Here is a 53,051-nt window from a genome sequence, read left to right on the forward strand (position 1 = left end):
ATCTTGGCGGTGGTGCGCCGGGAGACGTCGATGGCGTCGGCCACCAGGGTGATTTCGGAGCGCATCAGCGTGATCGCAGCGGCGTGCATCGCCACGTCGGTGCCCGAGCCCATGGCGATGCCGACGTCGCTCGCCGCCAGCGCCGGGGCGTCATTGATGCCGTCGCCGACCATGGCGACCACGCCCTGTGCCTTGAGGGCGCGGACCACCTCCACCTTCTGCTCCGGGCGGACGTTGGCATGCACTTCGTCGATGCCAAGGCTGCCGGCAATGCTGCGCGCCGCGCCTTGGTTGTCGCCCGAAATCATCACGGTGCGGACGCCAAGATCGTGCAGGCGCGCGACGGCCGCGCGAGCGCCGGCGCGCGGCTCGTCGCGGAAGGCCAGCAGGCCTCGCACCCGGACCGCATCGCCCTCCCCGACCGCGAGCCAGGACAGAGTGTGGCCGCTGCGCTCCAGCTCATCCACGCGCGCGCCGAGGTCGCCGACATCGGCCTTGATCTCCTGCATCAACGCCAGGTTGCCAAGCCACGTTTCGCGGCCGTCGACGCGTCCCTTCAGGCCACGTCCCGGCAGGGCCTGGGTATCGGAGGCCGCGGCCGCCGGCGTCGCTTCGCGCAGCACGGCCCGGGCCAGCGGATGCTCGCTGCCGCTCTGCAGCGCGGCAGCCAGTGCAATCAAGGCGTCGCGGTTGCCGATGGCGGGAATCGCTTCGACCAGCCGCGGCTCGCCCGCGGTCAGGGTGCCGGTCTTGTCGAAGGCGACAACCCGGACCTTGTGCGCGAGTTCGAGCGCTTCGGCGTCCTTGATCAGGATGCCGGAGCGTGCCGCGACGCCAGTGCCGGCCATTATTGCGGTGGGCGTCGCCAGGCCGAGCGCGCAGGGACAGGCGATCACCAGCACCGCCACGGCGTTGAGGATCGCGGCGTTCCAGTCCTGGGTCGCAAGGCCCCAGGCCAGCAGGGTCACCAGCGCGATGGCCACCACGACCGGCACGAAGATCGCGCTGACGCGATCGACCGCCTTCTGGATCGGGGCCTTCTTCGCCTGTGCGTCCTCCACCAGGCGGATGATGCGTGCCAGCGCGGTCTCGCTGCCGATGGCCAGGGTCTTGACCACCACGACGCCTTCGCCGTTGACGGCGCCGCCGGTGACCCGGTCGCCGGCGTCCTTGGCGACGGGAAGCGACTCGCCGGTGATCAGCGATTCGTCGGCGTGGGTGCGGCCTTCGCGCACTTCGCCATCGACGGGAAAGCGCTCGCCCGGGCGCACGACCACCAGGTCCCCTACCCTCACCCGCTCGACCGCGACATCCGCGTCGCCGGCGGCGGTGCGCACGCGCGCGGTCGATGGCTTCAGCGCCTGCAGCGCGCGGATCGCTTCGGTCGTCTGGCGCTTGGCGCGCGCTTCGAGGAACTTGCCGAGCAGGATCAGGGTGATAATCGCGGCGGAAGCTTCGAAATAGAGCTCGGCGGAGCCCTGCAGCAGGTTGTGCACGCTCAGGCCATAGCCGGCCGAAGTGCCCAGCGCCACCAGCAGGTCCATGTTGCCGGTGCGGGCGCGCAGGGCGTGCCAGCCGGCGCGGTAGAAGCGCGCGCCCAGCCAGAACTGCACGGGCGTGGCCAGCGCGAACTGCAGCCAGCCGGGCAGCATCCAGTGCTGGCCGAAGAGCATCCCGGCCATCGGCAGCACCAGTGGCGCAGTCAGGATGGCGGCGATGAGCAGATGGCGGGCTTCCTTCGAAAGCGGCCGGCGGCCCGTGGTGGAGACGGGCTGATCCTCTACAGCAGGCGTTGCCTGTGGAGGCTGCGCGATGTAGCCCGCGGCCTCCACGGCGGCCACGAGCTTCGCCACGTCGACTGCACCGGCGGTGCGCACCCGCGCGCGCTCGGTGGCGAGGTTGACCGATGCGTCGAGCACGCCCGGAACCTGCACCAGCGCCCGCTCGACCCGGCCCACGCAGGACGCACAGGTCATGCCTTCGATGGCCAACTCGGTTTCATCCACGCCAACGCGATAGCCCGCGGCCTCGATCGCACGGGCGATGTCCGCGGCGGACGGCAGCGCGGCGCCCCGGACTTCGGCGGTCTCGGTGGCAAGGTTGACGGTGGCGTCATCGACGCCGGGCAGTTGCTTCAACGCGCGCTCGACCCGGCCCGCGCACGAGGCGCAGGTCATGCCCTCGATGGGCAGTCGCAGATCCAGGGCGGCAATGGTGGTGGTCACGGGTACGTTCTCCTGCAGGATGCGCACAGCCTAATCCTTCCCATGACGGGAAGGTCAAGGCCTGCCCTGCTGCAGAAGATCGCGACGCCCACTGAATTCGAAAGCGGGTCAGCCGCCGGCCCGGGCACACGCTGCCCAGACCTCGTCGTCGAGCTTGCGCAGAAGGTCGAACGTACGCTTCAAGCCCACGCGGCGGAGCGTCTGCTCACGGCGGTCGCGCGCAGCCTGGCAACGGCCGGATGAAGGCTTGCCGCGCGCCCGCGCCCGGGCGGGACGCGTGCTCCCGGCAACACCACGAGCAGTCGCGCCGGATCGCGATGAAGCTCCCTCCTGCCCTCGCCGGGATTCAGCTTTCCCGGCAGCTGCAGCCGTGGCGGGCTCCGGCACGGCGTCATACATGCCCGCAAGCCGCTCCCCGTCTGCACATTCGCCGCTGGTCAGCGTGACGTGACCAGTGGTGTCGATGCATTTCTGCACGGTCTGCGCATGCGCCTGCGCGGACCAGCCCGCGGCCGCCAGTGTTGCCATGGCCAGCAGTACCGCCAGCGATATTCCATCCATGGATCGATGACTCCCCATGCGGCCTCCTGCCGGTCGGGTCCCGCCGCTTCCGGCGCGCCACGTGGACGCGCCTGGCCTTGGCTAGTGCAGTTCGGCCTGCGCCACCGACACCGCCAGCCCTTCGCGGAAACGGACCCGCAGCAGGTCGCCCACCTTGATCCGGCCCACGGTTTCGCGATGCTCCGGCTTCTCGGCGTGCAGCGTGCGGACGTTGCCGGTCGGGCCCTGCACGGTGAACGCGCCCGATGCGGCGTCGACCTCAACCACCGCCGCGAGCACGGTCACTTCCTGTTCGCCCACCTGTCCGCCATTCGACGGATGCCGGCCTTCGCTGATGTATGCGCCCGGCTCGGCGCTGCCGCCGGGCTGGATGTCGAACAGCACCGACCGGTGGTAGCGCACGTCGACCACGTCGCCGACGCGCAGGTCGTCGAGTCCCGTAACGCGCGGATCGACCGGCAGCACGCGCGTTCCAGTGCCCGTGTCCAGGGTCACCAGGCGCTTTTCGATGTCGATGGCAGTGACGCTGCCGCGCACGGCGACCTCGGCCTGGACCATGGTCTCGACGTCGGGTCGGGCAGCCTGCCCCGCATCCCCCGGCGGCTCGCTGGCGATCGCAGCGGACGCCAGCGCGAGCGCCGCTGCGAAGGGAATCAGATGGGCAAGGCGCTTCGTGTTCATGGTTGGCTCCAGGGTGCGGATACATGGGTCAGCTGCGCATCCTAGCCGCTGCCAGCGCCGGAGTGCTTGAGCGCGGTCAAGCGCACCGGGTCGGACTCCACCGCGATCGCAGGCCACGCAAACCCTTGATCCGAGTCAAGGCGCGCGCTCCGCGGCTGCTGCACGATCCCATCCCATGCACGCATCCCTCCCCTTCAGCGCCGAACTCCTGCGCCGCTACGACCGGCCCGGCCCGCGCTATACCTCCTACCCCACCGCGCCACAGTTCAGCAACGCGTTCGGCGAAGAGCAGTTGCGCGAAGCCGCGGCCGCCAGCAACGGCGACCCCATCCCGCGGCGGCTGTCGCTGTATGTACACGTTCCGTTCTGCGTCAGCCCCTGCTTCTATTGCGGTTGCAACCGGATCATCACCCGCGACAAGTCGCGCGCCGGCACCTACCTCACGCGGTTGTATCGTGAAATCGACATGACTGCGGCGCTGTTCGACCGCGATCGCGAAGTGATCCAGCTGCACCTTGGCGGCGGCACGCCCAACTTCATGGGTCCCGACCAGATCGGCGAGCTGGTCGATGCGCTGCGCCGGCAGTTCCACTTCGCGCGCCCGGAAGAAAGCGACATTTCGATCGAGCTCGATCCGCGCTTCGTGTCGCCGGCCGACGTCGCCGAGCTCGGCCGGATCGGCTTCAACCGCGCCAGCTTCGGCGTGCAGGACTTCGATCCGGTGGTGCAGGAGGCGGTCAACCGCATCCAGTCGGTGGAGGAGACCCGCGCGGTGGTCGAGGCCTGCCGCTCCAGCGGCTTCCGCTCGGTCAACGTCGACCTGATCTACGGCCTGCCGAAGCAGAACCCGGAGGGCTTCGCGCGCACGCTGGATACGGTGGTCGAGATGCGCCCCGACCGGCTGGCGGTCTACGGCTATGCGCACTTGCCCGAGGTCTTCCGCCCGCAGAACCAGATCAAGTCCGGGGACCTGCCCAGCGCAGAGGACAAGCTCGGCCTGCTGGAGCTGGCGATCACCAAGCTGTCCGCCGCCGGCTACCAGTACATCGGCATGGATCACTTCGCGCTGCCCGACGACGACCTGGCCATGGCCCAGGCCCGCGGCAGCCTGCACCGCAACTTCATGGGCTACACCACGCACGCCGACAGCGACCTGGTCGGCCTTGGCGTGAGTGCGATCAGCCACATCGGCGACACCTTCAGCCAGAACCCGCGCGACCTGCCCTCGTGGCAGATCGCGATCGACGAAGGCCGGCTGCCGGTCTTCCGCGGCATGCAGCTGGACGAAGACGACGTGATCCGGGCCGACCTGATCCAGCAACTGATGTGCCAGGCCGAGGTGCCGATGGATGCGCTGGAACGCCGACACGCCATTGATTTCAACGAGTATTTTTCCGAGGGGCTGGCGAAACTTGCGCCACTGGAGGCCGACGGCCTGGTGCGCGTCGAGCCGGGTCGTATCAAAGTGACCGCGCGCGGACGGCTGCTCTTGCGTAACATTGCCATGTGCTTCGATCGCTACCTCATCCCCGCCCCCGCCGAATCCAGCCCCCGGCCCCGCTTCTCCCGCGCCATCTGACGCGACGGGAGGCTTGCCCGTGGTGAGCAAGATCACGTTCCCGCGCGTCGATCCCAGCGTGCTGGCCGACGACGGCGACGAGTTCCACTTCTGCTCCACATGCGCGTTCTCCCAGGCCTGCATGGCCCAGGGCATGGACAAGGCATCGCTGGGCGAACTGCACATGCTGGTCGAGCACGTCGGCCCGCTGCACGCCGGCGAGCACGTCTTCCGTGTCGGCGATCGTTTCGAAGCCATCGCGGCGGTGCGTGCGGGCACCGTCAAGACCTATGTCATCGATCCCAGCGGCCGAGAGCACGTGCTCGGATTCCACTTCCCGGGCGAAGTGATCGGCCTCGACGGCATCGACGGCGACACGTATCCGTGCAACGCCGTGGCGCTCGACACGGTGATGCTGTGCCGGTTCTCGTTCCCGAAGATTTCGGTGCTGGCCGGCCGCCTGCCGGGCCTGCAGCAGCACCTGTTCCGGCTGCTCAGCCGTGACATCGGCCGCGCCGCCCTGCTTGCCGGCGACTGGACGGCCGACGAACGCCTCGCCGCTTTCCTGGTGATGATGTCGCGCCGGCTGGCGGCACGTGGGTTCTCACCCGACCGGTTCCAGCTGACCATGGCGCGCACCGACATCGCCAACTACCTGCGCCTGGCGCCGGAAACGGTCAGTCGCGTACTCAAGCGCTTCCAGGCCGACGGCCTGCTGCACGTGGATCGGCGCGAGCTCGAGATCATCGACCAGGCCCGCCTTGGCGCCCTGGCGACGCCCGTGCTCTGGAAGCAGTAAGGCTTCGCGAAACGACGCAGTGGCTGCGCGGCTGCCTTCGCACCGCCCCCCCCCCCACTCCACTGCTTGATCCAGGTCAGTTTCTTTTCCCACGCCAATCGCCACGATGACGCCGCCTTTACATGCGGAGAAACGTGCCAATGGATACAACCAAGCGGTTGTGGTGGGGACTAGCCGCCCTGCTCACAGTGACGTTCGCAATCATGCTGTGGATGGGGCGCGAGATTCATCAGCAAGCGCCCCCCCTGCCCACGAGCATCGTGACCGAAAGCGGCCAGACGGTGTTCACCAAGAAAGAGCTCGAAACCGGCCGCGTGGTCTGGCAGAGCTTCGGCGGCCAGCAGATCGGTTCAATCTGGGGCCATGGCGCGCTGATGGCGCCCGACTGGTCGGCCGAATGGCTGCACAAGGAAGCCCTGGCGATGCTGGACATGCGCGCGCAGGCGCAGTACGGCATGTCCTACGACGCACTTGCGGCGGATGACCAGGCCAGGCTCGAGGCCCAGCTGCGTCCCGACCTGCGCGTCAACACCTATGACGACGCCACCGACACGCTCGTGATCTCCGACGAGCGCGCACGGGCGATCGACGTGGTCGCGGCGCACTACGACAGCGTGTTCTCCGGTGATCCGGCAGGCGCCGGGCTTCGCGAGGCCTATGCGCTGCGCGAGAACCCGATCCCGGATGCAGAGCATCGCCGGCTGATGTCGGGCTTCTTCTTCTGGGCCGCCTGGGCCACGGTGACCGAGCGTCCCGGCAGCGAGATCTCGTACACCCACAACTTCCCGCACGACCCGATGGTCGGCAACACGCCCACTTCCAGCAGCTTCATGTGGTCGATGTTCAGCATCCTGCTGATGATCGCCGGCATCGCGCTGCTGGTCTGGCATTACGCGGTCTGGCACGGCAAGGAAACGCCGCTGGTACCGCCCAGGACCGATCCCTCGCTGTCGATCAGGATCACCCCTTCGATGCGCGCGGTCGGCAAGTATTTCTGGTTGGTGATGGGCCTGTTCCTGGTGCAGATCCTGCTGGGCGCGACCACCGCCCATTACCAGGTGGAAGGCCAGGCCGCCTATGGCCTGCCCCTGGCCGAGATCCTGCCCTACACCCTTACCCGCACCTGGCACACCCAGCTGGCGATCCTGTGGATCGCGACGGCCTGGCTGGCCACCGGCCTGTACCTCGCGCCTGCGATTTCCGGGCATGAGCCGAAGTTCCAGCGCCTGGGGGTGAACTTCCTGTTCATCAGCCTGATCCTGATCGTGGTGGGCTCGTTCGCCGGCCAGTGGATGGCAGTGATGAACAAGCTCGGCCTGGCCCACAACTTCTGGTTCGGCCACCAGGGCTGGGAATACACCGACATCGGCCGCTTCTGGCAGATCTACCTGTTCATCGGCCTGATGCTTTGGCTGGTGCTGATGGGTCGCGCCCTTTGGCCGGCGCTCAAGCGCAAGGACGAAATGTCGTCGATCGCGGGCCTGCTGTTCCTGTCGGTGGTCGCCATCGGCCTGCTGTACGCGGCCGGCCTGATGTGGCGCGAGCACTCGCACATCTCGATCATCACCTACTGGCGCTTCTGGATCGTGCACCTGTGGGTGGAGGGCTTCTTCGAGGTCTTCGCGGTCGCGGTGATCAGCTTCATCTTCGTCAAGCTGGGGCTGGTGCGGGGCAGGTCGGCGACGATCGCGGTGCTGTTCGCGACCATCGTGTTCATGGCCGGCGGCGTGCTTGGCATGTTCCACCACTTGTACTTCGCCGGCACGACAACCGCGATCATCGCGGTGGGAGCGAGTATCTCGGCGCTTGAAGTGGTGCCCCTGGCGCTGATCGGCCTGGAGGCGTACGACACCTGGAAGACCGGCCGCGCCACGCCGTGGATGCAGCGCTACAAGTGGCCAATCATGTTCTTCCTGGCGGTCAGCTTCTGGAACCTCATCGGTGCCGGCCTGCTGGGCTTCCTGATCAACACGCCGATCGCGCTGTACTTCATGCAGGGCACCAACCTGACCGCGGCCCACGGCCACACCGCGCTGTTCGGCGTGTACGGCATGCTCGGCATGGGCCTGATGCTGTATTGCCTGCGCGGCCTGAAGCCCGCACTGGTCTGGCGCGAGGGCCTGATCCGCTCGGCATTCTGGTCGTTCAACATCGGCCTCGCCCTGATGGCTGTGCTGACCCTGCTGCCGATGGGGATCCTGCAGTTGGAAGCCAATATCGAGCGTGGCTACTGGTACGCCCGTTCGGCGGAGTTCATGGGGCGTCCGATCATCGATGTGCTGGTCTGGCTGCGTACGCCGGGCGACATCGTGTTCGCGATCGGCGGGATCCTGATGGCCGTGTTCGTCGCTTCGCTGTGGCTGGCGCCGGGCCGGGCCCGCACCCCCGCCGCAATCGGCGGGGACGCACACAACGAGGCCTGAGCGGATTCGTCGAAGCACCCGGGGGGCGGACGCGAGTCCGCCCCCTTTTCCATTGTGCGAGCGGCATGTCCTGTCGTGCGCGCCACATGCACGTTCCCGCTGACCTGGATCAAGGCCGTGAAGCAAGCAGACGGTCCACACTGGCCGCCATGGACACACGACCCGACCAGCACATGTCGCCGCGGCTCCTGGCCGTCGCTCCCCATCGCCTGATGTTCTTCGTCGGCGCCGGCAACGTCCTGCTGGCGATGGCCTGGTGGGCGGCGTGGCTGCTCGCTGCGCGCTGGCCCGACCTGCTGCGGATGCCGCAGCCCGATCCGTATGCCGGCTGGCTGCATGCCATCGTCATGCAGTACCAGATGCTGCCAAGCTTCATCTTCGGCTTCCTGCTGACGACATTCCCCAAATGGATGGGGCTGCCTGATGCCGCCCGCTGGCACTACCTGCCGGTGGGAGCCGGCATGTTCGGCGGCCAGCTCGCGGTGCTGCTGGGTGCGTTCGGCGCGCCCGCCGGCATCGAGGTCGGCGTGGCGATGACGCTTGCGGGCTGGATGGCGGGCCTGTGCTTCCTCGGCGACCTCGTACTGCGCGACCGCAACCGCACCTGGCATGCGCGCTCGTGCTTCGCCGCGCTGCTGCTGGGCTGGCTGGGGCTGGCCGCATTCGCGGGCGGAATGCTGTCCGGCTCGCCGCAGTGGATCTTCGCGAGCATCAAGGTCGGTACCTTCGGGCTGCTGCTGCCGGTCTACCTGACGGTGGCACACCGCATGTTCCCGTTCTTCGCCTTGAACGTGGTACCCGGCTACGCGGCATGGCGGCCGATGTGGCTGCTGGCTGCGTTCTGGGCGTTCTGCCTGCTGCACCTGGGCCTGGAACTGGCGCACGCCTATGCCTGGCTGTGGCTGGCCGATCTGCCGCTGCTGGCGCTGTCGCTCCTGGCGCTGTGGCGCTGGTGGCCACGTGGTCGCAAGCCCGGCATCCTCGCGGTGCTGTTCCTGGGCCTGGCCTGGCTGCCGGTGACCTTTGCGCTGTACGCCGTGCAGAGCCTGGTCTACTTCGCGGGCGACGGCTTCATCCTCGGCCGCGCGCCGGCGCACGCGCTGTTCGTGGGCTTTTTCGGCAGCGTGCTGGTGGCCATGGTGACCCGGGTGACGCAGGGCCATTCGGGCCGGAAGATCGAGATGCCGGCGGTGGCCTGGTTCGCCTTCGCGGCGATCCAGGTGGTCACTGTCGTGCGCATCCTGGCCGACGTCTCGGCCGACCCGGGTGCGTGGTGGGCGGTGGCCGCAATGGGCTGGCTGGTGGCGCTGGGGCCGTGGGTGGCCAGGCTGGGCAGGATCTACCTGTCGCCGCGCAGCGACGGACGCCCGGGGTGAATCCATGATCGAGTTCTATCCGCAGATCAAGCTGGTCCACGTGACCACGGTGATCGCAAGCGGCCTGCTGTTTGCGCTGCGTGGCCTGCTGGTGCAGGCGGGAATGCAGCGCTGGGCGTTGGCGGCTCCCGTGCGCTACCTCAGCTACGCAATCGACACCACGCTGCTCACCGCCGCGCTGATGCTGCTCACCATCCTGCCCGGCGCGATGTTCGGCAATGGCTGGCTGACCATGAAACTCGTATTGCTGGTGGTCTACGTGGTCCTGGGCGTGTTCGCCCTCCGGCGCGGCCGGACGCCGCGTGTGCGCATCGCCAGCTACCTGGCCGCGCTGGCGGTGTTCGGCTTCATGTACTCGATCGCCCGCATGCACCACCCGGGCGGAATTTTCTGGATGCTGCTTGCCGCTTGACCCATGTCATGGGCGCGGGCGACCCATCCCCGGATACTGCATGTGGCACCGATGGGACACAACGTTGCCGGCGCGTCACCCGCAAGCCAGGAGGGCGCCGAGTCGCGCCCCTTTCGCGTTTGGGGAGCCTATAATGTGCGGGTGCAGCATCCGCCGGCGCGTGGTTCCGTCCGGCCCATGCGCGTAATGCTTCGAGGTGTCAGCCGAAACAGGCCCCGGCATTGACTGTGATCAAGTCCAGGCGTGGGCGGATACCGGAAAATCGACAACCAGCAAACCAAGGTCACGTGCCCATGTCCTCGACCCCAGCCACCGCGACGGCCCTGGCCGACATCAGCGGTTCCGATACAGCCAGGTCCGGCTTCTACAACGACAAAGTGGTGCGCCAGTTCACCATCGCCACCGTGGTCTGGGGCATCGTCGGCATGGCGGTCGGCGTGTTCATCGCCGCCCAGCTGTACTGGCCGACCCTTGGTGAAGGCATTCCGTGGCTGAGCTACGGTCGCCTGCGCCCGCTGCACACCAACGGCGTGATCTTCGCCTTCGGCGTCAGTGCGTTGTTCGCCACCAGCCTGCACGTGGTGCAGCGCACCTGCCACGTCCGTCTCATCTCGGACCGGCTGGCCTCCTTCGTGTTCTGGGGCTGGCAGGCGATCCTGGTCGCCGCGGTCATCACCCTGCCCCTGGGCATCACCCAGAGCAAGGAATACGCCGAACTCGAGTGGCCCATCGACTGGGCGCTCGCGGTGGTATGGATCGCCTACGCGGTGCTTTACTTCGGCACCATCGCCAAACGCCGGGTGCAGCACATCTACGTCGCCAACTGGTTCTTCGGCGCGTACATCATCACCATCGCCCTGCTGCACATCGTCAACAACATCGCCATCCCGTCCGGTTGGGACAAGTCGTATCCCGTCTACAGCGGCACGGTCGATGCCATGGTGCAGTGGTGGTACGGGCACAACGCGGTGGGCTTCCTGCTCACCACCGCCTTCCTCGGCATGATGTATTACTTCGTGCCCAAGCAGGCCGGGCGCCCGATCTACTCCTACCGCCTGTCTATCGTGCACTTCTGGGCGCTGATCGCGGTCTACATGTGGGCCGGCCCGCACCACCTGCTTTACACCTCCCTGCCCGACTGGGTGCAGTCGGTGGGCATGGTGTTCTCGCTGATCCTGCTGGCGCCCAGCTGGGGTGGCGCGATCAACGGGATCATGACTCTGTCCGGGGTCTGGTACAAACTCCGCACCGACCCGATCCTGAAGTTCCTGATCGTGGCGCTGTCGTTCTACATGATCGCCACCTTCGAAGGCCCGCTGCTCTCGATCAAGACCGTCAACTCGCTGTCGCACTACACCGACTGGACCGTCGGCCACGTGCATGCCGGCGCCCTGGGCTGGGTCGCGATGATCACCATCGGCTCGATCTATTCGCTGATGCCGCGCGTGCTCGGCCTGAAGGAGATGCACTCGGTCAAGTGGATCGACACGCACTTCTGGCTGCACACTGTCGGCGTCGTGCTCTACATCGCCTCGATGTGGATCGCCGGTGTGATGCAGGGCCTGATGTGGCGCGCCACCAACGCCGACGGCACGCTGACCTACAGCTTCGTCGAGTCGCTCAACGCCACCTATCCCTACTACCTCGTGCGTTTTGGCGGTGGCCTGCTGATCCTCGTCGGCATGGGGCTGATGGCGGTCAACACGTGGAAGACCTTCCAGGCCGCCAAGGACCCGGCGCCGCAGCCGGTGATGCCGCCCGATCCCGCCGACGCCCGCGCTTCGACCCAGGGAGCCTGACATGACGGACAAGAAGAACCCCGCGCCGTCCAACGGCCACCAGAAGATCGAGAAGAACATCGGCCTGATGATCGGCCTGATCGCAGTCGCGGTGTCTTTCGGCGGCCTGACCGAGATCGTGCCGCTGATGTACCAGGCCGAGGCGATCGAGCCCCTGCCCGGCGTCGAGCCCTATGCCGCGCTTGAGCTCGCCGGTCGCGACGTCTACGTCCGCGAGGGCTGCTACAACTGCCACACGCAGATGATCCGCACCCTGCGCTTCGAGACCGAGCGCTACGGCCACTATTCGCTGGCCGGCGAGTCGGTCTATGACCGGCCGCACCAGTGGGGCTCCAAGCGCACCGGGCCTGATCTTGCGCGCGTTGGCGGCCGCTATTCCGACGACTGGCACCGCGTGCACCTGATCGATCCGCGTGCAGTGGTGCCGGAGTCGAACATGCCGTCCTTCCCGTGGCTGGCCGACACCCCCGTCAGCGGCGAAAAGGTCACCCGCAACATGCGCAACCTGCGCCGCATCGGCGACCCTTACAGCGACGAGGACATCGACGGCGCCGCCGCGGTGGTCGCCGGCAAGACCGAACTCGACGCCGTGGTTGCCTACCTGCAGGGCCTGGGCCGCCACGCGCCCACCGCCGCAGCGGCAGCGGCCGCCACCGGGTCCGACGTGGAGAGCGCGCCATGATCGGCGGGCTTGTCACGCTGTCCCTGCTGCTGCTGTTCGTGGGCGGCTGGATCTGGGTCTGGCGGCCTTCGCACAAGGCCGAGTTCGACGCAGCCGCCCAGATGCCTCTTGAAGACGATTTTGAGGAGCCCCGGCAATGAGCACCGGTTGGAGCATTTACGTCATCGTGCTGGTGCTGCTGAACATCGGCGGCCTCTGGTACCTGCTGGCCTGGACAAGCCGCCGCCGCCCTGGCGACCCCAAGCCCGAGGAGACCGGCCACGTCTGGGACGGCGACATCACCGAATACAACAAGCCGCTGCCGCGCTGGTGGATCATCGGCTTCTACCTGACCATGGTCTTCGCCGTGGGCTACCTCCTCTGGTATCCGGGCTTCGGCAACTTCAAGGGCTTCGGCGGCTGGACCTCGGCGGGCGAACACGATGCCGACAAGGCGAAGCAGGATGCGATCCTCGCCGAGACCTTCCGCCCCTACGACGGCCAGCCGATTTCCACGCTTGCCGGCGACCCGCGTGCGGTGGAACTCGGCCGGGCGATCTTCGCCAACACCTGTGCGACCTGCCACGGATCCTCGGCACAGGGCGCGGTGGGCTATCCGAACCTGACCGACGATGTCTGGCACTGGGGTGGCGCGGAGGACGACATCCTCACCAGCATCCTCGATGGCCGCCAGGGCGTGATGCCCGAATGGGGCACGGTGCTCACGGGCATGGGCGGTGACAATGCGGTGCTGTCGGTCGCCACCTATGCGCGCTCGCTTGCTGGCGAGGTGCCCGCGAGCGACTACTTCGCCGCCCAGGGCAAGAGTCTGTACGAAGGCGTCTGCGTCGCCTGCCACGGCATCGACGGAACCGGCAACCAGGCCCTTGGCGCGCCGGACCTGACCGACGACTACGCCATGTACGGCAGCTCGGTGGAATCGATCATGGAAACCATCAACCAGGGTCGCCATGGCGTCATGCCGGCACACCGCGAACTGCTTGGCGAGACCCGTGCGCGACTGGTCGGTTCGTATGTCTGGTCGCTGTCCAACAATGCCGCGACCGGGGAGCCGCGGGCGGAGAGCCAGTGAGCCATACCCCCACTCCCGCCTTCGACCACCCGCCGCGCCCGATGGCGCAGCGGGTGGGCGCGATCCTCTGGCCCAGCTTCTTCGCAGCCGGCGTGGCGACGATGGTGTTCTTCGCCTTCGTCGACCCGCTGGTCCTGCGCGACATCACCTTTCCCGGCATCGAGATCAGCCGCAGCCTGGGCTATTCCATTGCCTTCTTCATGTTCTGGGTCGCCACCGCGGCCTCCAGCCTGTTCACATGGATCCTGCTGCGCCCGGCAAGCCGGTTCAACAGAGCGCTACCCCGAGATAAATGAGCCGTCGCATTCCCCTGGAGCTTGCCGAGGACACCGGCGGCTCGATGTACGTCAGCGAGCGCAAGGTCTATCCGCGCGAGGTTTCCGGACGCCTGAACACCCTGCGGGTGGCCGCAGTGTTCTGGCTGCTGGGCATGTTCTACGTCTTCCCCTGGCTGCGCTGGGATGATCGCCAGGCAGTGCTGTTCGACCTGCCGGCGCGCAAGTTCCACGTCTTCAGCCTGACCTTCTGGCCGCAGGATTTCCTGTTCCTGGCCCTGCTGCTGATCATCGCGGCGCTGGCGCTGTTCTTCTTCACGGCGCTGGCCGGGCGCCTGTTCTGTGGCTACGCCTGCCCGCAGACGGTGTGGACCGAGGTCTTCCTGTGGATGGAGCAGTGGACCGAGGGCGACCGCAACAAGCGCATGAAGCTCGACGCCGGCCCGTGGAACCGCGAGAAGCTCCTGCGCAAGGGTGCAAAGCACGCGCTGTGGCTGGTGTTCGCGCTGTGGACGGGCTTCACCTTCGTGGGGTTCTTCACCCCCATCGGCGATCTTGCAGCGCGCCTGCCGCGGCTTGAATGGGGCGGCTGGGAAACCTTCTGGGTGCTGTTCTATGCGCTCGCCACCTGGGGCAACGCAGGCTTCCTGCGCGAGCAGGTCTGCAAGTACATGTGCCCGTACGCGCGCTTCCAGAGCGCGATGTTCGACCGCAACACCCTGATCATCGCCTACGACCCGATGCGCGGCGAGCCGCGCGGCCCGCGCAAGCGCGGCCTGGGCAGCATCGCCGCCCGCGGGCGTGCCCTGCTCGGCCAGATCACCGCCTACGACTACGTGTTCCGTTCCGCGCTGCATCCGACCGCGGCCGACAACCGCGTGCAGGCGGCCGGCACCATCACCCTTGGTGGCATCGGCGAAGTGGCCGAGCCGCTGCCGAAGTTCGCGCCCGACGAGCTCGGCGACTGCATCGACTGCACCATGTGCGTGCAGGTCTGCCCGACCGGCATCGACATCCGCAACGGCCTGCAATACGAGTGCATCGCCTGTGGCGCCTGCATCGACGCCTGCGACTCGGTGATGGACAAGATGGGCTTCGAGCGCGGGCTGATCCGCTACAGCACGCAGAACGCCATCGACAACAAGCCCACGCGGGTGCTGCGCCCGCGGGTGCTGATCTACGGCGTCGTGCTGGTGGCGCTGGTCGTGGCCTGGGTGGTGGGCGTAAGCACCCGCAGCCCGCTGATCGTCGAGGTGCTGCGCGACCGCAATGCGCTCTATCGCGTCGTCGGCGGCGGCCAGGTGGAGAATGACTACACCCTCAAGGTCGTCAACAAGAGTGACGATGCGACGACCTACCGCATCACGATCGATGGCGCCGCGCCCGGTATCGAACTCCGCGGCAGCGGCCTTGACAGCGTGCAGGCCGCAGCGCAGCAGGTGATCAGCGTACCGGTGGTGGTGACCGCCCCGGACTCCCTCACCGGCCGCCAGCCGCTGCTGTTCCGGGTCGAGACCGTCGATGGCGGGACCAGCGAAACGGTCGACAGCAGTTTCTTCGGACCCATGCAATGACAGACAAGCAGAACAAACGTCCTTTCTGGCGCGAGCCCATGATGTGGCTGGTGATTGGCCTGCCGCTCGCCTCGGTGATCGGAGGCATCTTCCTGCTGGGCCTCGCGACCCGCGATTCCAACGACGCCGTGGGCGACGTGGTGCAGCGGACCGCGCGGATGCAGGTCGCCGACCTGAGTCCAGACGCCCGCGCACGCGACCTGCGGCTGAGCGCGATCATCCGCATCGACGAAGGCTATGTCGAAGTGCTGCCGGTCACCGGCGAGTTCATGCGCGACCAGCCCCTGCGCGTGGTGCTGCGCCACCCGGCCCTGGCTGCCTCCGACATCGAACTGCGCGCCGAGCCCAGCGACAACGGCTGGCGCGCCGACGCCGAGGTCGGCCTGGGCAACGATTGGAAGCTCGAACTGATGCCCGAGGGCATGCTCTGGCGCCTGCAGGGCCGGATGCCCAAGGGCCAGCGTGCGGCCCACGTAAAGCCGGCCTTCTCCGGCGAGCAGGAGTGAGGTGAACGCGGACGCGCTCGCCACGGCCGGCGCCGTGCGCGACGCGCAGAGCGCCGGCGAAGGCTGCTTCCACTGCAGCCAGGACCTGCCTGCGGACCCGGCCAGGGCCCGCATCGACGGCCAGTCGCGGCAGTTCTGCTGCGACGGCTGCGCCGCGGCCGCGCAGTGGATCCGCGACGCCAACCTTGTCGACTACTACCGCCTGCGTACCGAGCCGGGCGGCCGCGCCGCCACCGACCTCGAGGCCCAACTGGCCGCCTTCGACCGCGACGACGTCCAGGCCAGCCATGTGCGCGATGTGGATGGTGGCCGCGAGATCACCGTGCTTACCGACGGCATGCGCTGCGCGGCCTGTGCCTGGCTGGTCGACCGCGCGGTCGCGCGCGAGCCCGGCGTGTTTGAAGTCGTGGCCAACGCCGTGACTGGCCGGATCCGCATCGCCTGGGACCCGGCGCGCACCGCGCTTTCGGGCCCGCTGCGGCGCCTGGCCGGCCTCGGCTACGTGCCCTATCTCGCTTCCGGCACCGAGCGCGAGCGCGAACGCCGCGCGCAGCGCAACCGCGACCTGGTACGCATCGGCATCGCAGGCCTGGTGTCGATCCAGGCGATGATGTTCGCCGAGGCCCTGTACCTCGACATCCATCAGCAGATGCCGCTGGCCACGCGCGACTTCTTCCGCTGGGTGACCCTCCTGCTGTCGACGCCGGTGGTGTTCTGGTGCGGTTGGCCGTTCATCGCCGGCATGCTGCGCGAGCTGCGCAACCGCCAGCTGGGCATGGACACGCTGATCGCCAGCTCAACGCTGCTGGCCTACTTCGCCAGCGTGTTCGAGACGCTGCGTGGCGGCACCCATGTCTGGTACGACGCGGCGGTGATGTTCGTCTTCCTGCTGCTGGGCGCGCGGATGCTGGAGCAGCGGGCACGGCGCACGGCGGTGGCCCAGGTCGACACCCTGGCGCGGGCGCGACCGGAGCTGGCTACGCGCGAGCTTGCCGACGGCAGTCGCGAAGTCGTGCCCACCGCGGCGCTGGCGGCCGGCGACATCGCATGCATTGCCGCCGGCGACACGGTGCCTGCCGACGGCATCCTGCTCGACGCAGCGGCCCGTTTCGAAGAAGCGCTGCTGACCGGCGAAGCGCATCCCGTGCTGCACGTACCGGGTGACACCATCTTCGCCGGCACCGTGTGCCGCGAGGCGCCGGCGCGCATTCGCGTTGAACAGGTCGGCGCCGGCACCCGTCTCGCGGAGCTGGAGTCACTGGTCGAACGCGCACAGTCGCACCGTCCGCGCGCGGCGCAGCTGGCCGATGCCGTGTCCAGCCGCTTCGTGGCCGGCATCCTGGTGGCGACGGTGCTGGTGTACATCGGCTGGCGGATTTACGACCCCTCACGTGCGTTGGAGGTGGCGATCGCCCTGCTGGTGATCAGCTGCCCCTGCGCGCTGTCGCTAGCGGTACCGACGGCGCTCACCGTCGCCAACGGCACCTTGGCCAAACTGGGCGTGTTGTCCACCAATCCCGATGCCCTGGGCTCGCTGGCAGCGGCAACCGACATCGTTTTCGACAAGACCGGCACCCTCGGCAGCGGGCGCCCGAAGGTGTCGGGCGTGGAAGCCTTCGGCAAGCTGGACATCGAGGACGCGCTCGCGATCGCGGCGGCGATCGAGCGCGACAGCCTGCACCCGATCGCACGCGCTTTCGATGGCCAGGACACGGGGCTGGCCGTGAGCGGGGTCGAAGAGCAACCGGGACTCGGCATCGCCGGCGTGGTCGACGGCCGGCCATGGCGGCTGGGGCGCGCCGATTTCGCTGCCGGTCGCGCCGACGACGGTGCGCTGTGGCTGGGCAATGGCGACGAGGCGGCGGCGCGCTTCGTGCTGGAAGAGCCTCCTCGCGAGGACGCCGCGGCGGCCATTGCGGCGCTGCGCAACATGGGCGTTGAAGTGCACATATCCAGTGGCGATGCAGCGGTGTCGGTGGATGCGTTCGCCGACCGGATCGGCATCGACCATGCCGCGTCGCGGCAGTCGCCCGAGGACAAGCTGCAGGGCGTGCGATCGCTGCAGTCCCTGGGCCGCACCGTGGCCATGGTCGGCGATGGTCTCAACGACGCGCCGGTGCTGGCCGGCGCCGACGTCTCGATCGCGATCGGCAGCGGCGCCGCCCTTGCCCACCGCGCCGCCAGCCTGGTGCTCACCGCGCCGTCGCTGCTGCGCATCCCCGCCGCCATCGGCCTGGCGCGCCGCACGCGTGCGATCGTGCGCCAGAACCTTGCCTGGGCGCTGGGCTACAACATCATCGCCATCCCGCTGGCCGCCGCCGGCCTGGTGACGCCCTGGGTGGCGGCGCTGGGCATGGCGCTGTCTTCGCTCATCGTCACCTTCAACGCGCTGCGCCTGGCGCGGGCCTCGGGCACATGAATATCCTGCTGTTCCTCATCCCGGTGAGCATCGTGCTGCTGGGCATCGCGGTCTGGGCCTTCCGCTGGGCCGTGCGCAAGGGACAGTTCGAGAACCTGGATGCGGCCGCCATCGACATCCTGCGCGACGACAGCGCCGACCAGCTGCCAGTGGCGACGAGCGATGCGGTCGTGGCCGATGACGCCGCGACGGGCGCGACGGATCGTGCAGGCACGGACGCTTCCGGCGTCGCCGGCGTGGCGCGCGACCGCAGCAGCAACCATGCCGATTGACTGGCTCGCCATCGGCGCAGCGCTGCTGACCGGCGTACTGGGCGGCGTGCACTGCGCTGCGATGTGCGGCGGGATCGCCGGCGGCTTCTCGGCAATGGGCGGCGGCCGCAGCTGGTGGACCGCGATGCAACCGAACCTCGGCCGCGTCGGCGGCTACGTGCTGGCCGGCGCGCTTGCCGGTGGCATCGGCGGCGGCATCCTGGCCGCGGCTCGCAGTCCCTGGCTGGCCTTCGGCGCGCGCATGCTCGTTGGCGTGGTGCTGGTGCTGGTGGCGCTGCGGCTCCTGGACCGCACGGGACGGCTGTCCTTCCTCGGCCGCCCGGGCGTTGCGCTCTGGCAGCGGCTGCGAAAATTCCAGGCACCCCTGCTGCCGGCGAACACCGCGGCCAAGCGCATCGCGCTCGGCGTGCTCTGGGGCTGGATGCCCTGCGGCCTGAGCACCACGATGCTGGCCGCTGCCTGGTTGCAGGCGGACGCCACCAACGGTTCGTTGACCATGGCGGCCTTCGGCCTTGGCACGCTGCCGCTGATGGTGTCGCTGACGTGGTCGGGTGCGCGTTTGGGACAGTGGCTGCAGCGTGGGCGATGGCGGATGGCGATGGGTGGGCTAGTGCTTGCGGCCGGCCTGCTGACGATCGCCGCACCCTGGCTGATGCACATGCCGGCGCTCGCGGGCCCGCTCGCCGCACTTGGCTGCCTGCCTCCGCCCTGATCGCCTTTTCTGCGAGCCGCGCGCACCGCTCTTGTGGGAGCCGCTACAGCGGCGATTCGCCTGCAGGCGAAACGCAGGCTCGCGGCGTAGCGCCCCTGCGAATGCGGGTGTCTCGATCGCGGCTATAGCCGCTCCCACAGATCTTCGGGGATCGCAGGCGTCGCTGCTTCTATGGTTTTGTGGGAGCGGGCTTGTTGGCGCGGGCGGCGCGCAGGCGCTCGAGCTTCTCGCGCAGTTTGATTTCCAGGCCTCGTTCGACGGGGCGGTAGTAGACGCGTTCGCCCATCGTGTCCGGGAAGCCCGTCTGGCCGAGTGCGACGCCGCCCTCCGCATCATGGTCGTACTGGTAGCCGGCGCCGTGGCCGAGTTGCTTCATCAGCTTCGTCGGCGCGTTGCGCAGGTGCATGGGCACCTCCGCGCTGCCGTATTCGGACACGTCGCGCTTCGCTTCGCCGAATGCCTTGTAGGCGGCGTTCGACTTCGCGGTGCTCGCCAGGTAGATCGCCAGCTGGCCAAGCGCGAGATCGCCCTCGGGGCTGCCGAGGCGATCGTAGGCGTCCCAGGCTTCGAGTGACATGGTCAGTGCGCGTGGATCCGCCAGGCCGATGTCCTCCACCGCCATCCGCGTCAGCCTGCGCGCGAGGTAACTGGCGTCCGCACCGCCGTCGAGCATGCGCGCGAGCCAATACAGCGCGGCATCGGGATTCGAGCTGCGCACGGATTTGTGCAGCGCCGAGATCTGGTCGTAGAAGTGGTCACCGCCCTTGTCGAAGCGGCGGCTGCGGTCGGCCAGCACCTGGCCCAGGGTTTCATCGGTGATGGTGCCGCCCTCGCCCACCAGTTCCACCGCGATTTCGAGCAGGGTGAGCGCGCGGCGCACGTCGCCATCGGCGGCGCTGGCGATGAGACGCAGTTGGTCGTCGCCGATGACGATGCCGCGTCCGCCGAGGCCACGCTCAGAATCATCCAGGGCGCGCTGCAGGGCTACGCCGATATCCTCGGCCGAGACCGCCTCCATGACGTGCACGCGGCAGCGCGACAGCAGCGCCGAGTTGAGTTCGAACGACGGATTTTCCGTGGTCGCGCCGACAAAGATGATCGTGCCGCGCTCGATGTGCGGCAGGAAGGCGTCCTGCTGCACCTTGTTGAACCGGTGCACCTCGTCGACAAACAGCACTGTCCGGCGGCCACCGGCGAAGGTGTGGTCGGCCTCGGCCAGCACCTTGCGCACGTCGGGCAGGCCGGTCAGCACCGCCGAGATCGCGCGGTACTCGGCATCGGAGTATGCGGCCAGCAGCAGGGCCAGCGTGGTCTTGCCGCAGCCCGGCGGCCCCCACAGCACCATGGAGTGCACGCGGCCGGACTCGACCGCACGCCGCAGCGCGGATCCGGGCGCCAGCAGGCGGCGCTGGCCGACCATCTCGTCCAGTGTGCGCGGCCGCATGCGCTCGGCCAGGGGCTGCAGCGACTCATTGCCGGCCGAGAGCAGGTCGGGCTCGATGCCGGTGCCGGGAAAGACCTTGCGTGACACGCGTGGGGAATCCTTGGGAATCGGGGTGACACGATACCAAGCCGCCGGGATGCGATCTCCTGGCAGCACGGTCCGGACAATGGAATCAGGCAAAGTGACCCGGAGCGGCACTTCTGGTAAAAACTTGTCCGTGCGAGAATCCAAGGGAACACAGCAGCAGGCCACGGAGGCGAGGCTGCTGGGCGCCTTTCCAAGGTGCCACTGCTCGCGTCGAGTTCAAGGAGGAGCGAAATGACCAACCCGTTGGCCCAGGCCCAGCAGATGCTGGCGTCCCTGGCCCAGTACGTGGGCACCGACCGGTTGTACCAGCTGCAGGGCGACGCCCTCCCCGCCGACTGCGCCGTTGAGCGCTGGCAGGGCTGGGAGCAGCTTTCGCTGGGTTACGAATGGTGGGTGGACGTGTTGTCCAGCGATGCCTCGTGGGCCCTGGATGAACTGCTCGGCACCACCGCCACCCTCGCCACGCGCCTGGCCGACGGCAGTTCCGCCCGCCGCAGCGGCGTGATCCGTGAAGCCTCGTGCCTGGGCGGCGACGGTGGTTTGGTGCGCTATCGCCTGTGCCTGGTGCCGTGGACGTGGTGGATGACCCAGGGCCGGCACAGCCGCGTGTTCCAGGACAAGACCGTCATCGAGATCGCCGAAGCGGTGTTCGATGGTTACGCCCCGCTCGCCCAGTGGCAGCTGTCCGACGAGGTCGGCCCGTTCATTGCCGAGGCCCATCCGCGCAGCTACTGCGTGCAGTACCGGGAGACCGACTTCGATTTCGTGTCGCGGCTGCTGGCCGAAGAAGGCCTGGGCTGGCGCTGGGAAGAGGACGAGGCCGCAGCGGCTGGTCATCGCCTGGTGATTTTCGCCGACAGCGGAGCGCAGCCCGAGGACGCCATTGCTGCTGGCGGCTGCATCCGCTTCCACCGCGACGACGCCACCGAGTCACAAGACACCATCCACGCCATCGGCAGTTGCCGCCGCGTCGGTTCGGCGAAGCTGAGCCTGCTGGGCACCGACTACCGCACGGTGCAGTCGGTCGCGACCCAGCTTCCACTGGGCGCCGACGGCGTGCCTGCTTATGGCGAATCCTACGACCCGTCCGGCGCGTATGCGTTTGCCGACGCTGGTCAGGCCGAGCGCTACGCGCGGCTGTCAGGCGAAGCGCGCGAAGCCGGCCGGCAGCGCTGGCAGGGCCAGGGCGGCGTGCGCAGCTTCCGCGCAGGCACCGCGTTCACGCTCACCGATGCCCCGCGCAACGCCGAAGGCGCGGACGTCTTCTTCCTGCAGGGCCTGCGCCACGCAGGCCGCAACAACCTGCCCGACACCGTGCGCGACGGCCTGGTCGACCTGCTCGGCCCCGCCCCCGGCTGGCCTGCCCTGCCCCAAGCCCTTCCATTGGACGCAGCCGGCATGCAGCACCTGTGGCAGCACGCCAACGCGCACGGCTACGCCAACGCCTTCCAGTCCGTGCCCCGCGCCCTGCCCTGGCGGCCGCGCCTGCACGACGACACCGGCACCCGCCTCAACCCGCGCCCGACCGCACCGGGCTATCAGAGCGCCCTCGTGGTTGCCGATGACGGCGGCCATGACGTGCTCAGCAGCGACGCGCTGGGCCGGATCAAGGTGAAGTTCCACTGGCAGTCCGGCGATGGGAACACGGCCGAGCGCTCCTGCTGGCTGCGCGTGTCGCAGCGTTACGCCGGCCCGGGCGTGGGCGCGCAGTTCCTGCCGCGGGTCGGGCAGGAAGTGCTGGTGGCCTTCCTTGAGGGCGACATCGATCGGCCCGTGGTTGTTGGTGCCCTCTACAACGGCCAGGGTGAAGCAGGCCTTGCCCCGACTGCCGGCGGCAAAGAGGCCGCGGCCACGGGTACTGACCTGTACGCACAGGCCAGCGACCACGGCCCCAGCGCCCAGGCCAACCTGGCCGGAGGCCATGCGCCGCCGTGGCACGGCATGGGCGCTGGCGACGACGCCCACCGCAATGCCAGCGCGCTGTGGGGCATCCAGTCGCAGGAGTGGCACGGATCCGGCCACAACCGGCTGCTGTTCGACGACAGCGACGGCCAGCTGCGGCTGCAGCTGGCGACCACGCAGGCGACCACCCAGCTCACGCTGGGGCATCTGATCCACCAGGCCGACAACTACCGCGGCAGCTTCCGCGGCGAAGGCTTCGAGCTGCGGACCGACGCCTGGGGCGCGGTGCGTGCGGAGCGCGGCCTGTGGCTGAGCGCCTATGCGACTCCCGGCGAGACACCCGCTGGTGATGCCGTGGGCCCGGCGGCGCTGTTGAAGCAGGCGCAAACCGTGGCGGAGGTGTTCAGCGGCGCAGCCGGCACGCACCTGACGGTGAAGCTGGCCGGCCATGAGGGCGTGGGCCGCAGCAAATCCAGGCTGATCGACGATCAGGCCCCGCTTGCCGCACTGCTCACGAGCGCGAAGACCGCGGTGCCGGGCGACGACTACGATCTGGCCAAGGGCGAAGCCGCCGACCGCAGCCCCGCCCCCGGCGATTGCCGCGTGCCGCACACCGGCGACCCCATCCTGGGCCTGGCCGCGCCCGCCGGCATCGTCCAGGTGGCAGGCCAGAGCCTGCACTGGGCCGCCGGCGAAACGCTGACCCTGGCCAGCGGCCAGGCCAGCAACCTGGCCGTTGCGGGCAGCCTGCGCCTGCACACGGGCCAGGCGATCGGCTGGCTGGTGGAGGCCGTGGACGGCGCCTCGACCGAGACCACCTCGCTGAGCCTGGTCACCGGCGAAGGCGAGCTGGACGTCCAGGCCCAGAACGACCAGGTCAAGCTGCAGGCCAAGGATGCGCTGAAGATCATCAGCGCTAACGCCGAGGCCGAATTCGCCGCGGGCAAGACCGTACACCTGGCCACCTCCGGCGGCGCCAGCCTGACCATCGAGGGCGGCAACATCACCATTGCCTGCCCCGGGCAGATCAAGGTGCATGCGAGCAAGAAATCGTTCGTGGGACCGGCGAGCGTGTCCAAAGGCCTGCCGCTGTTTCCCGAATCCGTTTGCGTCGAATGCATGCTCAAGGCCGCCAGCAGTGGGGCACCATTTGCAGCCCTGCAGTGAACGCGATGAGCTTCGCCAATAAGATGCCGAGTGCCCCGCAGATCGCCGGGATGGCGGCCTCGTTGTGCTGTACGTCAAGCATTCGCCTGTGGGCACTTGCCGACTTTGCCTTGCTGACGCCAGATGCGGTGGCCGCGTTGCGGCAGGACGGCGCGGCCAATGCCCTTTCGGGCTCTGCACTCGCGGCGTTTGGCGAACATGCGCCGCATCTGATCGAATTGCCATCCGCAGACCCGTCGCACATCGGGGAGCGCGTGGCCAAACTTGTCCGACGCTCGGGGGATGCATCCGCGATCAGCGTGCTGCAAACCGATGCCGGCCTCTCCGAACTGCGTTCCCTTGCAGCCTATCTGTCCCGCGTCCGGATCGAAGGCAACCCCCGGCCCGTGCATTGCCGTTTCGCGGATACGCGCGTACTTCCCCACGTGCTGGAAGTCCTGTCGACCACCCAGCGGCGACGCGTCGGAGCAGTGGTGCAGCAGTGGCACTGGTTCAATCGGCTGGGGGTGCCCGAATCGGTGTCCTTCGATACAGGGAACTCGCAGAGTCCGGACCCTGAATCGTTCCTCCACTTTGACATCTCGCAGTTCCGGGCGGTACGCCGCAAGGCTGAAGCGGATGCGATCTTCAAGCTGCTGCTGGAACAGACGCCTTCACTTGTCCCTGCCTCGGACAGGGGGCACTTCTATCAAGACCTCACGGGAGTATTGGACACCGCTGACGGGTATGGCGTGGAACAACTGGATGATCGCCTGCAGTTCGTCGTGCTCTCGCTCAGCTGCGGGCGCGACTTCCACCGGCTCGCTTGCCTCGACGAGACCTGGAACGCCATCAAAGACGGCAATGCACGGCTTGCGACACGCATGACGGATTGGGATGACGCGATGTGGCAACAGTTGGAACATCGCAGTGGCGCCGCCGCATGAATGTTGATTGCCCCAGCGTTCTCCGCAGCAGCATCATCATCCGGTGGCTGGCGGGCATCGCACTCTCGCTGCTCACCCTATCCGCATGCTCCAGCGAGGCGCAGGACGACTACGCAACCGCGAACATCAGTCCCTACAACCATACGGAGGATTACATCCACCAGTTGTACGTGGATGAAGCGTATGGCGGAAATTCGTTTCCGTATGGCGGAGGCGGCAGTTTCGTCTGTTGCGTCGTGTATCCGAGGATTTGGTATGAGGGTTTGACGGCCAAGGTGCGCTGGACGACGTCGAGTGGCATTCCGGGCATCGCCAGCGAGCCAATTTGGCACGAGAAGGTTGTACCGATCGAGCGTTACGAACGCACTGGCACCCGATTGAACGTCCATTTTCTGCCTGGTGGCGAAGTTCGCCTGCTGATCTGGAACGGTGCCGCAGGCACGCCTGGTTATGCAGGCCCCGATGCGCCGGACCCCCCGCCGGGCTGGCCTCCGAAGCCTCCGCTGCCCGAAGCGACCGTTCCCGATCATGCCCAGCCGCCTCCCGCGCGCCCATCGCATGCGATACCGGAGATCCCAGGATGATTCTGCCAATCGCGTCTGCCGTCTCGGGCAGCAACCTCTCCATCCGCTGGCTGGTGGGTCTCGTACTCTCGCTGCTTGCCCTGTCCGCGTGTTCGCGAGAACCGGGCGACTACGCAACTGCGAAGATCAGTCCCTACAACCATACGGAGGATTACATCCACCAGTTGTACGTGGATGAAGCGTATGGAGGCAACTCGCGCGCCTTCGGTGGCGGTGGGAGCTTCGTCTGCTGCATCGTTTATCCGAGGGAATGGCACGAAGGCCTGAGTGCCAAGGTGCGCTGGACGACATCGAGTTCGGTTCCCGGGGGCAGCCCAGAGGAAACCTGGCACGAGAAAGTCGTGCCGATCGAGCGTTACGAGCGCACTGGCACCCGATTGAACGTGCATTTTCTGCCTGGTGGCGAAGTTCGCCTGCTGATCTGGAGCGGTGCCGCAGGCACGCCTGGTTATGCAGGCCCCGATGCGCCGGCCCCCCCGCCGGGCTGGCCTCCGAAGCCTCCGAAGCCTCCGCTGCCCGAAGCGACCGTTCCCGATCATGCCCAGCCGCCTCCCGCGCGCCCATCGCATGCGATACCGGAGATCCCAGGATGATTCTGCCAATCGCGTCTGCCGTCTCGGGCAGCAACCTCTCCATCCGCTGGCTGGTGGGTCTCGTACTCTCGCTGCTTGCCCTGTCCGCGTGTTCGCGAGAACCGGACGACTACGCAACTGCGAAGATCAGCCCCTACAACCATACGGAGGATTACATCCACCAGCTGTACGTGAATGAAGCCTATGGAGGCAACTCGCGCGCCTTTGGCGGGGGTGGCAAATTCACCTGTTGCATCATTTACCCGAGAAAATGGTACGAAGGCCTGACCGCCAAGGTGCGCTGGACGACATCGAGTTCGGTGCCTGGGGGCAACCCAGAGGAAACCTGGCACGAGAAAGTCGTGCCGATCGAGCGTTACGAGCGCACTGGCACCCGATTGAACGTGCATTTTCTGCCCGGTGGTGAAGTCCGCCTGCTGATCTGGAATGGTGCCGCAGGCACGCCTGGCTACGCAGGTCCCGATGCGCCGGATCCCCCGCCGGGCTGGCCGCCGAAGCCTGCCTCGCCGGAAAAGACCGTTCCCGATCATGCCCAGCCGCCGCCTGCACCGCCGCAGGGCCATGGCGCGACGCGCACTGAGCGTGGCGATGCGGACCCAAACCCATCGATGTCCGAGGACGCCGCTGACAAAAGTGCGCAACTGGCAATTGAAGACCAAGAAGGTGAGCCATGACTGACTTCAGACGAGGCTGGTATGGCGTGCGGCGGCAGCAGGACGGCTCGTTGGTGTGCTACCACTTCACTTCATGGGACAAGGTCTCGCAGACGTGCCTGATCCTCAGCAATGGCGACCAGCTGAGCTGGTGGGCTGCGGAAGGTCCGCACGAGTACCGCACCGAAACTTGGTCCAGTGACTATGAGCCGCTGTCACGTGCACCATCTGGAGACACCTGGGACAACCACAAGTACGCCTCTGGCGGCCCGCAAACCGAGATTCCCGCCGCATTCTCGCGAATAGAGCGCAAGCCCACGCCCCGTGAGCTGTCGCAGCGCGCCAGCAAGGCCAGCTTCTGCGGAGTGGACGGCTTGGCTTGTACGCGGGAGATCCACGTCGGCATGTTCTTCGATGGGACGAACAACAACCTTTACCGCGACAAGCCGAAGAGCCACTCGAACATCGTGAGCCTTTATGACGCACACCGCGACGACCGCGTGGAGCATTTCGCCTATTACATCCCAGGCGTGGGCACTAGGTTCCCCGAGATCGGTGAGCTGGTCGAGGACAGCAAGGGCAAGAGCATGGCGCGCGGCGGCGAAGCCCGTATCCACTGGGCGATGCTGCAGGTCTACAACGCCGTCTGCGCCTCCGTGACAGGCTTCGATCTGTTAACGGAAGACGAGATGATGGCCTTGGTCACCAAGACCGTGGGTGGCCTGAGAACGTGGTACCGCGTGGGCGACGCCAAGCTTCGACCTGTCTTCAGCGACATCGACCGCCGCCTTGTGGAACGGCTCGGTGAAGCCCGGCCGGTCATCAACCGCATACACCTTTCGGTATTCGGCTTCTCGCGGGGCGCGGCCGAGGCGCGCGTGTTCTGCAACTGGATCCGCCAGGCGACCGATGGCAAGGTCGGTCCGGCGTTGTTGAACCTGCGCTTCCTGGGCATCTACGACACGGTGGCCTCGGTTCTGCTTGCCGATTCGTCCCCGGTGGGGCGAGGGTTCTTCGACTGGGCGCACAACAGTCTTGGTATCGATGGCGTGGAGGCGGCTGTGCATTACCAGGCCGGACACGAGATCCGTCGCTCTTTCCCCCTGTCCACGGCCCGCGCTGGCGGGCGATGGCCCGCCAACACGCGCGAGTTCGTCTACCCCGGCGCGCACTCGGATATCGGCGGCGGCTACGCTCCCGGCGACCAGGGGAAGGCGCCGGGGGCGCGGGCGCAGTTGATGTCCCAGATTCCGCTGAACGACATGTTCTTCGCGGCCAGTAACGGCGGCGCGAAGCTGCAACCCCTGGAAGAGATGGAGGGCGCCGCAAAAGCTGACTTCGCAGTCGATCCCGCATTGGATCAGGCGTTCTCGGCCTATGCCGCCTGGACTGCTCCGAGCGAGAAAGAGGAAAACCTGGCCGGCAGCCGACGTGGCGTAGTGGAAGACCGGATGCAGACCCAGACGCAGCTTTACTGGCGCTGGCGCGCCAGCAAGGCCGGTGATGATCGCTTCAAGGCCATGCGCAGCTGGTCGCGTGCCAGCGCGCAGGACAGGCAGGACCTCTGGGAATCGGAGCTCGACTGGCGGCGTGATGTCGAGCGCGCCCGGGCGGCCCATCTTCCCCGCCGGCAGACGGTGGTCTCGCGCGGCGGCCTGGCCAGAACCGTCGAACGCCCGCCCGCACCCAGCCAGACGCAGCGCGACCTGGTGAAGGCGATCGACAGCGCGGCTTCCATTCCACCGGAGGTCGACCGCTTCTTCGATGAGTATGTGCACGACTCACACGCTGGATTCTGGCTCCTCGGTCCGATGTCGGAATGGGACAAAAGCGCGTTCGTCAACGAGATCCACCGCAAGCAGAAGGCTCGGCAGGCGGCCTTGCAACGGGCCCGACGCCTGGAAGAGAACGGCAACTACGAGGCCGCGCTGGCCGCCCATGCGGAGGCAGCGCGTTATGAACTCAACAACTTCGAGAAACGCGTGGTTCAGAGCAACCCCACGCCGGTGTCCGAGGGGCAGGCCCTCCTCCCATTGATGACCGATGCCGATGCTGCCGACCTTCGCGACAACATGGGTTTCGAGGGCACCGTCGTGAAGTACGGCATGGGGAGCGGGACACGCCGCGAAGCCAATGGCCACGGCCAGTATCGGCGGATCTTCGACCAGGACAACGAGATCTTCGACGTGTTCAGCGAAGCCGGGGACGCACTTGAGCGCGCTGGAGAAGCGGTCTCGGACAAGTGGGAGGATCTGAAGTCGGATGTGGACAATCTCAGGAATCGGGCCGTCGAAGGGGCTAAGGAAGCCATCAATGACGCCGCGGAGAGTGCGAAAGACGCCGTGATCGACGGCGCCAAGCGACGCATCGGAGATTTGATTCCCTCCGGCATTCCCCGGATCAGGTGAAGCTGGCCGCCTGTTGATCTCAAGCCCGACACCTGATCCGTAGTGAAACCAAGACCAGTAGCCCCCTATACGGATTGTTGAGCGCAAGGATGCCGCCACATGACACAAGATGCCGCAAGCACAGCCAGAGCACGCGCTGCACAAGACAGCATTACGGCCAAGATTGATGCTCCATCCGGTGGATGGAAGCGCTGGCTGAGCAGCGGTCTGAGTCTGACCGTCCTCATGACCGGCCTGTTCTACATCCAGGGCCGGATGTATCGACATGGCTATATTCGGGCCTTGGGGCTCGAGGAATCCATGTTCCCGATCGACACGCCACAGGCGCTTGGGCTTGCCTATCAGGGTTGGCTGTCGGGGGCGGTTGAGGTGCTGAAGCTGATGGACGCCGCCCTGATCGTTCTGCTTCTGAAGACAGGAGCAATTGTCTTCGTGGTTCTGGTGACCATTGTGGTCCTCGTCTGGATCGCCCGAAAGATGGACCTGAGCCACCAAGCTTCGAAGCGCATTGAAAAGTCTGGTTTAGTCGCACTCTTCAAGAACCAGACCGTGATTCAGTTCGCAGCTACGCTGCCGGCCACGGTAGCGGGTGTTCTCATCGTTCCACTGGCACTGATGCTGGCGGCCATCGTGCTCATGTACGCTTTGCCCTGGCCATGTGCAACGCCGAACGTTCGACGGTCGGACTGGTCGCCTTGCCCGAAGTCTCCACGCCCTTGGTACTGCTGGAATGCAGCGAGCGATTCTGCGCTCTGATCCAGAACGACGGCAGTCTGCGAGTGGTAGCGGTCCAGACCGTCGAGCGCATCGACATCGTGCCTGTCCGTCGGGCTTTGCCTTCCGCCCCCCCGCTCCCTAGATGCAGGGTCCATCAGCACAGTATCTGACTCTGGTTTTAAGCAGTGACGTGTCTTCCCCATCGCGTGCCAGGCCATCTTAGACTCACCCCACTGCCAGACCGGCGCTGGCGAGTGCACCGCCGAGACCTCGTGCTGACTGCGCGTGGCGCAGCGCTACGCCGGTCCCGGCATCGGCGTGCAGTTCCTGCCCCGCGTCGGCCAGGAAGTGCTGCTACAGCGCTCCTGCCGACCTGATGAGTCTTGTCGGCGGCGTCTTGACACGGGGAGCGGGTGCTGTGGAAGCCCTGCAGGACCACCCCGACGTGAAATCCGTGCGCACGGGTGCCGATTTGTGGGGCGCCATGATGGCAGATAATCGCTGGCCTCGACTGAAGTCCAAACTGAGAGAGATCGATGTACGCGAAGCGCGCGGTAGCATGCGGGAGGCTGTCGAGTGAGTCCCAGGGAGACGCTGCGATGAATCATTGCGCCAAAGTGCTCCGTAGACGACGTGCGTGGAGACCGGCGTGTCTGGCGGTACTGCTGCTGATGATAGTGCCGGCTCTCGCCGCTTGCGGCGAGGATCGGGACGCAAGGTTTGGATCCAGCGTGACCTCTATGGACCATGATCCCAGCGACACGTTCGTACGTAATGTACTTGTGGATGACAGTTGGGCAGGAGAAGGCGGAGGGGGAGGCAAGACCGTGTGCTGCATCTCACTACCCATCCGCTGGCACCAAGACCTGCAGGCCAAGGTGCGTTGGGAGCGGTGCGATCGGTTTGATCGAGATAACCCCGTTTCGGATGAAGAGGCATGCCAGTGGCACGAAAAAATGGTGCCGGTTCATCCATACGACCGTGTTGGCGCAACCTGGTTGCACATCATCAGCGACGATGAAGTGTTGATAATCCCCAGCATGATGGCCCCCAATCATCCCGACTACCCGGGGCCGGGATACCCAGAAAAGGATTTCTTCAAGAGATGAGGGACATTCCATGAGCAAGGATGCCTACCCCCCCGATGCTGCACCCGGATCTGAGGCCGGGCCGCCAGTGGCCCCCCATCCCTGCGAGCCGGGGCGAACGTGCCGGTTGACGTTGAACTTCTCCGGTTCGCAGAGCAATGTTGCAAAGCTCTACAGGGCTGCATTCGACACACAGGAGGAAGGCCACCACGCCCTTTACGTCCAAGGCGTAGGCACCCCTTCCCGAGAATCGGTGAAGCCAGCCCACACCCTGATGGAGCGTCGAAAGGGGTGATGGGAGCGGAGCGAATTCGTTACGCCTTCCTGTACATCGCCAACCGGGTGGCCGCAAAGCTGAGCGGGAAGGTTCTGGTTGAAGAGTCCCAGAGCGCTATCAGCAGTGCAGTCCGAAACGACGATCTCCTGCCACGCTGGAAACGCCAGCTCACGCATATGATGACTGCGTCCCGGAACCCGAAGATCGACGAGATCGTGTTCGATGTGCTCGGTTTCTCGCGCGGTGCGGCTGCGGCGCGCTCGTTTCTCAACCAAGCCGTGCGCACCCTGGAACTGGCGGAAGAAGCAGGCTACAGCGCCCCCGCCGATTGGATGAGTCTTGTCGGAGGTGTCTTGAAACAGGGAGCTGGAGCTGTGGAAGCCCTGCAGGACCACCCCGACGTGAAATCCGGGCGCACGGGCGCCGATTTGTGGCGCGCCATGATGGCGGATGAGCATTGGCCTCGACTGGCGTCCGAATTGGGAGAGAGTGATGTACGCGAAGAGCACGGCAGCACCATGCGGGAGACCGTCGAATGAGTCCCCCGGAAACGCTGCGATGAATCATTCCACCAAAGTGCTCCGTGAACATGCGTGGAGACAGGCGTGTCTAGCGTTGTTGTTGCTGATGATGGTGCCGGCTCTGGCCGCGTGCGGGGAGGATCCGGACGCACGGTTTGGATCCAGCGTGACTCCCATGGATCATGACCCCAGCGACACCTTCGTGCGCAACGTATTTGTCGACGGCGCTTGGGTGGGAGCTGCCGGGACGGGCGGCAGCACGGTGTGTTGCCTCGTGTTGCCAGTCCACTGGCACCAAGACCTGCAGGCCAAGGTGCGCTGGGAGCGGTGCGAGCCATATGGGAAGAACTGCCAGTGGCACGAAAAGACGGTATCGATTCACCCATACGACCGTGTTGGCGCAACGTGGTTGCACATCATCAGCGGCGACGAAGTGCTGATAATCCCCAGCATGATGGCTCCCAACCATCCCGACTACCCGGGGCCCGGATATCCAGAAAAGGATTTCTTCAAGAGATGAGGGACATATCATGAGCAAGGATTCCTACACCCCTGGCTGCGCACTGACCCGAGGGCGGGCTGCCAATGGCCCCAGCCTCCGCGCCGACCGCACCGGGCTATCAGAGCGCCCTCGTGGTCGCCGACGACGGCGGCCCTGACGTGCTCAGCAGCGACGCACTGGGCCGGATCAAGGTGAAGTTCCACTGGCAGTCCGGCGATGGGCACACGGCCGAGCGCTCCTGCTGGCTGCGCGTTTCGCAGCGCTATGCCGGTCCGGGCGTCGGCGCGCAGTTCCTGCCGCGGGTGGGCCAAGAGGTGCTGGTGGCCTTCCTTGAAGGTGACGTCGACCGCTCGGTGGTGGTGGGGGCGCTGGGCAAGGCCGGCAAGGAGGCCGCTGCCGATGGCGCGGACCTCTACGCCCAGGCCAGCGACCACGGTCCGAGCGCCCAGGCCAACCGCGCCGGCGGCCATGCCCCGCCGTGGCACGGCATGGGAGCCGGTGACGACGCGCATCGCAATGCCAGCGCGCTGTGGGGCATCCAGTCGCAGGAATGGCACGGCCCCAGCCACAGTCGCCCGCTGTTCGATGACAGCGACGGTCAGCTCCGTGCGTGGCCTGATTCGTTCACGGATTGGGCGACCGGTCTGCCCGAAGACGTATGGGCGACGGGAGTTCCACTATGGCAGCACGATGCCGAAGCGCTTGCTGAGCTCCGGAGCACTTGTCCATGAGATTTCTTTCCGCTCACACCACACGAGGCGCGACGCCTGGCTGGCACACATTCATAACGATATGCCTGCTTTGCCTTCTGCCGCTTCTCGCGTCATGCGAGCAGAAAACATATGCGGTGGGCATCCGCGGCTACAACCATACCGACAAGGTGATCGGTCAATTCCAGATCAATGGCGGCGCGGGCGACTCTGCTATGGCGCCGCATAGCGGGGGGGGAAGTCTGACGTGTTGCGTCAGCATTCCCGCCAAATGGAAACCTGGTCTCCGGGTGACCATCCGCTGGGTTGACGGCTGGTCAATGAACGAGCAGGTGCGGGTGTTGCCTGTGCCCGAATATACGGACGAGACGGCTGGGTACTTCACGGTGCACTTCCTCCGCAACGGGGAAGTCAAGGTCTTCTCTACACGCTATGCGTTGTGGCATCCCAATTACCCATTGAAGGGGGAGGAAGCGGGCCTTGAACCCGGCAAGCTGCCGCGCGGACCTTGGGACCGTTGACCCTGCATCAGGATATCCGTCACGACCCAGGTAGAAAAAACGCCGATGGCGAACTGGACGTCCAGGCGCAGAACGACCAGATCAAGCTGCAAGCGAAGGACCAGCTGAAGATCGTGAGCGCCAACGCCGAGGTCGAGTTTGCCGCCGGCAAGACGGTGCACCTGGCCACCTCGGGCGGCGCCAGCCTGACGATCGAGGGCGGCAACATCACCGTGGCCTGCCCCGGCGAGATCAAGGTGCATGCGGGCAAGAAGTCGTTTGTGGGTCCAACCACGCTGAACCGAAGCTTTGTTTCGTGGCCAAAGAGCGAGCTCAACACCCTATGCATGCAGCAAGCCGCTGAGACAAACAGCGCCTTCATCCGGGTCGATTAGCAACAATGAGGACCTCATCATTGCATTCGGCCGAAGCCCTCGAAGCGTGGGTGAGATCGACCTGCGGGGACTCGGCATACGTCACCGCGTTGATCGACCCGTCGCGCTACACCAGCATCGTCGCGTGTGCCGAAAAAATCGGCCTGAGTATCGCCGACTTCGAGCACCTCCAAAATCTTTATAGAAAGTACGCGAAATCCATCAGCGAATTCGGTCCACGCCTCTTACGCGCAGACATGAAATCGGACGCCTGGAAACGGCTTTATCAGGAAGCCTTTGATCACCAAGCGGCAAGTTTCATCGTATCGCCAGAGCACGCATCTGGCCTTGAGGAGCACCTGCTCGGAATCGTGCGGATGCCGCAACCAGACGGCGGCAACTTGCTGTTTCGCTTCCAAGACGTAGTGGTGCTGTCGGGGCTCGCATCGATCCTGCGGCCAGCACAGGAACGATCCTTGTTAGGACCAGCCAGCCATTGGATGTTCGTGGATGTTTGCGCAACTCCGATCATGATCGAGTCGGAGCCACGATCAAATCCTGGTAAAACCGCACTACGCTTGGACCAGCCGCAACTGGATACTCTTGCGAACGCCCTCGCCCCCATGACATTAATCTTCCAAGTCAACGAAACTGACAGTTCTTTACTGGCAGGAATGAGCAAGTGTGAGCAGGTGCGTCTGATTCGCGCCCGAATGCATCGTGCGCGGCGACATGACTTGCGTCGTGCAGACGACATTGCCCTGTACTGTGTACTCAGCCTGCAGCTGCCGAGTGACTTCGACCGCACAGGGCCGGTGGCCGATGCGCTTTACCGTGCTCGGAAAAACGGGGCTGGATTCGGAGAAGAGATCGACCAGGTTCCGTTGCAACAGTGGCGTGACTGGGACGAAGTGCTTGACCGAAGACTCGCGGGTTCACGGAAATGAGCAAACGACTACTGATGCGCTCAGTTCTCGGCTTACGGGCGTTCCTCTGCCCTGCTTGGCTTCAAGCTGCCTCGCATCACCCTTTGGACGCGATGGACCTTCCATTGGTCGTGTTCAACTACATCGGAAACGAGGTGGATGGCATCTGGAGCGATGGCAAGCATCATGCATTGAAGGCAACATCTCCGACTGACAAGGCTGCAGTCCGGACGGGAGCTTTCTGCTGCGTCAGGATAACTGAAGGGTCGACGAGTTCGAACTCCACGCCAGCGTCAATGGGCACCGTGAAGAATCGTACGCCGCGGTCCTGGGGCCATGGCCGATCAGCCACAAGACTGCCGTCTTGCATTTCGCTTCTGAAAAAAAAGCCCTGGTTGTCACAGACTGCGATGCCGCAGACATTCACTCCATTCCCGTCAGTGAATGGCGTGAGTGGGATACACCCTCGACCCGGATCAATGAATTGAGAGAGCATTGCCACATGAGCCGTGATACTGGAATGCGCCGCGGAGCAAACGCATGAGACGTTGGGCCATGCTCCCCACACTCTTATGTACATTACTGTTGTGGCCGATGATGGGCTGCAGCCAAGAACCGCGAGAAAGCAAAATGGATGGTCTGACTGGCGTGGTGTTCAACTACTCGAACGAGGTGATGGCATCCGTACGCGTGGATGGAGAGCTTGCCGGGACAGGCCTGGAGGCGGTGAAGCCGGGAGACGTCACCGGCGGGGGAAGTAGCTGCTGCATGAGTATGGATCCCACGCTTGACACGGTCGACGTCGAGATCGAGCCGGCAACAGGTCCAATTTATACGTTGCAGGGGACCGTCGAGCAGCCTTGGCCGAAAGGAGCAAGTACCGTCATCGTGCATGTACTGCCAGGGAGAAAGGTTGTCATCGAAGCCACGTTGGGGGTGGGCATAGGGGCGCGCAGCGATCTCATGAATACCCAACTGAAAGCCCTGGGTATCGATAAGGAGATCGATAAGGACTGGATGATGATCTCGGAGCGATACAAGTACACCGAGTACATGGAGGTCAAAAGGCCATGAGTGGTAGAGATAGCGTCATCGGCCCACGCGTTCGGGCAGTGGAAAACATGGTGGCTCGGGCCAGGGAGAAGACCGGCATCACGGCCGGCGGTCCGGCATGCGTGAATTGTCGAATGACGTTGTGGGTGAGCTTCTTTTTCGACGGTACCGGCAATCATCGCGAAAACGATTTTCCAAATAACCACAGCAACGTCGCAGCGCTGTTTGATTCGCACATAAACGATCGAAACGGCGCGATCATCCCATTTTACTACGAAGGAATCGGCACACCGTTCGAATTCAAAGATCGACATGAGCGCGTGCCCGTCCCAAGCAGGACTGGAATGTCGATAAATTGGGTCGACAAAGAGGGCTACCGGGAAGGCGAGAGCTCCTGGAACAAGGGTTTTGGTGGTGGGCTGGAGAACCGGTTGGAGAAGGCTGTTTTCGATTTGCAGTCGGCTATTGACTTCCAGAAATCAAAGACACGGGTCGATGCGATCAACCTATCCGCTTTCGGATTTTCACGCGGTGCGACCGAAGCGCGAGCTTTCATGCACTGGCTGGCGAATCACAGCAAAATCAAGGTTCGGGGCCATGACCTGAGTTACGACGGCATCCCATTGAACGTGAAGTTTCTGGGGCTATTCGACACGGTGGAATCAGTAGGTGGCGCCGGTACGAACAAGCGACCCAAACTGGTCAAGCTCAGCATCCCGGATTTCGTCCAGAAATGCGCTCACATCGTGGCAGCACACGAATTGCGAGGCGCGTTCCCTCTAACCGGGCTCGGTACAAATCGATACACCCAGATTGTCCAGCCAGGCGCACACGCCGACATCGGCGGCGGCTATGCCGACAATGAACAAGGGCGTAGCGACAAGTTGGCACGTACCGGATTGCTGCAGATGCTTGACCATGCGCGAGGTGCGGGCCTCCAGATGCATTCGCTTTCGGAGATGGAGGCATCTCAACAATGGACGCGCCGCTACAAGCCGTCGTTCGACGTCTCCACGACCCATCGTGATGCGCTCAGCGCTTATATGCAGCATGTGAAGAAGAAGAGCGGCACTTTACAGGAAGTCTTCGCATCGCACATGGAACTGTACTGGTCTTGGATCGATTCCGGGCTTGCGATGGAAGACATCGAGATGAAGCGCAATGCCCTTCCGAATGGGCATCGAAATCCGGCGGACAAGTCGTTGCGCACCATGGCGCACCTCCTTCGATACCAGGCGCGCACGAAGGCAGGGCGCGGGGCTCAGAAGTTCCCGCCCCAAGGTGGAGTAGTTCCAGCACCAGTGGAAGCATTCTTCGAGAAATACATCCATGACTCGTTCGAGCACTTCTCCATGACGGGCGGCACGATGATGACCGACCTTAGTACGGCCGACTACTACGAGATCCGTAAGGTTCATTCTCCAAGGACATAGCGATTTCAGTATGAAGGCATTCAAGGCTCGGAATGATGCATCGAGAACAAGTGCTGGAGCCCTTGATTGAGACAGGTTCCGGCCGATCCGTCGGTTTCGGCAGCAGGACTGGCGCCTGTGAGAACGACCTTGTTCCGCCCCCTTTTTTTTCGTTTTCGTCGGCCTGCTCGCGACGGGCTGCAGTGGCAGCGAGGCGAAGCTTGGTACAGCGGCTGGTCTGGACGTTGAAATGCACCGCGTTTGCGTCGGCAGGTACTTCCTGGACGTTCCCGCTGCCTTGAAGCGGCAACAGAAGGGCATCGACGGCGGGGCGATGCGACATTCTATTTTGGTCACGACGAGAACTTCACGAAAGTCGAGACGACCGCGATCGACGCAGCAAGCAAGAATTCCTTCGAATCCGCGCTCCTCGCCCGCGAAGCCGATCTTCGGCAAGGACGAATTTTTCGACAGATGGATCGATGTTTATCTCGCAAGAGAGCATCAGGCCCGAGGTGGAGCTGATTTCGTTCTACGCCAGCACCGAGTCGGCGGACGCAATCAAGCTGGAAGTGCACGCGCTGCTCGGGAATGCTCATGTTGTGCTCGGTGAAACGGCGTATTTCACCGACGCGCGAACCAGCGTCCAGTCCAGGCTGATCAACCTGCTTTCATCCTCGCGTAGTTCAGGGAGCGCCGAAGGCGGCGGACGTGGCTTCTGCGTCGGCAGCGTTGCCTTCGACTTATGCAGAGACGCGCACGAAGAAGCCCAGTCGCGAGAGTCCGAAAGTCCTGGTAAGCCTTTCGACCGGTGGCGAAGAGGCCCCTTCTCCGCAAGCGGGAATGGACGACAGCCTCGCAATGAAATTGTGGGATCGCGTACTGGTCTCGCTCAAGAAGCAGTCCGGTTGAAGCCGGCGATCGCCCCGACACCGTCCGTCATTCCGGGCCACGGGCACCGAAACCGTGACGCTGATCGCGTGGCGTCGCGTGACCCTGAACGGGACATCTGATAGAAACACTTGGGGTTGAGACTGAAATTCAGACCAGAGCCAAGGAGGCCCAGGTGAACAGTCATGCGTGGGACTGTGCGAGCGGGCCTTTCAAGGAACGACACGATGAATGATCCGTTGGCCCAGACCCAGCAAATGCTGGCGTCCCTGGCCCAGTACGTGGGCACCGACCGGCTGTACCAGCTGGAGGGCGACGCTCTCCCCGCCGACTGCGCCGTTGAGCGCTGGCAGGGCTGGGAGCAGCTTTCGCTGGGTTACGAATGGTGGGTGGACGTGCTGTCCAGCGATGCCTCGTGGGCGCTGGATGAACTGCTCGGCACCACCGCCACCCTCGCCACGCGCCTGGCCGACGGCAGTTCCGCCCGCCGCAGCGGCGTGATCCGTGAAGCCTCGTGCCTGGGCGGCGACGGTGGTTTGGTGCGCTATCGCCTGTGCCTGGTGCCGTGGACGTGGTGGATGACCCAAGGCCGGCACAGCCGCGTGTTCCAAGACAAGAGCGTCATCGGGATCGTCGAAGCGGTGTTCGAGGGCTACGCGCCGCTTGCCCAGTGGCAGCTGTCCGACGAGGTCGGCCCGTTCATTGCCGAGGCCCATCCGCGCAGCTACTGCGTGCAGTATCGGGAAACTGACTTCGATTTCGTCAGTCGCCTGTTGGCCGAAGAAGGCCTTGGCTGGCGCTGGGAAGAGGACGCCGAAGCACCGGCCGGCCATCGCCTGGTGATCTTCGCCGACAGCACGACGCAGCCCGAGGACGCCATCGCCACTGGCGGCGGCATCCGCTTCCACCGCGACGACGCCACCGAGGCCCAAGACACGATCCACGCCATCGGTACCAGCCGTCGCGTCGGTTCGGCAAAGCTGAGCATGCTGGGCACGGACTACCGCAGCGTGCAGGCCGTGGCGGCGCAGCTGCCCCTGGGCGCCGACAGTGCGCCCGTTTACGGTGAATCCTACGACCCGTCCGGCGCCTATGCGTTCGCCGACGCCGCCCAGGCCTCGCGCCACGCCCGCCTGCTGGGCGAAGCGCGCGAAGCCGGCCGGCGGCGCTGGCAGGGCCAAGGTGGCGTGCGCAGCTTCCGTGCCGGCACCGCGTTCACGCTCACTGATGCACCGCGCAACGCCGAGGACGTGGACGCCTTCTTCCTGCAGGGCCTGCGCCACGCAGGCCGCAACAACCTGCCCGACACCGTGCGCGACGGCCTGGTCGAGCTGCTCGGCCCCGCACCCGGCTGGCCCGCCCTGCCCCAAGTCTTGCCGCTGGACACCACCGACATGCAGCAGCTGTGGCAGCACGCAGACGCCCATGGCTACGCCAACGCCTTCCAGTCGCTACCGCGCGCCCTGCCCTGGCGGCCGCGCCTGCACGACGACACCGGCACCCGCCTCAACCCGCGCCCGACCGCCCCGGGCTACCAGAGCGCCATCGTGGTCGCCGACGACGGCGGCCACGACGTGCTCAGCAGCGACGCGCTGGGCCGGATCAAGGTGAAGTTCCACTGGCAGGCCGGCGGCCAAGCCACGGCCGAGCGCTCCTGCTGGCTGCGCGTGTCGCAGCGTTACGCCGGTCCGGGCGTGGGTGCGCAGTTCCTGCCGCGGGTGGGACAGGAAGTGCTGGTGGCCTTCCTTGAGGGCGACATCGATCGGCCCGTGGTTGTTGGTGCCCTCTACAACGGCCAGGGTGAAGCAGGCCTTGCCCCGACTGCCGGCGGCAAAGAGGCCGCGGCCACGGGTACTGACCTGTACGCACAGGCCAGCGACCACGGCCCGAGCGCGCAGGCCAACCTGGCCGGAGGCCACGCGCCGCCGTGGCACGGCATGGGTGGTGGTGACGACGCCCATCGCAATGCCAGCGCGCTATGGGGCATCCAGTCGCAGGAGTGGCACGGATCCGGCCACAACCGGCTGCTGTTCGACGACAGCGACGGCCAGCTGCGGCTGCAGCTGGCGACCACGCAGGCGGCCACCCAGTTGACCCTCGGCCACCTGATCCACCAGGCCGACAACTACCGCGGCAGCTTCCGGGGTGAAGGCTTCGAGCTGCGGACCGACGCCTGGGGCACGGTGCGCGCCGAGCGCGGCCTGTGGCTGAGCGCCTATGCGACTCCGGGCGAAACGCCCGCTGGTGATGCGGTGGGCCCGGCGGCGCTGTTGAAGCAGGCGCAAACCGTGGCGGAGGTGTTCAGCGGCGCAGCCGGCACGCACCTGACGGTGAAGCTGGCCGGCCATGAGGGCGTGGGCCGCAGTAAATCCAGCCTGATCGACGATCAGGCCCCACTTGCCGCACTTCTCACGAGCGCGAAGACCGCGGTGCCGGGCGACGACTACGATCTGGCCAAGGGCGAAGCCGCCGACCGCAGCCCCGCCCCCGGCGATTGCCGCGTGCCGCACACCGGCGACCCCATCCTGGGCCTGGCCGCGCCCGCCGGCATCGTCCAGGTGGCAGGCCAGAGCCTGCACTGGGCTGCCGGCGAAACGCTGACCCTGGCCAGCGGCCAGGCCAGCAACCTGGCCGTTGCGAGCAACCTGCGCCTGCACACCGGCCAGGCGATCGGCTGGCTGGTGGAGGCCGTGGACGGCGCGCCGACCGAAGAGGCCTCGCTGAGTCTGGTGACAGGCGAAGGCGAGCTGGACATCCAGGCGCAGCACGACCAGATCAAGCTGCAGGCCAAGGACCAGCTGAAGATCGTGAGCGCCAACGCCGAGGTCGAGTTTGCCGCCGGCAAGACGGTGCACCTGGCCACCTCGGGCGGCGCCAGCCTGACGATCGAGGGCGGCAACATCACCGTGGCCTGCCCCGGCGAGATCAAGGTGCATGCGGGCAAGAAGTCGTTCCTCGGGCCCGCACACCTCTCGCGCGAGATGAATTCCTGGCCCGAATCGAAGTTCGACGAAAAATTCAGACTGGTGCAGCGGAACGGCAAGCCCGCAGCGAACTACCGCTATGAAATCGAGCGCGCCGATGGCGCGAGGATCCAGGGCGTGACCGACCCGGACGGCTGGACACCCCTGCAGAAGGGCGTATCCATGGACGGCCTCCTGATCAGGCTGCTGGGCCCCGCCGACAAGGCATGACAAGGAGCGTCGTTGATGACGGCTGAAACAACTCGCAGGGTCGGTACATCGACCAACGAACAAGGCATCCCGGTTGCGCGATCACTCACTTCGCCAACGCAGTCCACCGCGCGTGCGGAAGTCGTCGTGCCGCCCGACGTGGTGGTCCCGATCCTGTTCGTGCCCGGGATCATGGGCAGCAACCTGCGCAACAAGGACACCCAGGAGTCCGTGTGGAACGCGGGTTCCGTGCTCAAGCTGGCGCTGCAGTGGGCCTTCAAGTCCGCAAAAACCCGGCAGACCAAGCTTGACCCGAAGACAACCGAGGCCGATCCGGAAGGGAAGATCCCGGAGGTCGCCGAATACACCGGCGATGACCTGACCACGCAAAAATTGACCGAAGAGCAGTTGCGGGAACGCGGCTGGGGCACCGTGTCCAACTATGGCTACGGCAAGTTCATGGCCTGGTTCGAGCCGGCCCTGAACGCGGGCACCAGCAACCCCTGGGAATCGCTGGTCGGCAAGGCACCCGCGGAATGGGGTGCCGAAAGTGCGCCCGCGCCGCTCGACCAGCCAGAGTCCGAGGATGCCTGGGGCGTGCTCTGTCCTGTCTATGGCGCCGGTTACAACTGGCTGCAAAGCAACGGCAAATCCGCCGTGGACCTGGCCAAGCGGATAGACGAGATCATCGCCGAATGGCGTGACAAGGAAGTTGGTGGTTCAAAGCCGTACCGCTGCGACAAAGTGATTCTCGTGACCCATTCGATGGGTGGGCTGGTTTCCCGGGCTGCGGTACATAGCAGCTATGGCAAAGCAGCGTCGAAAGTGCTCGGCATCAATCATGGAGTCATGCCGGCGGATGGTGCCGCCGCGTCGTATCACCACGTCCGCAGCGGCTACACCGGCCTCAGCCGGTTCGTCCTGGGCAAGGATGGCGCCCAAGTCACCGCGATCTTCGCAAACGCATGCGGTCCCCTTGAGTTGCTGCCCAATAAGCTTTACGGCAAGGGCTGGCTCAAGGCCGTGTCGAACGGCCCGGGGAGCACCGCTGAACTTTTCGCGCTTCCAGAGGCAGACCCCTACCTCGAAATCTACGTCAAGCGCGAACCGTGGTGGCGGCTCATCGATCCCGCCCTCATCGACCCGGCCAACCGCTCCAGCGCCAGCAAGGCCACCGGGGGTGTCGCGACAGATCCTTGGCTCGATACCTATCTGCCGAACCTGATGGTGGCCGACGAATTCCATGCGAACACCGGAAATACCTTCCACGCTCCAACCTACTCGCATTACGGTGCGGACGCGGCGCGCCACAGCTACCAGAATATCGTCTGGCAAACCAGCCAGAAGGTCACGCTGGACAAGGATGAACTACTTGGGTCCGCGTCAGTAAACGCAAAGGGTTGGGCGGCGCTCAAGCTCGCCTTCACCTTAGGGAAAGACAACAGCGATCCAGCCAGGGTTGCGCAGGGAGATGGCCATATCGTGTTCGAAATCATGGCTGCCGCCGAAGCCGGTGACGACACCGTGCCCCACAACTCCGGTGCCGGACCGTTCATCCGCGGCAGCGGAAATGTGAGACAAAGTTTCAAGCTCGAAAAAATGAGCGAAGGCCATGCGGCATCCTATGACGATGAAAACCTCCGCCAGATCACCCTGCACTCGATCGCTAAACTCATTGGGGAAGCGGAATGAAGGCCACGCCCCGCTCCGCTACCTCCAACTCCTTGCCGTTTTGCTCATGGCTCTCGCGGGTACAGCCTGTGCGCACGCCCGGACCGGAGGCAAGCAAGTGAACACATCCTCCGGCACGCCCTATTGCGTCGGGCTTCACGAAGTCGCGTTGCCGCCGGGCGCAAAGGCCAAGGTCACCTCCACCTATGCAGGCCTGCGCGACCAGGACAAGGGCCCCGCGCCATGGGATACGGTCGTGGCTTCCTTGCGGGAACGCTCCGACGCGGCAAAAGCCAAGGAGTCGCCGCGCAGCGACCGAGCCGCCGAACTCTACCGCGCCGCGGGCGCGAATCCGCAGGCCGCGTTCTCCAACAGCCGGCTGGTCGGCTTCGACACCAGTGGCGAAGCCGCTGTCATCGCCGAGCATTCCGGACCATCAGCTGCATTCACGATCGAGGCCCATCGCGTACAGGATGGGCGGCACTACGTGTTCGAAGGCGAGAGCAGCCAGGCAAGCCGCTATCCCGCCGTACGCGATGGCGTCCTTGAAACCATTTCCCGCTATAGCCCCCGCGAACGGGACACGTGGCCACCGGCGAACGCCTTCTGTACTGCGAACGGTTACTTCAGGCTCAAGGATGGCAAGGACGTGGCCGGTGATGCACAGCTCGTCGTTACCTTCCCCGACATGCCGGGTGTGTCGTTTTCATTGAGCATCTATGGACTCGTGGAGCCCAGCAAGGAACCGGCGTTCGCGCAGCGCGTTGCGCGTGATCTTGCCGAACTGACCCAACTGGGCGGACAGGTCAAACGCCTGCATGAGGGCGAGCGTGAGTACGGTGGGCAGACCGGTGGGATGGTGGCCATCAGCGTCCCTTCGGACGACCGGGGCGTCGGTGACGATTTCAAGTATTTCTGGCATGCCGCAGGGCGGCCGATGGACCCCTATAAGCCGGAAATCGAAGCGGAGCTTCTGGCCGACGGCGCGCGTGGCATTGACCAGGACGCTCTTGATGCCTTGTGGAACAAGCTGATGGGCGGTTTCCAGCTTCGTGGCGGAATGCGTTGATGGCCGCCGTGGTGTCACCACGTACCCGACGAATGAGCTCGGTTGCCCGGAAGCTCCTGGTTGTTATGGGCAGGTGCAAGATTCTGATTCCGGTCGTGGTCGCAATGGCCGTGGCCGGATGTTGTATTCATGGAAGGAGCGGAGGAGGCACGCAGACGCGGTGGGTGGCCGCCAGTGACTCCATTTCTACGACACCACAGCAGGCGCGGCTGCAGTGCGTTCGGGCCTGCAACTGCCAAGGCGCGGAGATGGAGCGCTGCATGGTCGCGGAGGGATTCCGGCAGGAACTTGTGAAAGTGCCCGAAGGCTGCCGCAAGTCGTCTTTCTTCTTCTAGGGAAGGTATCGACAACATCGCTTGAAGTAGCAGTTATGGATGGGGGCAAGACTTGATCTTGCCCCCGTTTCTCGGACACCCGCTTAATGTAATGACCCACCGGTTTCTGCTCAGGTCAGGCCGCTAAATCATATGCCTCAGCGGGTGTCTTCATGCCCAACGCCTGCTGCTTGAACTCGGGGCTGAACCGCTTACGCTCTGCCTTCGTCCCTGCCTTTTCCTGGTCATCTGTCTCACCTCGGATTGCGGTATTGAATCGCTTATCCGGGTGTCCGTGAAGCAGGAGCAGGATCAGGTCGCCCTTGCCTTCGTCGGCGATGAAGGCATGGGGCAGACATACGCCGGGCTCCTCCGGCACCTCGCCCGGTGCACGCGTGCGGAAGCGCGACAACACGTCGCGCAGATCGGCCAGCATCGCATCGCGGCGCAGGTCGCCGTCACGCCTTCGGGTGCGCCGAATATGCGCGTGGATCGCGTGCCAAGGATCCGTCCTGCTCAGCCTTCCTTCAACGCAATGTCCTGCAGCTGCGCATCGGTCAGCGGTGGGCCGCCCAGGCTGGCCTGCACCTCCGGCGACCATGCCGGCTCGCGCTTCATCCGGAAGCTCAGGTAGCGCACCAGTCCCATGTAGGCCGTCAGCGGCAGGAACGGCAGTGCGGCGATCCCGAGCAGCCACATCCCTGGGCCGTGGCGCCGGCTCTCCTCGCTGCCCGGACCGAACAGCGGCTGGAACAGCCAGAACGATTCCCAAAAACCCACGCCGAAGTCCTCGTACAGGCGGTCGTACACCGTCCATGCCGGACCTTCGCCCTGCATGAAGCGGCGGATGTGTTCCCAACGCTCCACCGGCGACTCCAGATCGCCGTAGCCGATGCTCGGCCCCACCCCGAACCGCTGCAACACCGTCGCGCTGCCCGGCGCGTCCGTCACCGCGAACACCAGCCCCGACTCGCGCCTCGGCACCTGACCGGTGAAGATCGTGTACTGCACCACTTCCCCCCGCACGCACGACCAGTCGTAGCTTTGTACTTCGAACCGGGTGCGGCCCCATAGCTTCCACCCCCACTGCCACCACGGCAGGCCCTTGTCCACAAAGACGTGGACCTTGCCCAAGGCGCGATTGACCAGCACGGGGGCGTAGCGGAAGCCGACCCAGTCGATCTGAATAAAGACTAGCGTCAACAACCAAAACGGCAGAAAAATTATCCCCCAAACGAACGATCCTCTTGAAAAGTCTGCATACAGGATCATTGCTCCCAAAGGCGCGGCTAGAATTCCGAACGCGCTCAAATATCCGCGTATCGCACCTAACTGATCTACTAGAGCCAGCGCATTCGGATACACCCGCATCACACCATCCCAGGTGCGGGCCACCTTCCCGGCTGGCTCGCTTGGCAGCGGCAGCAGCAGCACCGCCTGCGAGTTGGGCGGCGACAGACCAACCTCGGCCTGCACTTCGGTCTGAACGTTTCGGGTCTCGGTATTCAACCTGCTTTCCACACTTCGGCCTGGGCGATGGGGTCGTTCTCGCCTTTGTTGTGCAACGCGAACACCAGCCGGACGGCCTGGTACTTGCGGTCGTTGATCTTGTAATGACCCAGCCGTTTCTGCTCAGGTCAGGCCGCTAAAGCATATGCCTCAGCGGGTGTCTTCATGTCCAGTGCCTGGTGCGGGCGCCGGTGGTTGTAGAACTGGATCCAGTCGCCGATCACCCGACTGGCGTGCTGCTGGCTTTTGAAGCGGTGTCGATGTGCGCACTGTTCCTTCAACGTGCGGATGACCCGCTCCACCATTCCGTTCTGCTGCGGGCAGTACGGGGTGATGAACTCCTGCTTCAAGCCGTAGCTGCGCACCAGTCGGGTGTCGTCGCGACTAGTGAACACCAGGCCGTTGTCGGAGCGCAGCAGGAACGGTGTTTGCACCCGTCCCAAGGTCCCGAACCGCGCGAGCAACGCCTGCTCCAGCGCGGCGGTTGCGGTGCTGGCCTTGCCGCTGCGCGACAGGTGCCAGCCAAGCAGTTGCCGGGTGTAGCAATCGATCACCAGGGCCAAGGTCAGCCAGTTGTCGCGGCCACCCCAGATCCGGCACAGGTCCGTCGCCCACCGCTCGTCAGGCGCTTGCGCGACCGACGGCAACGCCTGGATCCGTGGGCGGCATCCGACCGCCCGCTTCCTTACCTGCCAGCCCTTCAGCTGGAAGATTCGCTGCACCGTGTTCTTGTTCATGTCCAGCAGCGCCGCGACCGTCCGATAGCCGAACGATGGCTCTTCCTCAATCATCGCCTTGATCGGCTCGGCCAGCTCGGGCCGGATCTTCGGCGGCGCCTTCGTCGGGTGGTAGTACATGCTCCGTCGTGCCACCCCAAACCACCGGCACAGCTTCACCATCAAGACCTCAAAGCCTTCGTCCCGCAGTCCCTGCTGGATCGAGACCATCAGGTCTCGTCCTTGCCCAACAGGGACGCCAATTTTTTTCGAGCGCGCAACTCCAGCATGGCCTCACCGTAGGCTTCCTGCAGGTCCTTGAGCTGGGGCTCGTATTGATCACGAACGTCCTCGGGCTTGGCCCGCAGCGCGTTCTCCATGCCGCGCTTCCCCTCATCGACCCAGCTTTCGATCTCCGACCGGGTCAGGTCGAACTGGCGGCTGCCTCAGCTACTGTCGTCTTGCCCTGGATGATTTCCAGCACCAGCGCCGACTTCCGACGGGCCGTCCAACGCTTGATTTCCTCTTCCATCATCACGCTCATAGGTGTCTCCTTCGAAAAATAGCACCTGAGCAGGAATTCAGTGGGTCACTACACCCACAGCGCGCCTGGCCGGTCGGCGCGGAACTGCCGGTTAACCCGGTCCAACAGAAACGGGCGCGCCGGGTCGGCTATCGTCGTACGTACCGGCTTGCCGCGGACCACGCCACGCAGCCCCTTCTGCCGCATCACTTGTGGGCTACTGACCTCGCTCAAACCACGCGCCGACGGTCAGAATTAGGAACATGCTGCCGTATATCAGCGCCGAGAACGCTGCCGCGGCCAACCAACGACGCCTCAGGTGCGGAAGCCGGCCTTCCCAAGCCAAGCTTTCTTCCTCCGTCGGTGGACGCGTGCGGTACGGACTCTCGCCCTGCCATTGCATGGCTTCGCGCAACTCGGGCGGGTACTCCGGACGTGGCGCCGTCCGCTGTACCCACAACGCGCAGCGTTCGGTCCAGTAACTCACGCCTCCCCAGAACCACGTGTAGACCTTGTTGAAAATGCCCGGCTTCAGACGATGGTGTTCGTCGACCATGTCCTGCAGCAGCAACCGGTCCATGCGGGCGTGGTCGGCACGGGAATCGTCCAGTGGTGGCATTGGCTCGACCGATGGAAGGCCCTCCGGCGCTCCGTCCATGTACGTGCGAATGAACTCCCATACCTCTTCTGGGCGCTCGGCTGGAAACAGTGGTGGGGCCGGGTTTACCTGCTCGATGATCTTTCGCGCCCCCGGCGCCAGCTTCGCCAATCCCAGCATGAAAAATGTCGCCGATCCAGCCGTGGTGATGATGGCGGAGCGAAACACCGCCGGATGCAACTCGTCGTAATCGAGCACCATCCAGCCGCGCTTGCGGTCTACCCAACAGTAGAACTTTCGCGTTTTGCGGCTGAGAATCACTGGCGGCGGCAACGGCATCCGGGCAGAGCGCCACGCCCATACCAGAGGGCAAAGTATTACTAGCAATGCTACTCCTAGCATCACTAGACCTGGAACAATCTGATCACCACCTTCCTCGAATGACTCAATTAGAAACCCGGGAGTTCCGGGAACGAACATTAGTAAAGCCACAACCAAGAACCAAGACCCGTAAAAAACTCCCATCCCGCGATTCGAAACGCTGGCATGGGGGACGAACTCGAGATAGGCCGGACTAATGGTCTGCACTGCGCCATGTGCGTTTGGAAACAGCTCCGCCGGCTCGACGCCGCGTGGTAGAAGCAAGCCCCAACCGCCACCCTGCTCCGGGAATTCCTTCATTCCCAGCAGCAGGTCGCGCGCCGCCTTGCTCGCGCTTCTGCTCATCGGCGTGACGCCGGGAAACGCAGCATAGTTTCAAGTGCTGGAAGCTGGTGTCGGTCCGGCTTGTAGACCAGCTCCATGCCGAAATCGCCCACATCCACGTACCGTTCGCCATCGCCCAGCAGGCGCTCCACGAAATTCGCGATGCCGACCCCCATGCCGCCGCCGCTCCCCAACCGTCCCGTAACGTAGGCGGCGCCACTTTCGTCCACTTTGATGGTGGGTCTACCGCTACCGCCGTGAAACTCTCGATGCACTGTGGGACAGGCTGATGGGCAGTTTTCAGCTTCGCGGCTGAATGCGTTGACAGTCGTCATTCAAGGAGCAGCAGGTGACGGGAATCGCCCGAGGTGGTCGTTAAGCATCGCTTGCCACTCCGGAGGCAGGCTGTTTGCGTTCTGGCGGTACCACTCTGCGCACTGCGAAGGCGCCATGATCGCCACAAGGATAGCGTGCGATTTTTCCAGGAACTCGCCGAAGGGAGGAACCCGGTGCATCCAGAGCAGGTGGCTGTCGGTTGTCTGGAAGGCCTGATACATCCCGGCCATCCATTGGAGGTGGGGAAGGCAGGCTTCATGCGCGCCCGCTTGCCCCAGTGCGGAAAGAATGGTTGTGCGCAACTCCACAGGCGCCATGGCGTGTTCAGCGCTGTTTAGCGCATCCGCCTTCTCGAACCAAGCCTGGCCACGAAGCAATTCGCCCGCCATCACAGATGTGGACGCCAGCTGCAGAGCGTTGAACGCGCCGGGTTCGTGTTCGAATAGCGCGTAGTAGCTCTCGAATGCCTCGTGCCAGCACTCCAATCGGGACAGGCACAGCGCGCTCAACCGGTAGGCATCATTGCGGACGGCGGCATCCGGATGTTGGCAGTGGGGCCGGGCCATGGCGAGCGCCGCCGTGTAGTTGCCTGCCGCAAGTGCGGCAGCAGCGGCCTGCAGCTCCAACGGCATAGGTGCGTCGGCGACCGGCGGGGATTCGGTCCGCGCGTCGCGGGTGGTGCCGGCACATTCACGCAAGGCCTCGTAATCCTCAGCGCTGACTGCCCAAGAAGATGCAAGTTCGCTTTCCGTGCTTCTGATGCGACCGTCGCTGGAGCGCCGGTTGTCTACAAGGGCAAGGGTGATCCAGCGTGCGGCAGAATCGGATTCGACTTTCCGTCCTTCGATCCTCAGTGTTGTCCAGCCCGACGCGAGCATTCCGACAGTGTGGCCCGCGACCGGCTGGAGTTCGAGCAGCGGTGTGGCACCGTGCGCGCGAAGATGTTGCCGCAACGCGTCCGGATCCCCTCCGGGCCAGAGCATTTCAAGAGAGAAATCCTTGTCCGCCCAGCGTCCGGTCGCCTCACTGAAGGGCTCGTTGGCGATCTCCCCAGCGAGATATACAGGCCCCAACCCGAGGAAAATCGCCTCCAGGCCCAGGAGCAGCAGCGTGGGCACGAGCTCAGCGTAGTGATGCAGGATGCTTGGCGTTTCGATACCCGCAAGCCGGCCCGACACGGCTACCCACCACCATGGGAGTAGCAGCAACACCATCCACGCACCGGCGGCGAAGCGATTGAATCTGGACGAACGGCTTCTGGCACCGAGGAACAAGGCATATGCGACGACTACCATCAGCACCAGAAAGAACAGGTCGCACAGCACGATGGCCACGAAACTTCCGGTTTCGCCACGTGCCCAGAGATACAGCCCACCAACCAGCGCGGCCGAAAGCGGCCCCGCACAGAGAAGTACGAGAAAGCCGCGAGCGCCGATGCGACCGGAAGACACATAGCTGGGCAGATCGCTTTGGGGTGACTTCATGTCCTGATCCTGGAGGCTTCCTGCCATCGACATGGATTCTAACCCGCTGACGCGGCTGCCATGGCCCTGATCACGCTCCTCATGTCGCAAGGTGCAGGGCACAGGCTGCGGTAGGCCCGGCTGGCGCGCGACAGTCGCGCGGTCTATGCACGCCACGTGCCGCGCCAGACTTGGATACTGGCCTCGGCCGATGTCCGTTCGCCTGCTATTCCAGATCGACAGCTTCGACGCCGGCCATGGGCATGCTGGTGTAGTACCAGCCCAACACTTGAACCAGCTCACTGGAAACACCGGCCAGGCGCAATCCATCCGGCGTTCGCGCGACGGTGACGAACGGATAGACATCGCGTTCCAGCGTGCCGGCAGGTGGCAATGCATAGCCGCCCGCCAGCAGCGGGTCCGCCGACTGCTCCAGCGCGGGGATGCGCAGGTACCAGACCTCCGCGCACAAGCCGGCGAACTCCGCCTCGGGTTCTGGATAACGGCCACCGGAGCGGACGGGTGTCGCCGTCTCCAGCATCCGGGCGAACAACTCGCCGAGTTCGTACGTGTCCGCTTCACGCGGCTGGTTCAGCAGTTGCCATGGTCGGAGGAACAGCGCCACGATGAATTGCTGTGCCCGAGAATGGTTTGCAACGCTGCCGGCCAGAGCGGGCCACGGCATACCGAATGGCGCACTCTCCCGCTCCGGCAGCCCTGCCCTCCAGCGCAGCATCAGTGCCTTCAGGTCGGCGTCGGCTTGGTCCCGTTCGAATGCCGGCAAGGCCGCGCAAGCCGCTTGGGCGGCCCGCGCTTGCCAGTCCGCCGGCCGCGCGCCCAGCTTCTCCGCGGCCAGTTTCCAGTTGCCCTGTCCATCCGCACGCAGCAGCAGGGTACCGTTGAGCGACCTTTTCCTGGCTACGATCGTCACCTCGCGGACCGTTTCGCGCAAGGAAGGCAATCCCGTGCTTTCCGGCGACATCTGCAGGAAATCGTAATCCAGCGGCACCACCACATGGCCGTCGGTCTGCTGCAGCACGCCCAGTCGACCCTCCTTTTGCGCGATCCACAGGCCGGATGGCGCCTGATCGAAACCCACGAGCTGGTCGTACTCGACCGGAATCGGACAGCGCGCATCGGCCACGTCGATGCACAGGCCGGTCTTGCCGTCACGTTCGACCAGATAGATGCCTCCCCGGTCGATGCGATGCACTGCGTCGAACGGCGCTTCGAACAGCGGCTCGTCGTGCAGGTCCAGGAACCAGACCTGGCCGTCGCGCTCTACCTGGAAGAACGGCATCGCAGTCTTCGCACCATGCAGATCCACACCCTCCCAGCGCGGCTGCAGAATAATCTGGCCCGCCATGTCGATCACGCCGACCTTGCCGCCCGCGTTCGGCATACCGCCGGTCACCACCCGCATCCATCCGTGCGAGAAGCCGCCCAGCGTTTCGATGTAGTCCCATTCGGGCTGCACCACCAATCGGCCATCACGATCGATGACACCGGCCTTGCCTTGGCCTTTGTCGAAGATGATCGCCCTCATATCGCTCGACTGACGAACGCTCGTGTATTCGCCCGGCGCCACGACCAACCGTCCGTCGGCACCGATGACGCGCTCTGCATCGAGGATCAGCCGGTCTTCTCCCCAGCCCACTATTTCCGCATCGGATTCGGCGCCGGGCACTGGCCGGCCCCGCAGGTCGAACGCCTGGTAGCGCGGGCTGCCTGTGTTCTCGGGATTGGTCGCCAGTACGAACGCACCGCGCAGTACGATGTTTTCGTAACGCACCGGCAGCAGCAGGTGCTGGTCGGCAGGATCCATCAAACCTTCCCTGCCACCGAGCTTGACCACCCACGGGACTGCCTGCGCCAGCGACTGATCGATCATGTCGTACTTCAGGGGCACGCGCTCGCGTCCTTCCAGATCGATGACGCCGTAGCGATCGTCGCGCGCGACGATGTAGAACGCCGATTTCCGGGACCGGCCGATCTCGTCATACACCGCTGCCGCAACCAAGCGGCCGGTGTCGTCGATGATCCCATGGCGGCCCTCGCGGGTAAATTTCCAGTAGCTATCCATCCACATCACGTGCCGCACGCGATCGGCGATCTGCTTGCCGGTCTTCAGGTCGTACAGGTCCACCAAGTCCCCACGCTGTTCGACGTGAAACGGCGGCTCGGCGGCGAAGCAAGTAAAACCCGCCAGCATCAGCAACGCCAGGGAGAGCAGACGACTGGAAACGCATCCTGCACGCATCGGGGACTCCTTTCCGGAAGTGCGGATCAAACAACGGGGTCAGGTCCAAAAAAGCCGTGATGTGGGTCGAGCTTAACCGGCCTGCGGAAGATCATTTTCATGAATCTTCTGCTTCAAAACCCCAACCAGCCGCGGGCGATCCTCGGCGCTGATCGTGTCCAGGCGGAGCTTCAACTTCTTCTCCTTGCCTGCGTCCGATCCCCCTCTGTTCGGCTGCTAATATCCCACGAGCCTTGTCGCACGACAAGCAACCACTTTCAATCTGGTGACTTTGATGCGCTTGGATGCCGTTCGCACCGAATCAATCCCCATGCTCTTGATGCTTCTGTGCGGCCTGCTGCTTGCACCGCCGGCCGTCTCGCAATCCGGAATCGATGGGTACGAGAGGTTGAGCGAAGAGGAACTCAATGCGGCCGTTAAACGGCTGCAGGAGAATTTCAAAAATGACGTGCAAAAGGCCCGCAATGGCGAGTGCACGCCGGGAGTTTCCCGCGGTGGCAACCCCACCGACCGGTACTGCAAGACGATCTACGATGCCGACTTCGTGATCCAGGCCATCGACACCCCGTCCCCCACCCCGGATGTGTGGCGGCGATTGAACGAGTTGAGCTCCCAGTTTCCAGAGAAAACCGC

Annotated in this window: 45 protein-coding genes and 3 pseudogenes (1 of these 48 running past the window's edge); 36 read left to right on the top strand and 12 right to left on the bottom strand. The window is 65.1% G+C overall.

Translation table 11 applies throughout. The features are described 5' to 3' along the window. Positions 1-2,252: the 5' portion of a heavy metal translocating P-type ATPase gene (locus tag ACW7G5_RS06165; protein ID WP_457002698.1), read on the bottom strand. The gene continues 196 nt to the left of window position 1, outside the view; the window shows 2,252 of its 2,448 coding nt (coding positions 1-2,252); its start codon is at positions 2,250-2,252; its stop codon lies beyond the left edge, outside the window. A 615-nt stretch (positions 2,253-2,867) separates the two neighbouring features. Further along, positions 2,868-3,467: a hypothetical protein gene (locus tag ACW7G5_RS06170; protein ID WP_457002700.1), complete on the bottom strand. Its 600-nt coding sequence runs from the start codon at positions 3,465-3,467 to the stop codon at positions 2,868-2,870. 175 nt (positions 3,468-3,642) lie between these two features. Here ACW7G5_RS06170 and hemN point away from each other — a divergent pair, with 175 nt between their 5' ends. The 15 genes from hemN (at position 3,643) to ACW7G5_RS06245 (ending at position 19,346) form a co-directional block, all read left to right on the top strand. Beyond that, positions 3,643-5,046 (top strand): oxygen-independent coproporphyrinogen III oxidase, encoded by a 1,404-nt coding sequence (gene hemN, locus ACW7G5_RS06175; RefSeq protein ID WP_457002702.1) that lies wholly within the window; start codon positions 3,643-3,645, stop codon positions 5,044-5,046. A gap of 22 nt (positions 5,047-5,068) precedes the next feature. Further along, on the top strand, positions 5,069-5,824 hold the full coding sequence (locus tag ACW7G5_RS06180; protein ID WP_457002704.1) for a helix-turn-helix domain-containing protein: 756 nt from the start codon (positions 5,069-5,071) through the stop codon (positions 5,822-5,824). 140 nt (positions 5,825-5,964) lie between these two features. Then, entirely contained in the window at positions 5,965-8,247 is a 2,283-nt protein-coding gene (locus ACW7G5_RS06185) for a nitric-oxide reductase large subunit (protein WP_457002706.1), read from the top strand. A gap of 173 nt (positions 8,248-8,420) precedes the next feature. Next, positions 8,421-9,623, top strand: coding sequence for an NnrS family protein (locus tag ACW7G5_RS06190; RefSeq protein WP_457002707.1), 1,203 nt, complete (start codon positions 8,421-8,423; stop codon positions 9,621-9,623). A 4-nt stretch (positions 9,624-9,627) separates the two neighbouring features. Continuing rightward, positions 9,628-10,035 carry a SirB2 family protein gene (locus ACW7G5_RS06195; protein ID WP_457002709.1) on the top strand — a complete coding sequence of 136 codons (408 nt, stop codon included), beginning with the start codon at positions 9,628-9,630 and terminating at the stop codon, positions 10,033-10,035. Positions 10,036-10,328: 293 nt separating this feature from the next. Further along, positions 10,329-11,834, top strand: coding sequence for a cytochrome-c oxidase, cbb3-type subunit I (gene ccoN / locus ACW7G5_RS06200; RefSeq protein WP_457002711.1), 1,506 nt, complete (start codon positions 10,329-10,331; stop codon positions 11,832-11,834). A 1-nt stretch (position 11,835) separates the two neighbouring features. Next, positions 11,836-12,516 (top strand): cytochrome-c oxidase, cbb3-type subunit II, encoded by a 681-nt coding sequence (gene ccoO / locus ACW7G5_RS06205; RefSeq protein ID WP_457002713.1) that lies wholly within the window; start codon positions 11,836-11,838, stop codon positions 12,514-12,516. Further along, positions 12,513-12,656 (top strand): cbb3-type cytochrome oxidase subunit 3, encoded by a 144-nt coding sequence (locus ACW7G5_RS06210; protein ID WP_457002715.1) that lies wholly within the window; start codon positions 12,513-12,515, stop codon positions 12,654-12,656. The genes ccoO and ACW7G5_RS06210 overlap by 4 nt, the downstream gene beginning before the upstream one ends. After that, positions 12,653-13,588: a cytochrome-c oxidase, cbb3-type subunit III gene (gene ccoP, locus ACW7G5_RS06215; RefSeq protein ID WP_457002717.1), complete on the top strand. Its 936-nt coding sequence runs from the start codon at positions 12,653-12,655 to the stop codon at positions 13,586-13,588. The genes ACW7G5_RS06210 and ccoP overlap by 4 nt, the downstream gene beginning before the upstream one ends. Positions 13,589-13,629: 41 nt before the next feature. Further along, complete coding sequence (locus ACW7G5_RS06220) at positions 13,630-13,884, top strand: hypothetical protein (RefSeq protein ID WP_457002908.1); 255 nt, start codon at positions 13,630-13,632, stop codon at positions 13,882-13,884. Beyond that, positions 13,881-15,437: a 4Fe-4S dicluster domain-containing protein gene (locus tag ACW7G5_RS06225; RefSeq protein ID WP_457002718.1), complete on the top strand. Its 1,557-nt coding sequence runs from the start codon at positions 13,881-13,883 to the stop codon at positions 15,435-15,437. The genes ACW7G5_RS06220 and ACW7G5_RS06225 overlap by 4 nt, the downstream gene beginning before the upstream one ends. Beyond that, a complete protein-coding gene (locus tag ACW7G5_RS06230) occupies positions 15,434-15,943 on the top strand; it encodes a FixH family protein (protein WP_457002720.1) in 510 nt (169 codons plus the stop codon). The genes ACW7G5_RS06225 and ACW7G5_RS06230 overlap by 4 nt, the downstream gene beginning before the upstream one ends. A gap of 1 nt (position 15,944) precedes the next feature. Continuing rightward, complete coding sequence (locus ACW7G5_RS06235; protein WP_457002722.1) at positions 15,945-18,362, top strand: heavy metal translocating P-type ATPase; 2,418 nt, start codon at positions 15,945-15,947, stop codon at positions 18,360-18,362. Continuing rightward, complete coding sequence (gene ccoS, locus ACW7G5_RS06240) at positions 18,359-18,634, top strand: cbb3-type cytochrome oxidase assembly protein CcoS (RefSeq protein ID WP_457002724.1); 276 nt, start codon at positions 18,359-18,361, stop codon at positions 18,632-18,634. The genes ACW7G5_RS06235 and ccoS overlap by 4 nt, the downstream gene beginning before the upstream one ends. Then, complete coding sequence (locus tag ACW7G5_RS06245) at positions 18,624-19,346, top strand: sulfite exporter TauE/SafE family protein (protein ID WP_457002726.1); 723 nt, start codon at positions 18,624-18,626, stop codon at positions 19,344-19,346. The genes ccoS and ACW7G5_RS06245 overlap by 11 nt, the downstream gene beginning before the upstream one ends. A 169-nt stretch (positions 19,347-19,515) precedes the next feature. Here the strand turns inward: ACW7G5_RS06245 and ACW7G5_RS06250 are convergent, their stop codons facing one another. Further along, on the bottom strand, positions 19,516-20,877 hold the full coding sequence (locus ACW7G5_RS06250; RefSeq protein ID WP_457002728.1) for a replication-associated recombination protein A: 1,362 nt from the start codon (positions 20,875-20,877) through the stop codon (positions 19,516-19,518). Positions 20,878-21,138: 261 nt separating this feature from the next. On the opposite strand from ACW7G5_RS06250, the gene ACW7G5_RS06255 reads away from it, so the two are divergent. From ACW7G5_RS06255 to ACW7G5_RS06350, 20 genes and pseudogenes are all read left to right on the top strand, one after another. Beyond that, positions 21,139-23,946 carry a type VI secretion system Vgr family protein gene (locus tag ACW7G5_RS06255; RefSeq protein ID WP_457002910.1) on the top strand — a complete coding sequence of 936 codons (2,808 nt, stop codon included), beginning with the start codon at positions 21,139-21,141 and terminating at the stop codon, positions 23,944-23,946. Between the two features lie 5 nt (positions 23,947-23,951). Next, entirely contained in the window at positions 23,952-24,872 is a 921-nt protein-coding gene (locus ACW7G5_RS06260) for a DUF4123 domain-containing protein (RefSeq protein ID WP_457002730.1), read from the top strand. Then, the gene (locus tag ACW7G5_RS06265; protein ID WP_457002732.1) at positions 24,869-25,456 is read left to right on the top strand and encodes a DUF3304 domain-containing protein; all 588 of its coding nucleotides are present in this window, start codon (positions 24,869-24,871) and stop codon (positions 25,454-25,456) included. Before ACW7G5_RS06260 ends, ACW7G5_RS06265 begins: the two co-directional genes overlap by 4 nt. Beyond that, positions 25,453-26,049 (top strand): DUF3304 domain-containing protein, encoded by a 597-nt coding sequence (locus ACW7G5_RS06270; protein WP_457002734.1) that lies wholly within the window; start codon positions 25,453-25,455, stop codon positions 26,047-26,049. The genes ACW7G5_RS06265 and ACW7G5_RS06270 overlap by 4 nt, the downstream gene beginning before the upstream one ends. Next, positions 26,046-26,723, top strand: coding sequence for a DUF3304 domain-containing protein (locus ACW7G5_RS06275; protein ID WP_457002736.1), 678 nt, complete (start codon positions 26,046-26,048; stop codon positions 26,721-26,723). Before ACW7G5_RS06270 ends, ACW7G5_RS06275 begins: the two co-directional genes overlap by 4 nt. Continuing rightward, positions 26,720-29,110: a T6SS phospholipase effector Tle1-like catalytic domain-containing protein gene (locus ACW7G5_RS06280; protein WP_457002738.1), complete on the top strand. Its 2,391-nt coding sequence runs from the start codon at positions 26,720-26,722 to the stop codon at positions 29,108-29,110. The genes ACW7G5_RS06275 and ACW7G5_RS06280 overlap by 4 nt, the downstream gene beginning before the upstream one ends. 99 nt (positions 29,111-29,209) lie before the next feature. Next, complete coding sequence (locus tag ACW7G5_RS06285; protein WP_457002740.1) at positions 29,210-29,866, top strand: hypothetical protein; 657 nt, start codon at positions 29,210-29,212, stop codon at positions 29,864-29,866. Positions 29,867-30,567: 701 nt separating this feature from the next. Then, positions 30,568-30,936, top strand: coding sequence for a DUF3304 domain-containing protein (locus ACW7G5_RS06290; RefSeq protein ID WP_457002911.1), 369 nt, complete (start codon positions 30,568-30,570; stop codon positions 30,934-30,936). 273 nt (positions 30,937-31,209) lie between these two features. After that, the gene (locus ACW7G5_RS06295) at positions 31,210-31,731 is read left to right on the top strand and encodes a hypothetical protein (RefSeq protein WP_457002742.1); all 522 of its coding nucleotides are present in this window, start codon (positions 31,210-31,212) and stop codon (positions 31,729-31,731) included. Between the two features lie 19 nt (positions 31,732-31,750). Continuing rightward, on the top strand, positions 31,751-32,233 hold the full coding sequence (locus ACW7G5_RS06300; protein ID WP_457002744.1) for a DUF3304 domain-containing protein: 483 nt from the start codon (positions 31,751-31,753) through the stop codon (positions 32,231-32,233). Between the two features lie 65 nt (positions 32,234-32,298). Next, positions 32,299-32,823 (top strand): annotated as a pseudogene (locus ACW7G5_RS06305) (phage baseplate assembly protein V); the annotation flags it as partial. 119 nt (positions 32,824-32,942) lie between these two features. Then, positions 32,943-33,446, top strand: a complete 504-nt coding sequence (locus ACW7G5_RS06310; RefSeq protein WP_457002746.1) for a DUF3304 domain-containing protein — start codon at positions 32,943-32,945, stop codon at positions 33,444-33,446. Further along, positions 33,443-33,820, top strand: a complete 378-nt coding sequence (locus ACW7G5_RS06315) for a DUF2345 domain-containing protein (RefSeq protein WP_457002748.1) — start codon at positions 33,443-33,445, stop codon at positions 33,818-33,820. The genes ACW7G5_RS06310 and ACW7G5_RS06315 overlap by 4 nt, the downstream gene beginning before the upstream one ends. A 20-nt stretch (positions 33,821-33,840) precedes the next feature. After that, complete coding sequence (locus ACW7G5_RS06320; RefSeq protein ID WP_457002749.1) at positions 33,841-34,746, top strand: DUF4123 domain-containing protein; 906 nt, start codon at positions 33,841-33,843, stop codon at positions 34,744-34,746. A gap of 519 nt (positions 34,747-35,265) precedes the next feature. Continuing rightward, positions 35,266-35,799, top strand: a complete 534-nt coding sequence (locus tag ACW7G5_RS06325) for a hypothetical protein (protein ID WP_457002751.1) — start codon at positions 35,266-35,268, stop codon at positions 35,797-35,799. Next, a complete protein-coding gene (locus ACW7G5_RS06330; RefSeq protein ID WP_457002753.1) occupies positions 35,796-37,211 on the top strand; it encodes a T6SS phospholipase effector Tle1-like catalytic domain-containing protein in 1,416 nt (471 codons plus the stop codon). The genes ACW7G5_RS06325 and ACW7G5_RS06330 overlap by 4 nt, the downstream gene beginning before the upstream one ends. Before the next feature lie 461 nt (positions 37,212-37,672). Beyond that, positions 37,673-38,203, top strand: a complete 531-nt coding sequence (locus tag ACW7G5_RS06335; protein WP_457002755.1) for a hypothetical protein — start codon at positions 37,673-37,675, stop codon at positions 38,201-38,203. Positions 38,204-38,338: 135 nt separating this feature from the next. Then, positions 38,339-41,275: a type VI secretion system Vgr family protein gene (locus ACW7G5_RS06340; RefSeq protein WP_457002913.1), complete on the top strand. Its 2,937-nt coding sequence runs from the start codon at positions 38,339-38,341 to the stop codon at positions 41,273-41,275. Positions 41,276-41,290: 15 nt separating this feature from the next. Then, a complete protein-coding gene (locus tag ACW7G5_RS06345; protein ID WP_457002757.1) occupies positions 41,291-42,946 on the top strand; it encodes an esterase/lipase family protein in 1,656 nt (551 codons plus the stop codon). A gap of 97 nt (positions 42,947-43,043) precedes the next feature. Next, positions 43,044-43,994 carry a T6SS immunity protein Tli4 family protein gene (locus ACW7G5_RS06350; RefSeq protein WP_457002759.1) on the top strand — a complete coding sequence of 317 codons (951 nt, stop codon included), beginning with the start codon at positions 43,044-43,046 and terminating at the stop codon, positions 43,992-43,994. 450 nt (positions 43,995-44,444) lie between these two features. Here the strand turns inward: ACW7G5_RS06350 and ACW7G5_RS06355 are convergent, their stop codons facing one another. The 9 genes and pseudogenes from ACW7G5_RS06355 to ACW7G5_RS06395 form a co-directional block, all read right to left on the bottom strand. Continuing rightward, positions 44,445-44,744, bottom strand: a complete 300-nt coding sequence (locus ACW7G5_RS06355; protein ID WP_457002761.1) for a hypothetical protein — start codon at positions 44,742-44,744, stop codon at positions 44,445-44,447. A gap of 80 nt (positions 44,745-44,824) precedes the next feature. Next, on the bottom strand, positions 44,825-45,817 hold the full coding sequence (locus ACW7G5_RS06360; protein ID WP_457002763.1) for a DUF6708 domain-containing protein: 993 nt from the start codon (positions 45,815-45,817) through the stop codon (positions 44,825-44,827). 128 nt (positions 45,818-45,945) lie between these two features. Then, a complete protein-coding gene (locus ACW7G5_RS06365) occupies positions 45,946-46,764 on the bottom strand; it encodes an IS3 family transposase (protein WP_457002765.1) in 819 nt (272 codons plus the stop codon). Continuing rightward, positions 46,764-47,077, bottom strand: a pseudogene (locus tag ACW7G5_RS06370) (DUF1153 domain-containing protein). The gene ACW7G5_RS06365 and the pseudogene ACW7G5_RS06370 overlap by 1 nt, the downstream one beginning before the upstream one ends. Before the next feature lie 51 nt (positions 47,078-47,128). Next, positions 47,129-47,269: pseudogene (locus ACW7G5_RS06375) on the bottom strand (IS3 family transposase); the annotation flags it as partial. Positions 47,270-47,273: 4 nt separating this feature from the next. Next, on the bottom strand, positions 47,274-48,380 hold the full coding sequence (locus ACW7G5_RS06380; protein ID WP_457002767.1) for a DUF6708 domain-containing protein: 1,107 nt from the start codon (positions 48,378-48,380) through the stop codon (positions 47,274-47,276). Beyond that, positions 48,377-48,694, bottom strand: coding sequence for a hypothetical protein (locus ACW7G5_RS06385; RefSeq protein WP_457002769.1), 318 nt, complete (start codon positions 48,692-48,694; stop codon positions 48,377-48,379). Before ACW7G5_RS06385 ends, ACW7G5_RS06380 begins: the two co-directional genes overlap by 4 nt. Continuing rightward, on the bottom strand, positions 48,695-50,179 hold the full coding sequence (locus tag ACW7G5_RS06390) for a hypothetical protein (RefSeq protein ID WP_457002771.1): 1,485 nt from the start codon (positions 50,177-50,179) through the stop codon (positions 48,695-48,697). It abuts the gene before it with no gap. A gap of 205 nt (positions 50,180-50,384) precedes the next feature. Further along, positions 50,385-52,418 (bottom strand): WG repeat-containing protein, encoded by a 2,034-nt coding sequence (locus ACW7G5_RS06395; RefSeq protein ID WP_457002773.1) that lies wholly within the window; start codon positions 52,416-52,418, stop codon positions 50,385-50,387. A gap of 274 nt (positions 52,419-52,692) precedes the next feature. Between ACW7G5_RS06395 and ACW7G5_RS06400 the strand changes: the two genes are divergently transcribed. Beyond that, positions 52,693-53,051, top strand: a 359-nt coding sequence (locus tag ACW7G5_RS06400) for a hypothetical protein (RefSeq protein ID WP_457002774.1), incomplete at its 3' end; no start/stop codon positions are given.

The sequence above is a fragment of the Luteimonas sp. A501 genome (genome assembly GCF_054052085.1).

What these genes read in the sequence shown, in the direction of transcription:
- ACW7G5_RS06170 (WP_457002700.1), bottom strand. Translation starts at nt 3,467, where the DNA reads ATGAACACGAAGCGCCTTGCCCATCTGATTCCCTTCGCAGCGGCGCTC.
- hemN (WP_457002702.1), top strand. Translation starts at nt 3,643, where the DNA reads ATGCACGCATCCCTCCCCTTCAGCGCCGAACTCCTGCGCCGCTACGAC.
- ACW7G5_RS06185 (WP_457002706.1), top strand. Translation starts at nt 5,965, where the DNA reads ATGGATACAACCAAGCGGTTGTGGTGGGGACTAGCCGCCCTGCTCACA.
- ACW7G5_RS06190 (WP_457002707.1), top strand. Translation starts at nt 8,421, where the DNA reads ATGTCGCCGCGGCTCCTGGCCGTCGCTCCCCATCGCCTGATGTTCTTC.
- ACW7G5_RS06195 (WP_457002709.1), top strand. Translation starts at nt 9,628, where the DNA reads ATGATCGAGTTCTATCCGCAGATCAAGCTGGTCCACGTGACCACGGTG.
- ccoN (WP_457002711.1), top strand. Translation starts at nt 10,329, where the DNA reads ATGTCCTCGACCCCAGCCACCGCGACGGCCCTGGCCGACATCAGCGGT.
- ccoO (WP_457002713.1), top strand. Translation starts at nt 11,836, where the DNA reads ATGACGGACAAGAAGAACCCCGCGCCGTCCAACGGCCACCAGAAGATC.
- ACW7G5_RS06210 (WP_457002715.1), top strand. Translation starts at nt 12,513, where the DNA reads ATGATCGGCGGGCTTGTCACGCTGTCCCTGCTGCTGCTGTTCGTGGGC.
- ccoP (WP_457002717.1), top strand. Translation starts at nt 12,653, where the DNA reads ATGAGCACCGGTTGGAGCATTTACGTCATCGTGCTGGTGCTGCTGAAC.
- ACW7G5_RS06220 (WP_457002908.1), top strand. Translation starts at nt 13,630, where the DNA reads ATGGCGCAGCGGGTGGGCGCGATCCTCTGGCCCAGCTTCTTCGCAGCC.
- ACW7G5_RS06225 (WP_457002718.1), top strand. Translation starts at nt 13,881, where the DNA reads ATGAGCCGTCGCATTCCCCTGGAGCTTGCCGAGGACACCGGCGGCTCG.
- ACW7G5_RS06230 (WP_457002720.1), top strand. Translation starts at nt 15,434, where the DNA reads ATGACAGACAAGCAGAACAAACGTCCTTTCTGGCGCGAGCCCATGATG.
- ccoS (WP_457002724.1), top strand. Translation starts at nt 18,359, where the DNA reads ATGAATATCCTGCTGTTCCTCATCCCGGTGAGCATCGTGCTGCTGGGC.
- ACW7G5_RS06245 (WP_457002726.1), top strand. Translation starts at nt 18,624, where the DNA reads ATGCCGATTGACTGGCTCGCCATCGGCGCAGCGCTGCTGACCGGCGTA.
- ACW7G5_RS06255 (WP_457002910.1), top strand. Translation starts at nt 21,139, where the DNA reads ATGCTGGCGTCCCTGGCCCAGTACGTGGGCACCGACCGGTTGTACCAG.
- ACW7G5_RS06260 (WP_457002730.1), top strand. Translation starts at nt 23,952, where the DNA reads ATGAGCTTCGCCAATAAGATGCCGAGTGCCCCGCAGATCGCCGGGATG.
- ACW7G5_RS06265 (WP_457002732.1), top strand. Translation starts at nt 24,869, where the DNA reads ATGAATGTTGATTGCCCCAGCGTTCTCCGCAGCAGCATCATCATCCGG.
- ACW7G5_RS06270 (WP_457002734.1), top strand. Translation starts at nt 25,453, where the DNA reads ATGATTCTGCCAATCGCGTCTGCCGTCTCGGGCAGCAACCTCTCCATC.
- ACW7G5_RS06275 (WP_457002736.1), top strand. Translation starts at nt 26,046, where the DNA reads ATGATTCTGCCAATCGCGTCTGCCGTCTCGGGCAGCAACCTCTCCATC.
- ACW7G5_RS06280 (WP_457002738.1), top strand. Translation starts at nt 26,720, where the DNA reads ATGACTGACTTCAGACGAGGCTGGTATGGCGTGCGGCGGCAGCAGGAC.
- ACW7G5_RS06285 (WP_457002740.1), top strand. Translation starts at nt 29,210, where the DNA reads ATGACACAAGATGCCGCAAGCACAGCCAGAGCACGCGCTGCACAAGAC.
- ACW7G5_RS06290 (WP_457002911.1), top strand. Translation starts at nt 30,568, where the DNA reads ATGGACCATGATCCCAGCGACACGTTCGTACGTAATGTACTTGTGGAT.
- ACW7G5_RS06295 (WP_457002742.1), top strand. Translation starts at nt 31,210, where the DNA reads ATGGGAGCGGAGCGAATTCGTTACGCCTTCCTGTACATCGCCAACCGG.
- ACW7G5_RS06300 (WP_457002744.1), top strand. Translation starts at nt 31,751, where the DNA reads ATGAATCATTCCACCAAAGTGCTCCGTGAACATGCGTGGAGACAGGCG.
- ACW7G5_RS06310 (WP_457002746.1), top strand. Translation starts at nt 32,943, where the DNA reads ATGAGATTTCTTTCCGCTCACACCACACGAGGCGCGACGCCTGGCTGG.
- ACW7G5_RS06325 (WP_457002751.1), top strand. Translation starts at nt 35,266, where the DNA reads ATGAGACGTTGGGCCATGCTCCCCACACTCTTATGTACATTACTGTTG.
- ACW7G5_RS06330 (WP_457002753.1), top strand. Translation starts at nt 35,796, where the DNA reads ATGAGTGGTAGAGATAGCGTCATCGGCCCACGCGTTCGGGCAGTGGAA.
- ACW7G5_RS06335 (WP_457002755.1), top strand. Translation starts at nt 37,673, where the DNA reads ATGTTTATCTCGCAAGAGAGCATCAGGCCCGAGGTGGAGCTGATTTCG.
- ACW7G5_RS06340 (WP_457002913.1), top strand. Translation starts at nt 38,339, where the DNA reads ATGCTGGCGTCCCTGGCCCAGTACGTGGGCACCGACCGGCTGTACCAG.
- ACW7G5_RS06345 (WP_457002757.1), top strand. Translation starts at nt 41,291, where the DNA reads ATGACGGCTGAAACAACTCGCAGGGTCGGTACATCGACCAACGAACAA.
- ACW7G5_RS06355 (WP_457002761.1), bottom strand. Translation starts at nt 44,744, where the DNA reads ATGCTGGCCGATCTGCGCGACGTGTTGTCGCGCTTCCGCACGCGTGCA.
- ACW7G5_RS06365 (WP_457002765.1), bottom strand. Translation starts at nt 46,764, where the DNA reads ATGGTCTCGATCCAGCAGGGACTGCGGGACGAAGGCTTTGAGGTCTTG.
- ACW7G5_RS06380 (WP_457002767.1), bottom strand. Translation starts at nt 48,380, where the DNA reads ATGAGCAGAAGCGCGAGCAAGGCGGCGCGCGACCTGCTGCTGGGAATG.
- ACW7G5_RS06385 (WP_457002769.1), bottom strand. Translation starts at nt 48,694, where the DNA reads ATGACGACTGTCAACGCATTCAGCCGCGAAGCTGAAAACTGCCCATCA.
- ACW7G5_RS06390 (WP_457002771.1), bottom strand. Translation starts at nt 50,179, where the DNA reads ATGAAGTCACCCCAAAGCGATCTGCCCAGCTATGTGTCTTCCGGTCGC.
- ACW7G5_RS06395 (WP_457002773.1), bottom strand. Translation starts at nt 52,418, where the DNA reads ATGCGTGCAGGATGCGTTTCCAGTCGTCTGCTCTCCCTGGCGTTGCTG.